This is a genomic window from Ensifer sp. VA4 (assembly GCF_055710065.1).
Window position 1 is genome coordinate 167,775 of sequence record NZ_JBVQPO010000008.1, and the last position, 56,029, is coordinate 223,803.

Sequence of the window (56,029 nt, forward strand, 5' to 3'; positions counted from 1 at the left end):
GATCAAGAAGCGCTTCGATACGATCGGTCTCGAATCCACCGAGACCTCCAGGCGGGACTATCGCGAGATGCTGCTGCGCGCCAGCGAGGCGATGCGCAAGTACATTTCCGGCGTCATCCTCTATGAGGAAACCCTGTTCCAGCATGCGGTCGACGGCACGCCGCTCGTCGACATCATCCGTGCCGCCGGCTCTATTCCCGGCATCAAGGTCGATGCCGGCGCCAAGCCGATGACCAACTTCCCGGCCGAGACGATCACCGAGGGTCTCGACGGCCTCGCCCAACGGCTGACGAGATATTACGAGGCGGGTGCGCGCTTCGCAAAGTGGCGCGGCGTGATCTCCATCTCCGATACGTTGCCGAGCGCAGGTGCCGTTCGCGCCAACGCCCATGCGCTCGCCCGCTATGCCGCCCTTTGCCAGGACGCCGGGATCGTGCCGATCGTCGAGCCCGAGGTGCTGATGGACGGTGCGCCGGGCGACCACTCGATCGATCGCGCGGAGCACGTGACGGAATGGACGCTGCGCACCACCTTCGAGGAACTGGCGGCGATGCGCGTCAAGCTCGAAGGCATGATCCTGAAGCCCAGCATGGTGATCGACGGCAAGAAGGCGCGCAAGGCTTCGGTCGCCGAAGTGGCCGAACGCACGATCAAGGTGCTGAAGCGCACCGTGCCTTCGGCCGTTCCTGGCATTGCCTTCCTCTCCGGCGGCCAATCGACGGAAGAGGCAACCGCCCATCTTTCGGCGATGAACGCCACCCGCGACCTGCCGTGGAAACTCACCTTCTCCTATGGCCGCGCGCTGCAGCAGGAGGCGCTCAACGCCTGGCACGGCAAGGCCGACAACATTGGTGCCGGCCAGCGCGCCTTCTCGCATCGCGCCGAGATGTGCAGCCTCGCAGCCAAGGGCGCGTGGAACAAGGGTCTCGAGAAGGCCGCATAAGGCTGAGGAACCGGGGGGCCGCGGGCCCGGCCCCCTCTTCGTCAAGTTCATCCGCGGCAAATTCTAGCCACGGATAACCCAAGCGCCCAGCACAAGCAGGAGAAGCGGCGGTCCCAGCAACATTCCGCCGAAGAGCAAAGCCGCTCTTTGCACCTCCCTGCCGGATCGAAGTCGCCGCTCAATCTCGTCGGGCACGACAACGCTCGGGGCCCCGGCTGCGGCCGCCCTTTCCCGCATGGCGGCTGCCTCTCGCTCGGCTTTCCAGCCGTCGGTGATCACGACCCAGCCTCTGATGAAGATGGAGCCACCATCTGCCACGTCTCTCCGCCGTCCTTCAAATTCCACATAGACGACCAGCGTCAGCACCCAAAGTGCAGACGCAATCAGCCACAATCGAAAGAGGCCGCGTCGGATATTCATCTGTGTAACCAGCCTATGCGCCAAGGATAACACAGCAATCGGCTGGTGCCGCTTGCGGCTTGGACGAAAATCGGCCGGTGCGCTTACCAGTTTGAATATAAACGGTTATTTCACTTTGTGAGCTCCGAAAATATTGTCACCGGAACAACTTGGCGCCTTTGACCGGCGCGAACGCTGGCTTAAGCCTTGGCTTCGCAGCCAACCCCAGAGAAAGCCGGTGCCATGACCTCCGCCGCTTCGCCGCAATCCATCGCTTACGTCACAGTCGACGTCTTTACCGCCGAGCGTTTCGCGGGCAACCAGCTCGCAGTCATCCCGGATGCCCGGGGGCTGAGCGACCGGCAAATGCAGGCGATCGCGACCGAGTTTGGCTATTCCGAAGTCACCTTCGTGTTGCCGCCGCGCAACCCTGCCAATACGGCCGAGGTCCGGATCTTCACGCCGACGGCGGAGATTCCCTTTGCCGGCCACCCGAATGTCGGCACCGCCTTCGTTCTCGGTCGACAGATGGAGATCTTCGGCCGTGCGCCCGGTGGCATGCTGCGCTTCGAGGAAAAGGCGGGGCTTGTCGAGGCAACGCTGTCGCGGGAGAAGGGTGAGGTCAACGGCGCCAGCATCGTCGTGCCGCGCAGCCTGACGGCCGGCCCGGAAATCGACGTCGGAACGATCGCTGCCTGCGCATCGCTCCCATCAGAAGCCATCGGCACTGGCACCCACACGCCGATCCGCCTTTCCGTCGGCCTCCCCTTCGCGGTCGCGGAAGTCACTGATACCGCAACACTTTCGACGGCGCGGCCGAACGTCACTGCGTTCCAGGCGGCCAATGCCCGCTACAAGCCGGAAGAAGACAGCTTCAGCCTGTTCCTTTACGTTCGCTCGGCAGAGGCGCCGTGGCAGATCCGGGCCCGCATGTTCGCACCACTCGACAACGTCAACGAAGATCCCGCAACCGGCAGCGCCTCCGCAGCGCTCTCTGCCCATCTTGTGTCACTGCTGCCGGATCAGGATATCGATGTCGAGATCACCATCGAGCAGGGCGTCGAGATGGGCCGGCGCAGCCTCATCGGCGCTTCGGTCCGTAAACAGGGCGGCGTCGTTCGTCAGGTCAGCCTTTCCGGCGCTTGCGTCAGCGCCATGCGCGGGCTGATCGACCTGTAACAGTTTTCCTGCCAGACCTTTAGGAGACGTCGCCGGGGTCGGGCAACAGCGTCAGGATATCGGCGAACATATCCCGCCACTCGGCGTCATCTATCTCGACGAAGCCGAAACCGCGCAGCAGGAAGACGCCTTCGGTGGCGAGGAAGACGAGCCGTGCCCGGCGCCCCTCCTCCGTCGTGAGGTCGATGCCATCGAGACGGGCGCGGTACCAGGCGCGGTTCTTTGCCATATGCTCTTCCCGCTGCAGCAGTGCCGCCATCATGCCCGACGTCCGGGCTCTGTCGGCCGTGTTCATCCGGGCAGTCACCAAGGCATGGGCGCGCATTGCCTTCACCGGGTCGGGGTCCTCGCCGCCCTCCGCCGCAACCGCGGTGTCGAACTCGTTGAACCAGCGCTCCATCATCGCGTCGATCAGACCGTCCTTGTTGCCGAAGCAATATTGCACGCCGCCCTTGGTGATACCGGCCGCCTTGGCGACCGCATCGATCGTCAGGCCGGCGGCGCCGACGGCGTTCACGATCGCCTCCGCTGCATCCAGAACCTTGTCACGATCGATTGTCCGACGTCGTCCCATCTTGACTTCCTATTTCAAATCCATACGTACGTATTTAAATAATGACCCTGACGTTAACAAGACTTGGCCCCCATTTCCCTGTGGGTGGCCACCCGAGGTGTACCATGCTTCCGCAAAATCGCTGGCTCGTTCTGGCCATCGTATCGAGCGCACTCCTTTTGATCGTCGTCGACATGACGGTGCTCTATACTGCCCTTCCCCGTCTGACCCATGACCTCGGCGCGAGCGCGTCCGAGAAACTCTGGATCGTCAACGCCTATGCCCTCGTCGTTGCCGGCCTCCTGCCCGGCCTCGGCACGCTCGGCGACCGGCTCGGCCACAAGAAGCCCTTCATCGTCGGCCTTGCCGTCTTCGGCGTCGCTTCGCTGGTCGCCGCCTATGCCCCCACCCCCGTGGTCCTGATCGGCGCCCGAGTTCTGCTTGCGGTCGGCGCCGCGCTGATGATGCCGGCAACACTTTCGATCATCCGCCTCACCTTCACCGATGAACGCGAACGGGCGCTGGCAATCGGCGTCTGGGCCGCGATCGCCTCCGGTGGCGCCGCGATCGGTCCGGTTCTCGGCGGTTTCCTGCTCGAGTATTTCTGGTGGGGCTCGGTCTTCCTGATCAACGTGCCGATCGTCGCAATTGCCCTCATGCTCGGCATCGTCGTGCTGCCGAACAGCCCCGGCAATCCCAGACATCCGTGGGATGCGCTCGGTTCGTTTCAGATCATGGTGGGGCTCGTTGGTCTTGCCTATGCCGTCAAGGAAACGAGCAAGCGCGAGCCGTCGCTGGAAGCCGGCTTCGCCGCGGCCGTGATCGGTGCGGTCGCACTCGTCGCCTTTGTCCGCCGCCAGCGCCGGAGCCCGCATCCGCTGATCGATTTCAGCCTCTTCCGCAACGAAGTGTTTTCTTCCGGCGTGGCGGCGGCACTGGTGGCGTCGGCGTCCATCGTTGGCATCGAACTCGTCCTGAGCCAGCAGTTGCAGCTCGTTGACGGCTTTTCGCCGCTCGAAGCCGGCTTCTTCATCCTGCCGATCCCGCTCGCCGCCTTCGTCGCCGGCCCCCTGACCGGCACGCTGCTTCCGCGTCTCGGAGCGGAAGTGGTGCTGCGCTCCGGCCTGCTCCTCGCGGCTGCCGGTCTCGCAGCTTACTTGCTGCTTCACGGCGTCGGCACGCCTGCCCAGATCGCCAGCCTCGTCGTTCTCGGCCTCGGGATCGGCGCCTCGATGACGGCCGCCTCCAGCGCCATCATGTTCAACGCCCCGCCGGAGCGGGCAGGCATGGCGGCATCGATCGAGGAGGTCTCGTTCGAACTCGGCGGCGCGATCGGCATTGCGGTGCTCGGCAGTGTGATGTCGATCGTCTACACGGCCTTTCTGGCCCTGCCGGAAGGTGCCGCAATCTCGCCGATGGCGCGCGACAGCCTCGACGAAGCCCTGATCCTCGCCGAAAAGCTGCCGCCGGAACTGGCGGGCGAACTGGTGATGCGCGCCCGACTCGCCTTCGAACAGGCCTTCACCGCGGTGGTGTTCGTTGCGACAGCCATGATGTTTGTCACCGGCTCGGCCATCTGGTGGCTGACGGGCGGCCGGAGCAGCACGCCGGCGGGATCCCGCCAGGCAAGCCATCATTGAACTGAAAGCGACCGCCGGCCTCCTTCGGCGGTCAGCGCAAGCCCGCCTCACATTTCGCGATCGCCGCGAGCATCGCCTGGAAGCGCACGTGGTGCCGCACCGCATCCAGATCGGAATCCTGCTTGAACCAAAGCAGCTGGTAGCACGAGCTTTGCGGCAGCAGGGTTTCGAGAAGATCGAGCGCCGCATCGATGTCGCCGAGAATGGAATAGACGCAGGCGGTATTGTACCGGGCGACCACGTCGTCGGGATCGATCGCCAGCGCGCGCGCCGCCCATTCCCGCGCCCGATCCGCCTCGCCCATATGGGCAAGTGCCAGTGCGCCGCGATGTGCGGGGCCGGAGTTTTCCGGGTTGAGTTCCAGCGCCCGCTCCGCGCGCGAAATGCCGATCTTCGCCCACTGCGTGCGTTCGGCCTCCCGGCCGAGCGAACGGTAGGCGCTCATCAGGTGGATCGGCGACAGATAGTCGTCAAGCCTGATGTCCGCTGCACGCTTGAAGAACTGGATCGCCGTTTCGAAGGCGCCCTGCATGAACAGGAAACGGGCATAGTGGAAGTTCGCCTCGTACAGGCTGGGGTCCAAGGTCAGCGCCCGCTCGAACTCGGCGACCGCCTCGTCGTCCTGGCCGTCCTGGTGGAGAACCAGACCGCGGGAGGCATGCGCCTCCGCCAGGTTCGGATCGAGCTCCAGGGCTCTCGCAGTGGTGGAAAGAATACCGTCCAGAGGGAACTCGTCCTCATGCCAGTCGCGCAGCGCCGACTCGCAATCGGCGATGCCGGCATAGGCGCGGGCAAAGTCGGGATCGAGTTCCACCGCCTTCAGGAACATGCGCCGAGCGAGCAGCAGATAGGACCGGGTCCAGGCATGCGAGAACTGCCGGCCGCGCAGATAGTAGGTATAGGCCTCCACGCTCGTGGTCGGGTCGCTTTCGATCGCACGCCGCTCCGCCGGCAGCAGCTTGATCCTGAGCTGATCGACGATGGAATGGGTGATCTCGTCCTGGATGGCGAAGATGTCGGTCAGGTCGCGGTCGTAGCGGTCGGCCCAGAGATGCGTGCCGGTCAAGGCGTCGATGAGCTGGCCGGTGATCCGGACCCGCGAGCCGGCCTTGCGCACGCTGCCTTCGAGGATGTAGCGGACGCCGAGCTCCTGAGCGACCTGCTTCACCTTCACCGACCGCCCCTTGTAGGTGAACACCGTGTTGCGGGCGACGACATGCAGCTTCGAAATCTTCGAGAGATCCGTGATGATGTCCTCGGTGATGCCGTCGGAGAAATATTCCTGCTCCGGGTCATGGCTCATGTTGGTGAAGGGAAGCACACCGACCGAGAGCCCGTAGCCGTCATCGAGCACGATGGGCCCGACCTCGCTTGGCGCCGCCGCAACCTTCGTCGGCGCACCGAGCGCCACCGAATAGACGTGAACGCCGGCGGCAATGTTCTTCAGCGCGTGTTCACCCTTGTCGATGAAGCCGACGTCCAGGCGTGCTCCGACATGGTCGCGCACGGATGCGGAGACAGCGATGCCGGATGGTTCCGCCAGGCCTTCGAGCCGGGCGGCGACATTGACGCCGTCGCCGAAAATATCGCCGTCCTCGACGATGATATCGCCGAGATGCACGCCGATACGCAGCTCGATGCGTTTCAGCGGCGGCACGCTTTCATTGCGGATGAGCATGCCGCGCTGAATGTCGACGGCACAGGCAACCGCATTCACGACGCTTGCGAACTCGACGAGAATGCCGTCGCCGGTCAATTTGACGATGCGGCCCTTGTGGCGGTTGATCTTGGGATCGACGAGCTCGTTCTTGTGCCGTTTCATCGCGGCCAGCGTGCCGGTCTCGTCAGCGCCGATCAGGCGGCTGTAGCCCACGACATCGGCAGCGAGAATGGCAGCGAGACGGCGTTCCAAGAAACCCTCGAATTCACTTCCCGAATGAAAGAGGTAATCTAGCGCGTTATTCCCCATCTGTCCTGCGCCCTTTTGTAGTTGTAACGAATATACGTACAACCCAATAGCATCGGACGATCGGCCCCGGAGTTTCCAAGGAAACGGGTTGGTCGCGAGCAGAGTGAGCCGGTTACGGCCGGATCAAGACTGTCACCATCATCATGACGATGGCGAAGACGGCGATCTTCCAGAAGTCGCGGCGGCGGCGCAGACCCGGGATGCCGAGCGGCCACAGAAGCTGGATGGCCATTGCCAGCAGCAGGATAAGGGCGAGCGCCTTCTGCATGTTGCCCTCGTGTTCCGGGAGGCCGCCTCAACCGGCGAAGCCATCGCAACGCCGGCACCATTCGTCGCACGGAGCAGCGCCTTCCCCCAGGACTAGCGATACGTCGTGCACGGCAAAAAGGGCTAGTGTTTCCGCGGATGATTTGCAATGACCGGTCTCCTTCAATCGTCACCGATTGATGGGAAAAAACCTGCGGCAACTCGAAGCGCTACAAAGAGAAACCGGCTGGCAATTCACCAGGCATCGCCCTAACTTGCCGACGGCAGAACGAATTTCGGATGGATGATGAGAAAGAACCTGCTCCCGGTCGCCGCCCTCCTGCTCGGTACGTTGTTTCTCTTTCTGGGCAATGGCCTCCAGGGCTTGCTTCTTCCCGTACGTGGTACCGCCGAAGGGTATCCAACCACCATCCTTGGCCTGATCGGCACGTCTTGGGCCGCCGGCTTCGTTCTCGGCTGCTTCTTCGCCCCGAATGTCGTCAAGCGCATTGGCCATGTGCGCGCCTTCAGCGTCTTTGCTTCGCTGATCGCCATCGTCGCGCTGCTGACGGGCATCATGATCGACCCGACTTGGTGGTTGGTCCTGCGCGCGCTTACCGGCTTCTCCACCGCCGGTACGTCGATGATCATCGAAAGCTGGCTGAACGAGCGCGCCACCAATGAGAGCCGCGGCGTGATCTTCTCGCTCTATATCGCCATCACACTCTTCGGCGTCGTCGGCGGCCAGATGATGATCCCCTTCGGCGACACCTTGACCAGCTTCTTCTTCATGATCTGCGGCATCCTCTATTGCCTCGCCATGCTGCCGACGCTTCTTTCCAAGGCCGCTTCGCCGCAACCGTTGAAGCAGGTTCGCCTCGACCTGCGCGCGCTTTATCGCAACTCGCCGGTGTCCTTCCTCGGCATCCTTCTCGTCGGCATCGCCAACGGTGCCTTCGGCACGCTCGGCGCCGTCTTCGGGCGACAGGCCGGCCTCTCCGACAGCACGGTTGCGGCCATGATGAGCGTGGCGATCTTCGCAGGCGCGGTGATGCAGCTCCCGGCCGGCCGCCTCTCGGACCGCATCGACCGCCGCTATGTTCTGGCAGCGCTTGCAGGCGTCGGCGCCTTCGCCGGACTGCTCATCTTCCTGATCGAGCCGAGCCAGGTCTGGATCGTGTTGACGCTGATCGCGATCTATGGTGCTGCCGCCAACGCGCTCTATCCGATCGCCGTGTCCCACGCCAACGACTTTGCGACCGCCGAAGACTTCGTGAAGGTCTCCGGTGGCCTGCTGCTGCTCTACGGCGTCGGCACCATCATCGGCCCGACGATCGGCGGTCCGGTCATGACGGCAGCCGGCCCCTACGGCCTGTTCATGATTACCGCCTGTGCCCACATTTTGATCACAGCCTATGCCATCATTCGCAGCCGGATGCGCGCGCCCGTGCCGGTTTCCGACCGCGATGCCTTCTCGCCGGTCAATGCCGGCGCGCCGACGACGCCGGAGAGCCTGCAGCTTTCACCGCGCGCTGCCCCGTTCGAGGAAGCGCGCAGCGAACCGGACAACAACCAGAGATGGGAGGATCAGACCGATGAGCCTGTTTGACGATGACCGACCACAGAAGAAGGTGGTGCACGAAATCGGCAGCGACCTTTCACTGCTTTCAGTCGATGAACTCACTCAGCGCATCACCCTGTTGACGGAGGAAATCGCCCGGCTCGAAGCCGAGCGGACGCGCAAATCCGCAAGCCGCTCCGCTGCCGAGAGCCTGTTCCGCTGAACCGTTACCGCAGCGGCCGCAGCGCAGCAAAACGAAGCGCCTTTAACGGCACATTAAGCATTATCTGCGATTGTCAGGGCATCCGGAGCTTTCCGGTTTCAGACAATTTCTCCGACTGGCGAATGGGTCTGATTTTTCTCCCTGTTTTACCTTGAGAGCCGCTTTCCGCGGCTCTTTTTTTATTTTGGCATAGCTTCCGCTAAAGAACTGTGGAGATTAACCCTTTCTTAAGAATACCCTTGCGCGAAATGCGCTATCGGATCATTCTTCGAGCATAGAGACGGGCAAGGATTTATTTCCTATAACCGTCCGCTACCTGACTGTCGTGATGCGTTTGAACCAGGGAAAACAGGTCATGTCCGAGAGAGGATTGAATACGGTCAGTTTCGCGGGACACGCGGCGTCCTCGGCACAATTCAAGACACTCTATTCGGAAGGCATGGGTCTGGTCGAGGAAACGGCCACCTATCTCGACGGCCCCGGCCGCGCCGCCTCGAAGGTTCTGCCACGCATGGCATCGGTTCTCTATGCGGCCGAGTCCATGCGGCTTACCACCCGCCTGATGCAGATGGCGTCGTGGCTGCTTTTGCAGCGCGCCGTCAACAACGGTGAGATGAGCCGCGACCAGGTGATGTCGGAAAAGAGCAAGGTGCGCCTCGACAGCTTCAACGTAGACCGCTCTGCTCCGGGCTGGGCCGAACTGCCGGAATCCTTCCGCGACCTGATCGAACGCTCGCTGCGCCTGCAAAACCGCGTCGCCCTGCTCGACCGCGAAATCTATCGCCCGCACGAAGCCGCCGCCATCGTTCCGGACAACCAGAACGGCGTCAAGGCGCAGATCAAGCTGCTGCAGACGGCCTTCGGCACCAACTGACAGCCCTTCTCCTCGGCATACAGAAGACGAACCCGGCCTGGCCGGGTTTTTGTTTGCGTCGCTGGCGTCACGATCGTGCGCGCCGTATCTTCGCCAGTATAAACATCACCAGCACGCAGCACAGGAAGCCAAGAGCCAACGGCAGTCCCCGATGCCCGAGCCACTGCATGGCCAGTCCCGTCGTAGGCGAACCCACGATGCCGCCGAAACCCCAAGCGACGGCGAAGGCCGCGTTGCCGGCGATCAGGGCCTGGCCGGTGAACCGCTCACCGAGCTCGATTAGCGACATCGTATAGATGCCGAATGAGACCCCGCCCCAGACGAAGACGAGCGGCCAGATGAGCCAGGAATTGAAAGCCCATGGCAGCAACAGGCATCCGGCCAGCGAGACCAGGACACAGAACAACACCGCCCACATCGAGCCGATCTGCTCGGCCATGCGCCCGAGAAGCACCTGCAGCAGCGCATTGCCGGCGATGAAACAGGTTATGAGGGAGGCGATCCGCTCCTCGGCGCTTCCGAACGCGGCACCATAGCTGGTGAACAGGGAAAGCAGGGTTTGCTCGAAAGCGGCAGCGGTGAAAACCGCAAACAGGAGGAGGGGCGCCAGCGCCACGAAGCCGCCGACGGAGGTTGCCTCGCCGTCATGGGGCATATCCGGCAGGCGCGGCACGACTGTCAGCAGGATCATGCCGCAGAGAAGGAAGGCCACGACGCCGATCAGGAACGGCGTCCAACCCTCCGTGCCGACGAGGCCGAGCGACAGCGGGCCGATGGCGAAACCACCGGAAACGACCGAAGAATAGAAGCCCATGATGCGGCCCCGGCGTGAGGGAGGCGTGATCGTGATCAGCCAGGTCTCGCTGATCACTGACAGCGGATTGGCAAAGAAGCCGAGCAGGAAGCGCAGGGGCATCCAGGCCCAGAGGTCCTGCGTCCAGGCGATTGCGATCAGGGTGAGCGCGGCGCACAGCGAGCATAGGATAGCAAGCCACGCCGCACCCAGGCGCCGAACCAGCGCCGGAATGAGGGGCGCGGAAACGATGAAACCCAGCGGCGTCATCGCCGCCGACAGGCCGATCAGCCCGGGCGTCGTTGCCTGCCGCTCCAGAATGAAGCTGAGCAAGGGATAGGTCAGCCCCTGGGCGACAGCGAACACCGTCACGGTCGCGATCGTGCCGGCTATCGCCGCCCAAGGGATTGATTGCTCTCGCGAAAACGCCGTGTCGCGCCGGCGCTCCACTGCGACACACGGAGGCTGCTGGTCCGATATCATTCCGGCACGCCTCAGGCTTGCCAGAAATGTTTGGCGATTTCGATCTCGACCTGCCGTCTTGTCAGGCCGATATCGTCGATCAGATGCGGGTCGTGCCTCGAAACCTGTTCGACGTCGCGGCGGAAGCGAGCCCGCTTCTCCCAGGTCGCGACAATGCGTCTGAGCGCTGCGAAGCTGGTATGCCAGCGCAACCGGTTTTCCTCCCGCGCGGGTACGGCCGGTCGCACCACCCGCTGCCGGGATACGGGAATGGGAACATGGTTCATGGCAGCCTCCATCGTCAGCCCGAAAGACGGAGGAATTCTGCAGGAGCCGAACCGGGGCGTAATTAAGCGCGTCCAAAAAGTTCTCAAAAACTTCCAAACGAATTATAGATGCGCTCCATGCAGGAAACGCGCTTTGCCTTTGGCCCCTTCGTGCTTGATCCGGGTGCGGGAACGCTCCTCCGGGACGATGATCCTGTTGCCATCGGCTATCGCGGACTAAAATTGCTTGCGGCGCTCGTCGGGCGCGCCGGCGAAGTCCTGGGGAAGGCCGAACTGATGGACGCGGCGTGGCCGGGAACGGCCGTCGAGGAAGGCAATCTCACCGTCCAGATCGCGCAGCTCAGGAAGTTGCTTGGCCCTGCCGCCGACGGCGGCGAATGGATCTCGACGGTCCCGCGCGTCGGCTATCGCTTCAGCGGGAGCGCGAGGAAACTCGGTGCGGCAAAGCGGCGCCCGCTGCCCCTGCCGGACAAACCATCGATCGCCGTTCTACCCTTCGTCAACGTCAGCAACGATCCGGAGCAGGAGCCCTTCACGGATGGGTTGACCGAGGACCTGATCACCGACCTGTCCAGAATTCCCGGCCTGTTCGTCATCGCCCGCAACTCGTCCTTTGTCTACAAGGGCAAGGCCGTGGACGTGCGCGCGATCGCGGATGACCTTGGCGTGCGTTACCTGCTGGAAGGCAGCGCCAGGCGCACGGCGGGACGCGTGCGCATCAATGCCCAACTGGTCGACACACTGAGCGGCGACCATCTCTGGGCGGAACGCTTCGATCGCGAACTGGAAGACATCTTCGCCGTTCAGGATGAGGTCACCGGCAAGATCGTGGAAGCCCTGCTCGGGCAATTGTGGCCACCGCCGCGGCCACGCAACATCGATGCCTACGATCTCTGTGTGCGAGCCCGCAGGCTGATGGATGATACGCCACAGGCGGCGCAGGAAGCGCACCTGATGCTGACGCGCGCGGTTTCGCTCGACCCCGATTACGCAGAGGCCTATCGCTGGCTGGCCATGAACCACTGGATGGGATGGGTGCACTCCGGCGGACCGACGGAGGCCGCCCGCGGCCTTGCCCTGGAGCTGGCGCGCAAAGCCGTTACGATCGATCCAGCCGATGCCGGCAGCCGCTGGATCCTGGCCTATCTGCTCGCCTATGAGCACAGCTTCACCGAGGCGGATGCGGAATTCGCCAAGGCGATCGAACTCGATCCGAACGAGGCGGACACCTGGGCGGCGTTGTCCGACATCGAGGTTCTCGCCGGGCGGGTCGAGGAAGGCCTCGAGCATATCCGCAAGGCGTTCCGACTGAACCCGTTTCCCGCAAGCTGGTACTATCTGGCGCTCGGCCAGGCGCAATATGCGGCCGGCGACTATGCAGCCGCCATCGATACGCTGCGGAGCGACGAGACCTATCGCACGAGTTCACGCCGGTTCCTGGCGGCAAGCCTCGCCCAGCTCGGCCGCCTCGAGGAGGCGCGCACGGAAGTGGAGCTGTTTCTCGTGGCCAACCCGGGTTTTACGATCCGCCACTGGGCCGCGACCGAGCCGTTCCGTGACGACGCGATGCTCGCGCATTTCGTCGATGGCTTTCGCAAGGCCGGGCTTCCCGAATGACACACAAGCCCGGCCGCCTCTCGATCGGCCAGCAAAAAGCCCGGCGCGATGGCCGGGCTTCGAGAATGCCGAAGAGGCGTTCGATTAGAGGCCGAGGCCTTCGAAGCGCTTCTTGAACTTGGAGACGCGGCCGCCGCGGTCCATGAGCTGCTGGTTGCCGCCCGTCCAAGCCGGGTGCGACTTCGGGTCGATTTCCAGGTTCATGGTGGCGCCTTCAGAACCCCAGGTCGAGCGGGTTTCGTATTCGGTGCCGTCAGTCATGACCACCTTGATCATGTGGTAGTCGGGATGGATGTCTGCCTTCATAACGATCTTCCTAGAGTTCCAGGGTCCAATTGTCGCAAGGCATTGCGACTTCGAGACCGAACACGTAAATGAAGCCGCGGACCGGCTGAAGGGCCACGGCTTCCCAATTCGATGCCGTGCCTATACATCAAGGTCTGCGGGATAACAAGTGCCGCGCGGAAGACTCATGGGCAAACCCTTTCCTCCGTGGTTGGCGAACGGGGGTCAAGTGTCCGAACGAGAAATCCAGGCGCCAGCGCGCAAATCCATCCGCCCTCTCGCCACGCTTCTACCTTACCTCGCCCGCTACCGCCATCTGGTCGTCGGCGCAGGCATCTCTCTGATCCTGGCCGCGGTCACGACGCTGGCGCTGCCTCTGGCCGTCCGGCGGATGGTCGACCACGGCTTTTCCAGTTCCGATTCCGGTTTCATCAATACCTACTTCTCGATGCTGATGATGCTCGCGGTCGTGCTCGCGCTGGCCAGCGCTGCGCGCTACTATTTCGTCATCACGCTGGGTGAGCGCATCGTTGCCGACCTCAGGCGCAATGTCTTCGATCGCGTCACCCGGCTTTCCGCTTCCTTCTTCGACGTCAACCAGTCCGGCGAGATCGTCTCGCGGCTGACGGCCGACACGACCCAGGTCAAGTCCGCCGTCGGCGCCACCGCTTCGGTCGCGCTGCGCAACCTGATCCTGTGTCTCGGTGCCATCGGCATGATGGTCTATACCAGCCCGAAGCTTTCGAGCCTGGTGCTGATCGCGATCCCGATCATCGTCTTCCCTCTCGTCGGCTTCGGCCGCTCCGTCCGCCGCCGCTCGCGTGAGGCGCAGGATACGCTTGCCACCGCGTCGGCCTATGCCGGCGAGGCGATTGCCGCATCACGCACGGTGCAGGCCTTCAATGGCGAGGCGCTCGCCAACAACCGCTTCGCCAGCGCTGTCGAGGATGCCTATGGCGCTGCGCGCGCCGCCATCAAGGCACGCTCGGTGCTCACCGCCTTCGCCATCACCATGGTCTTCGGCAGCGTCGTCGCGGTGCTCTGGTTCGGCGCGCATGACGTGCTTTCGGGCAACCTTTCCGCCGGCACGCTCAGCCAGTTCCTGCTCTACTCGGTCTTTGCCGCAGGCAGCCTCGGTTCGCTGTCGGAAGTCTGGGGCGAACTCTCGCAGGCCGCCGGGGCCGCCGAGCGGCTCAACGAACTGCTATCGGCGATCCCCGAGATCCAGGCACCGGCAAACCCCGTCGCCATGCCCGTGCCGGCCTCCGGCGCCATCGCCTTCGACGACGTCTATTTCGCCTATCCGGCACGTCCCGACTACAAGAGCCTGAACGGCCTCAGCTTCGCGATCAAGCCGGGCGAGACCGTTGCAATTGTCGGTCCTTCCGGTGCCGGCAAGAGCACGGTCTTCTCCATGATCCTGCGCTTCTACGATCCCGCCAACGGTGCGGTGATGGTCGACGGCCTCGACGTCCGTACTGTCGACCCGAAAGAACTGCGCGATCGGCTGGCGATCGTGCCGCAGGACGTCACGATCTTCGCCTCCTCGGTTCATGACAACATCGCCTTCGGTGTCCCCGGCGCGACCCGCGAGGCAGTACGCGCTGCGGCCGTCGCCGCGCAGGCGGACGAATTCATCGGCCGGCTCGACAACGGCTACGACACGCTCGTCGGAGAACGCGGCATCACGCTTTCCGGCGGCCAGCGCCAGCGTATCGCGATTGCCCGCGCCATCCTCAAGAACGCACCTATCCTGCTCCTCGACGAGGCCACCTCGGCTCTCGACGCCGAAAGCGAGACGCTGGTGCAGAAAGCCCTCGATGGCCTGCTGCGCGAGCGCACGACGATTATTATCGCCCACCGACTCGCGACCGTGCTGAAGGCAGACCGCATCCTGGTCATGGATCATGGCCGGATTGTCGAGGAAGGAACGCACGTTTCCCTCATCCGCCAGGGTGGCCTCTACGCCAAGCTCGCGCGGCTGCAGTTCGACCATGGCGCCGAGGCCCTGTTCGTCGCCACGAAAAACTGAGCTGCTGCGGCGGCTCGCTCCTCCTGATTTCACACCTGGCGGTTGCCGGCTGACAAGCAAGCCCTATTGTTATGGGGCCGGCCTGCCAGAGGCCGTTCTCTGCGGTTCGCAGACATGATCGGGAGGAAATTCGCATGGCATTTTCGCAACTGACCCGGCGCGCAACGCTGACGCTGGGCCTGATGGCGCTATCGGCGCTGCCCTTTGGCACTTCGGCCCTCGCCCAGGGCTTCCCTGACCGGCCGATAACCATGGTCGTTCCCTTCGCCGCCGGCGGCTCGACCGACGTGGTCGCCCGCATCGTCGCGCAGAAAATGTCAGAAGACCTCGGCGAACAGGTGATCGTCCAGAACGTCGCCGGCGCCGGCGGCAATCTCGGCGCCGCCAATGTCGCGCGCGCCGATCAGGACGGCTACACGATCCTGATGGGAACCGTCGCCACCCACGCGCTCAACCCGCTGATCCTGAAGACCAAGCCCTACGATCCGGAAAAGGACTTCGCGCCGATCTCGCTGCTGGTCATCGTGCCCAACGTGCTGGTCGTCAATCCCGAGCTTCCCGCCAAGAACGTCGAGGAACTGCTGGCGCTGCTTAAGGCCAAGCCCGACGAATACAGCTACGCCTCCTCCGGCAACGGCACGCCGCTGCATCTTTCCGGCGAACTCTTCAAGAAAATGGCCGGCGTCAGCATGCAACACATCCCCTACAAGGGCGCCGGCCCGGCGCTGAACGACGTCATCGGCAACCAGGTGCCGATCATGTTCGACAATCTCCCTTCCTCCTCCAGCCACATCAAGGCCGGAACGCTGCGGGCACTTGCCGTGACCACGGCGGAGCGCGCGCCCTCCTTCCCCGATGTCCCGACGGTCGCTGAATCCGGTATCCCGGGCTACGAGACCTATACCTGGAACGCGCTCTTCGCCCCGGCGAACACGCCGCAACCGGTGGTCGCTCGCCTCAACGAAGCAGCAAACAAGGCCATGAAGGATCCCGCCGTCATCGAGCGCATGAAGGAGTTCAGCGCCAAGATCGTCGGCTCGACCCCTGCGGAACTCGCCGCCCATGTGAGCGCTGAATTGGCAAAGTGGACGCCGGTCGTCCGCGACGCAAACGTGCAGATGGATTGACGCTCACCTGACCGGCTCGGTGAGGCCCGCCCCTCAACCGGCTGCCGCCACCTTCTCCCCGCCCGCGGGGAGAAGGACACCGGCGGCACGCCCTGTGCCCATATTCCATGCGCATACGGCCTCGCTCGATTTGCGTGAACCTGGTTACAACCCCGCCTCGGCGGCGATTGCGAGTGAGGATGTAGAAGGCTAGTCCTCGGGTTGAACCCGAGGAGAGGGCAGCTACGAGTACGCGGCAATCATACGCCCGCGGCCCCGCGCCCCGCCACTCGGCCGGAAAAGATGCAGCCGCCGAGGAAGGTGCCCTCGAGCGCGTTGTAGCCATGCATGCCGCCACCGCCGAAACCGGCGACCTCGCCGGCGGCGTAGAGACCTGGCACCGGCTCGCCCGATTGTTCCAGCACTCGACCCGAGAGGTCGGTCTGCAAACCGCCAAGCGTCTTGCGCGTCAGGATGTGCAGGCGGACGGCGATCAGCGGCCCTGCTTTCGGATCGAGCAGCCGGTGCGGCTTGGCGGTGCGCAGCAGCCGATCACCGCGATAGGCGCGGGCGCCGCGGATCGCGGTGACCTGGGCATCCTTGGAGAAGGGGTTGGTGATTTCGCGATCGCGCGCCTCGATCTGTTGGCGAAGGTGATCGGGCGACAGCCGGTTCTCGCCCGTCAGCGCGTTCATCGCCGGCACCAGGTCTTCGAGCCGGTCCCGGACGATGAAATCCTCGCCCCTGTCCATGAAAGCCTGGACCGGCCCGGGTGGGTTCTTGCCGAGCCGCTTCAGGAGCAGCGAGATATTCTTGCCGGTCAGGTCCGGGTTCTGCTCCGAACCGGAAAGCGCAAACTCCTTCTTGATGATCGCCCGCGTCAGGATGAACCAGCTATAGTCGTGGCCGCTGTCGCGGATCGCCTGCAGGGTCCCGAGCGTATCGAAACCCGGCATCGCCGGAGCGGAAAAGCGGTTGCCGTCTGCATCGCACCAGAAGGACGAGGGCCCAGGCAGGATGCGGATGCCATGATCCGGCCAGATCGGGTCGAAGTTCCTGAGCCCCTCGGTATAGTGCCACATGCGATCCGAGTTGATGACCGAGCCGCGCGCCCGGCCGGCAATCTCCAGCATGCGGCCGTCGACGTGGTGCGGCACGCCCGAAACCATCGTTGCCGGTGGCTGGCCAAGCCGCTTGCGCGGCCAGCTGCGCCGGACGAGATCGTGGTTGCCGCCAATGCCGCCCGAAGTGACGACGACCGCGCCCGCCGATATCTCGAAATCGCCGGCGACGTCGCGCGAGCTGCGCTCACCCCGTGCGACCGGATCCTCCTTCAGCAGTGCCCCGCGGGCACCCGTCACGCGGCCGTTCGAGGTCATGAGTTCGTCAACCCTATGGCGGAACCGGAAGCGCACGAGACCGCGGCTTTCCGCCTCCCGCGTCAGGCGGATGAAGGGTTCGAGCACCGCCGGTCCGGTGCCCCAGGTGACGTGGAAACGAGGCACCGAGTTGCCGTGGCCATGGGCAAGCCCACCACCGCGCTCGGCCCAGCCGACGACCGGAAACCAGCGCATGCCGAGGGAATGCAGCCAGCGGCGCTTTTCGCCAGCGGCAAAATCGAGATAGGCTTCCGCCCAACGCCGCGGCCAATGGTCCTCCGGACGGTCGAACTGCGAAGACCCCATCCAGTCCTGCCAGGCAAGCTCGCGCGAGTCGCGAATGCCCATGCGCCGCTGCTCGGGGCTATCGACGAAGAACAGGCCGCCGAGCGACCAGAAAGCCTGGCCGCCAAGGTTCTGTTCGCCTTCCTGATCGAGAACGATGACCTTGCGCCCGAGGGCGGCCGCCTCCGAAGCGGCGACCAAGCCGGCAAGCCCAGCGCCGATGACCAATACATCGCAATCCATGAAATGCCCTCCCCTGCATCCCATACGGCGACTTTCGCGTATCTTAAAAAACACGACGCTATGGAGTCGCCCTCGCCATATCCATGGCTGCAGCAACTGTTACGCGTACGTCAAGGTCAATTCAAGAGTCGGATGTCGCGCGCGGTACGTTCGGGACCGCGGCCTACTTTTCGGTCAGCTTGAGCTCGATGCGGCGGTTCTGGGCCCGGGCTTCCGGGGATTCGCCCGGCGCAATCGGCTGATACTCGCCGAAACCGGCGGCAACCAGGCGATCGGCAGGCACACCCTTCGAGATCAGGAACTTGACCACCGAGGTCGCGCGCGCCGAGGAAAGTTCCCAGTTGTCGGCATAGCGGCCGGCCCCGGAAAGCTGGACATTGTCGGTATGGCCGTCGACGCGCAGCACCCAGTTGATCTCCGCCGGAATCTCCTTGGCGAGATCGAGCAGTGCCGAGGCGAGTTTCGCCATCTCCGCCTGCCCCTCGGGATTGAGCTCACTGCCGCCGGATGGGAACAGTACCTCCGACTGGAACACGAAGCGGTCGCCGACGATGCGGATGTTTTCGCGATCGGAGAGGATCTCCCTCAAGCGTCCGAAGAAATCGGAGCGATAGCGGTTGAGCTCCTGCACCCGCTGGGCAAGCGCCACGTTCAGGCGGCGGCCAAGGTCAGCGATCTTCGTCTGCGACGCCTGGTCTTTCGCCTCCGATGCCTGGAGCGCATCCTCGATGGCGGCGATCTGGTTGCGCAGCGCCGCGATCTGCTGGTTCAGGAGTTCGATCTGGCTCATCGCCCGGGCGCTGATCTCGCGCTCGTTCTCGAGCTCCGAGCCGAGGCGCCCGATCTTCTGGTTGGCGGCTTCGCTGCTGCCGGCGCCCTGGTCGAGCAACGCCTGGAGCCGCGAACGCTCGCTTTCCGACTGGGACAGCGACGCCTGGAGGTTGGCGAGCGAATCCTCGAGATCCTGCTTGCCGCTCTTCTCGAGCGCCAGGAGCTGCGTGAGCTCGTTGATCTGGCTGTTCAGCCGCGTCAACACCTCGTCCTTGCCGCTGATTTCGCGGCTCAGCAGAAACTGCCCAAGAACGAAGACGGTGAGCAGGAACATGATCGAAAGCAGGAGCGTCGACAGCGCATCGACGAAACCCGGCCAATAGTCGATCGTGCGCTGCGAGCGGCCTTTGCGGGCGAGCGCCATGGATTATTCTCCTCCGGTCTCGTCCAGCTGCCCGAGCTTGGCCGACAACGACGACCTTTCGCCGGCGACGGTGATCCGCTCGCCGCCACCGATGCGCGACGACAATTTGTCGAGTGTCCTGCGCATCGCCTTGGCCTCTTCCTGCTGTGCTTCGATCCAGTCGCGCAGCATCTGCTGCTCGCCGCGCATGTTCTTCACCAGGCCCTGGATACCCTCGGCAAGGCTTGCCATGGCGGCGGTCGTGCGCTGGCTCGAACCGCCCTCCTGATTGAGGCGGAGCAGCTGATCCGTGAGCTTTTTCAACTCCTCGACCGGCGCACCCGAACGCACATCGAGCGACGGCGTCAGCTCGGAGCCGACGTCGGTGACGGAAGAAAGCCAGTTTTCAAGCTCGGTATAGAAACGGTTCTGGGCGCGGCCGGCCTGCAGGTCGAGGAAGCCGAGGATCAGCGAACCGGAAAGACCAAAGAGCGATGTCGAGAATGCCGTGCCCATGCCGGTCAACGGCGCCGAGAGGCCGCTCTTCAAGGCCGCCAGAATGTCTTCGGTCGTGCCCGAACCGGCATCCAGCGATTGGATGACCGTGTTGATCGAACCGATGGTGCCCAAAAGACCCCAGAAGGTGCCGAGCAGACCGAGAAACACGAGAAGACCGGTCAGGTAGCGTGAAATATCGCGCGATTCATCGAGGCGGGTCGCGATCGAATCCAGAATCGAACGCAGCGCCGTCGTCGAGATCGCCGTCTGGCGGGCACCGATCAGCGCCCGCATCGGCGCCAGCAGTACCGGGTCGCGGCCCACCTTGTCGGCACTGCCGGCGGCGCGGAAGGAATTGAACCAGCGCACCTCGGGCCGCAGGCCGAGCACATGGTTGAAGACGAGCAGGATGCCGATCAGCAGCACTCCGAGGATCAAGCCGTTGAGCCCGGGATTGGCGAGAAAGGCGTTGTGTGCCTGCCGAAAGAGGATTGCGCCCACGAAACCGACGATGATCAGGAAGACCACCATGATCCAGAAATAGTGCATGGGACTCGAAAGCTTGTGCGGATTGTAGCCTTCTTCCATGCCTTCCCGACCGCTCCACCCGGACAGATGCAATTGCGTCATGGGTATAAGTATCTCCCGGTTTTTACTTGTCGGACCGGCGCCGCGCCGGCGCGGAGCCTACTGCATAATTCCCGAAACCGAAATCGATTCAAGGATGAAATTCAGCCGTTCCCAAAGTGAGGCCACGGCCGCAACGGCCTTAGATAGGCACAGCCATGTGGCACTGTCGTGTTGCCTCATTCCCGATCAGCCAGAAAAACAAAGCCTCCGACGCGGGCGAGCGCCGGAGGCCGAGCATCCGAATGGGGGCGCTGCTTATTTCGTCGGCACCGGGCGGTGCACGACATCCTTGAGCGCCTTGGTGATGTATTCGTTGCCGCAGACGATCGAGCCGTCGTCGATCGGCTTGGCACCTCCGTTGATATCGTGCGCCCAGCCACCAGCCTCACGGATCAGCAGCACGCCGGCGGCAATGTCCCAGGCGGCGAGATCGCGCTCCCAATAACCGTCGTAGCGGCCGGCTGCCACATAGGCGAGATCAAGCGAGGCGGCGCCCATGCGGCGGATACCGGCCACTTCGCCCATCACGTGACGCAGTTCGATCAGGTACTTGCCGTGGTTGCCGCGTCCGAGATGCGGGGTACCGGTCGCGATGACCGCGTCGGACAAATGCTTGCGCGCGGCAACGCGCAGGCGGCGATCGTTGAGAAAGGCGCCGCCGCCGCGCTCGGCGGTGTAGAGTTCGTCAGTCGCCGGGTTGAAGATGACGGCGCCGACGATTTCGCCCTGACGCTCCAAGGCGATCGAAACGGCGAAATGCGGAATGCCGTGCAGGAAGTTGGTGGTGCCGTCGAGCGGGTCGACGATCCAGCGATGCGCGCCGTCCGTGCCGACGATCTCTTCGCCTTCCTCGCCGAGGAAGCCATAGGTCGGACGGGCCTTCAGGAGTTCCTCGCGGATGAGTTTCTCGGCCTTGCGGTCGGCCTGCGAAACATAGTCGCCGGGTCCCTTGAGCGAGACCTGCAGGTTCTGGACTTCGCCGAAATCGCGGGCCAACGACTTGCCGGCCTTGAAGGCGGCCTGAACCATGACATTGAGAAGAGCTGAACGGGCCATCTGGCGATCCCTTGAAAAACGAAGGCCGATCGAACGCTTCGATCGGACGTTGAACCTGCTTTGACGGAACATAGGCCGCATTGCCGGCCCTTCCGCATTCCCTCGATCGGAAACGATCCAAGGACCGAGGGCAAGCCGCAGATTGAGCTCCGTCGTCAAAAAACCGAGTGATTGCTCACTCCGCACGTGAACCGCAACGATTATCGGGCCGCCACGTGCAAAACCGCGGCCTCAGAACCACAAATGGCCCGCAAGTTCAAGCGAAATAGCATTTCCGCCGAACGGCCGTCAAAGATTCGACCGCGACCGGAGCCGTTCAGCTCCGGCGATACTTGTTGGCGGCACTGAGCGCCTGCTTCTGCTGTTCTTCGTTGAGACCGAGATAGAAGTCTTCGAGCGCGTCATCCTTGAGGCCGGCGCGACGCGAAAGCACATACCATTTCGCCGCCTCGACCGGATTGGGTCTGGTGCCGATGGCGTTGACGTAGAGGTGCGAAAGCCGGTTCTGCGCAACCACGTTGCCGCCCTCGGCCGCCCGCCGCATCCAGCCGAAACCCTCTTCGAGATTACGGTCGCCGGCAATGCCCTCGATCATCCAGATCGCGATGTCGAGCTGGGCCGTATCGTAACCCGCCCGCGCCGCGCGGATCAGCCATTCGCGCGCCCGGGCCCGCTTGCTTTCTTCGATGCCGTCGACATTGACCAGGATCTGCGACAGCGCATATTGCGCATCCGCGATGCCCTGCTCGGCCGACTTCTCATAATAGGGCATCGCCAGCTTCAGTCCCTTGGGTCCGGGATTGTCGGCGACGAGCGTCTGGCCGTAGTTGAACTGGGCCGAGCCGTTGCCGAGATCGGCGGCCTTCTTCATCAGCTCTTCGGACTTCTTCCGGTCGCGCTTGACGTAACGGCCCTCCATCAGGATCAGCGCGTATTTGAACATCGCGGCCGGATCGCCTTTTTCGGCCGCCTGGCCATACCAGAAGGCAGCCTGCTTGGGGTCGCGCACGACGCCCAGCCCCTGCTGCAGGATTTCGGCGATCAGCGTCTGCGCCGCCGGATCGCCAAGCTGCGCCCGCGGCAGCGCCAGATCCATCGCGGTCAGATAGTAGCCCCGTTGGAATGCGCCATAGGCATCGTCGACCTTGCCGGTAAAGGGTTTTTCCGCCGGCAATGCCGGCAATTCGGCGCCCATGCGATCGAAAACGTTGACGCCGGAAGATGGCACGGTGCCATCGGCCGGTTTCTTGTTGCCGCCAGCCGACTTGTCGTCGCCTTTGTCGGTCGCGGCCGCGCCCTCCGGCATCGCCGCCCCGTTGAAGGGCGTGATGCGGCCGCGCTTCTCGACGCCCGCGTCCCCTGTCCCGGCGTTCTGCTGCTGCGCATGCGCCGGCAGTGCCACGGCGGCGGCCATGGCAACAAGGAAAAGACCTCGACTCAATCTGGAAGGTAGTCGGCTCAACATCGACACGTCTTAATCTTCAAACCGTGGCGCTTTTTCGTCAAGAAGTGCGTTGACCGCAGCCACGACGGAAGGCGCCTGCCCGGGCTCGCCGAAGACGGCAAGGCGAAGCGCCACGAACTCTGCACCGGTCTCCGCCACCGCGAGCGCCGATTGCGGGTCAGTGCCGCCCATGACGATGCAGGGGATCTCGATCATCGACGCCCACCATTCGGCGAGCGCCAGGTTCTTCGGATGCGCTTCCGGCTTGATGTCGCCATCGGTCTTGCCGAAGAACACGTAGTCCGGGCGCACCTCGCCGATCTCGAGCGCGTGGTGGCGGTCTGCCGCATTGCCCCCGCCGACGATCAGTTTCGGCGTGTGTTTCTCGACCGCCTCGCCAAGCACTTCCGCATTGCCGGCAATGTGCAGGCCGTCGGCCTTGGCGCGGCCGGCCACGCGGGAGTCGCCCTCGATGAGTGCCGCGGCACCCGCCTCCTGGATGACTGGCACCAGACGCTCGGCGTGTTTCTGGAACTCGGAGTCGTCCAGCCCGTATTGCGGCACGATCACGGAAGCGACGTCGCCGCCCTTCAGGGCATCGGCGAGCACTTTCACGCGTTCCGCCGCATCGGGCATGTCGGGCGCAATCAGCACCAGGCGGCAACGTTCTGTTGTCATGTTCGGACATCCATTTCCGGCTGCATCCGCCAGGGTGGCGAAACCAGCGCTCGATTTCATTTGGGAAAACCGATAGACGGAGACTGCAAAAGGATCAACCGCCACCCATGCTTCCCGATCTAGACTTCTACCTTATCGCCATCCCGGCAGTTCTGCTCGTTGGGCTCAGCAAGGGCGGCATGGGGGAAGCGCTCTCGCTGATGGGCGTACCGATCCTGTCGATGGCAGTATCACCCGTCCAGGCGGCTGCCCTCCTTCTCCCGATCCTGATCGCGATGGATATCGTCTCCTTGTGGATGTGGCGCAAGCACGGCGATCGCACCACGCTCTTCATGCTGTTGCCGGGTGCCATTGCCGGCATCCTCATCGGCTGGGCGACCTCAGCCTACGTTTCGCGTGATCTCCTTCGCCTGATCATCGGCCTGCTCACCGTGCTCTTCGTGCTCCGATACGTCTACAATGTCTGGCGCATGCGCCTCGGCATCACCATCGCGCCGAAGAAGCAGCGGATCGGGCCGGCGGCGCTCTGGGGTTCCTTTGCCGGTTACGGCAGCTTCGTGGCGCACGCCGGCGGCCCACCCTTCCAGATCTACGCGCTGCCGCTGCAGCTCGCCCCCCGCGATTACACCGGCACCATCGTGCGCTTCTTCGCGATCCTGAATGCAGTGAAGCTCATCCCCTATTTCGCCTTGGGGCAACTGGACCTGAGCAACCTGAAAATCTCGGCGACGCTCTTTCCGCTCGCCATCGTCGCGACCGTGTGCGGGGCCTGGATCGTTCGCCGCATGAAGCCGCAGATCTTCTATCCCTTCATGTATACCATGGCCTTCGTCGCGGGCTCGAAGCTGCTCTGGGACGGTATCGGCAGCTTGGCAGCGGGCGGCTGAGCCGCGACCCAAGTATTACGGAAATATTGCAAAGCAAAATTAGCATATCGCATCGCACAAATTTCTTGCTGCTTCGCAAGATTTCGCCTAACGTCCGCCCATGACGATCGCGGACCCTTTCGATGCCATTGCGGACCCGAACCGGCGCCACCTGCTGGAGGAACTGCGACGCGCACCGAAAACCGTAAACGAACTGGCGCAGGGCCTGCCGATCAGCCGCCCGGCCGTATCGCAGCACCTGAAGGCCTTGCTGGATTGCAATCTGGTCTCGGTTTCGGCGAGCGGCACCCGGCGGATCTATGCGATCAACCGGCCGGGTTTCGACCGTCTCAATCTATGGCTCGACCAGTTCTGGTCCTGAGCCCGGCAGCCCGCCTACAGCGCCGCGCGTCTCATCAGACGCGCAAAGGTCGCTGTAGCTCCTTGAATTGCTGCATGTTTCCTTTAATCGGTTACGATTGAAGGAAACATGCAGCAGGCGACGCCCGAAAGAAACAGACCGGGCGTCGAGCCCGGTCCAGCATTCCGTATCTTCCGTCGTGGGGGATGGTTCTAAACCTTGTTGCGCCTACTCAGAGGGGAGATGGCGCCTCCCGATAGTCCTGGGAAATACCGTTGATAATCAGTGAGTCGAGGAACGAAGCCTTTCGATTTCGTCCTTGATGCGCAGCTTCCTCCGCTTGATGTCATTGATCAGCTCGTCTTCCACCGACGGCTGATTCAATGCTGCATGAAGCTCCTGTTCCAGGGCGCCATGTTTTTTCTCAAGCGTTGCAAGATGAGCCTCAACAGTCATTTGGCAGTCCCTTCCTTTTGCTTGCATCCGGCATGCAAATGCCGGATGTTCCATGGTTGTAACCTTACTACTGTGCCACGCCATTTTTCATTTGTCGAAGGCGAAATGATGACGACGGATAACTTCCCGTTACCGCCCAAGATGTGATAGAGCGGCGCATGAAATTCCGGTTCGAGGAGGACTTCGCAACCGGGCTGATGGGGATCGCTTTGCATGCCGGACCAGGACCAGGCCGAACTCAGACTGACCGCCGCGCGGCTGAGGCAGGAACATGAAGATTACGACGCTGCCATCAATGCCATGATCGAAACCGGCTGCGATGCGCTGCGGATCCAGCGCATGAAGAAGAAGAAGCTGGCGATCAAGGACAAGATCAGCAAGATCGAAGACCAGATCATCCCCGATATCATCGCCTGAACGCGGAACAGGATAGACGTGATCGACACCACGACCCCACCCGTCGCCATCATCATGGGAAGCCAGTCGGACTGGGAGACGATGAAGAACGCCGCCGACACGCTCGACGCGCTCGACATTGCCTATGAGGCGCGCATCGTCTCCGCCCATCGCACGCCCGATCGGCTCGTCAACTTCGCCAAGGGCGCCCGCGACGAGGGCTTCAAGGTGATCATCGCCGGCGCCGGCGGTGCGGCGCATCTGCCGGGCATGTGCGCCTCGATGACGCCGCTGCCGGTCTTCGGCGTACCGGTGCAGTCGAAGGCGCTTTCCGGCCAGGACAGCCTGCTCTCGATCGTCCAGATGCCCGCCGGCATCCCCGTCGGGACGCTGGCGATCGGCCGGGCCGGTGCCGTCAATGCCGCGCTGCTTGCCGCAGCGGTGCTTGCACTCAGCGACGACGATCTCGCCGACAGGCTCGACGACTGGCGCGAACAGCAGACGATTTCGGTCGCCGAATACCCGGTGGACGAGGCATGACCACCATCGGCATTATTGGCGGCGGCCAGCTCGGCCGCATGCTGGCGATGGCAGCAGCCCGACTGAACTTCCGCACCGTCATCCTCGAGCCGCAGGTCGACTGTCCGGCCGCACAGGTCGCCAACGAGCAGATCGTTGGCGCCTATGACGACGAGACGGCGCTCAGCCAGCTCGCTGCCGTCAGCGACATCATCACCTACGAATTCGAGAATGTGCCGGTCGCTTCCGCCGAACGGCTCGCCGCGAAACGTCCTATCTTCCCGCCGCCGAAAGCGCTGGAAGTCGCGCAGGACCGCCTCGTCGAAAAGCGCTTCATCAATGACTGCGGCATTGCAACGGCGCGCTTTCACGCCGTCGACAGCCAGGCCGACCTCGAAGCGGCCCTTGCCGATTTCGGCGGGACTGGCGTGCTCAAGACCCGCCGCCTTGGTTACGATGGCAAGGGACAGCGCGTCTTCCGCTCCGCCGAGGACAGCCCGGCCGGCGCTTTCGCGGCACTCGGCGGCGTGCCGCTGATCCTTGAAAGCTTCGTGCCTTTCGAGCGCGAGATCTCGATCATCGCCGCCCGCTCGACCGACGGTACGGTCGCCTGCTTCGATCCGGCCGAAAACGTGCATCGCAACGGCATCCTCCACACCTCGACGGTGCCGGCGGCCGTTGGCGCGGAGACGGCGGATGCGGCCCGCAAGGCCGCCAAGGCGATCCTCGATGCACTCGGCTATGTCGGCGTCATCGGCGTCGAATTCTTCGTCCTGGCCGACGGTAGTCTAATCGCCAACGAGATGGCGCCGCGCGTGCACAATTCCGGCCATTGGACGGAGGCGGCTTGCGTCGTCTCGCAATTCGAGCAGCATATCCGCGCCGTCGCGGGATTGCCGCTCGGCAATCCGCGCCGGCATTCCGACTGCGTCATGCAGAATCTGATCGGCGACGACCTCAACGATGTCCCGACATGGCTTGCCGAAGACGATGTGCTGGTGCACCTCTACGGCAAGACCGAGGCGCGCGCCGGCCGCAAAATGGGCCATGTCACACGGCTCGTTCGCGGCTGAAAGCCACAGAAATGCGGAGCAAGACGCCAAAATGGGGCGTCTTGTAGTTGACACGTCAGGGGTGACACGGTATTTGCCATCCCACCTTAAAGGAGCGCGCTGAACGGCGCGCTTTTGATTGTTAGAGATACCGGGCGAATTTTCGTTCCCCGAAACCTGCGGATCAGGAAAATGAAGATCAAGAATTCGCTCAAGTCGCTGAAGACCCGTCACCGCGAAAACCGTCTGGTTCGTCGCAAGGGCCGCATCTACATCATCAACAAGTCGAACCCGCGCTTCAAGGCTCGTCAGGGCTGATCCCAGCAGGGTGGTGGGCATCGCGTCGCCGATGTCCCAAAATTGATTATGAAGTTGTTCCATGGCGAGCTAACATGCTCGCCATGCGAGTTTTTGTACCCCTGATTCTGGCTTTCTCCGCCCTGCTCGCCACCTCTACAGGAGCTGGCAGTTTGTCCTTCGCGGCGGAAGCGGCGGCCCAGACGGAATCCGCCAGCCTCACCACACCCAAGCAACGACTGGATGCCCTGTTCGTGGACCTCAAGAAGGAACGCGACGCCGACAAGGCGCGTGAGCTCGCCAACCAGATCCGCTTGGAATGGCAGGATTCCGGCAGCGCCACCGTCAATCTCCTGATGCAGTGGGCCGACAAGGCTATCACCGACAACAAGCAGGCGGCCGCGCTCGACATCCTCGACCAGGTCATCACGCTTGCGCCCAACTATGTCGAAGGCTGGAACCGCCGCGCGACCTTGCATTACGCGATGGGCAATTACCGAAAATCCATGTCGGACATCAACCGCGTGCTGGCAATCGAACCTCGCCATTTCGGCGCGCTTGCCGGCATGGCGGCGATTCTCGGCGCCTCCGGCAAGGACGAGCTCGCCATGCGAGCCTGGGAGCAGTTCCTGGACATCTATCCCGCCGATCGCAAGGCGCAGGAGCAACTGGGCGAACTCGCCGAGAAGCTCGCCGGCAGCAAGACCTGAGCGGCCGCGTTACAGCCGATTGCAGCGCCGGCAAATATCCCTCCCCGCCGATGAAAGCGCTCTCCTCGAGTGGCGGCGGCCGCTCGACGTTTCCTTGAGCCGATCGGGCTGGAGGGCATCAGGCCCCCGGGCGGCGATCTCCCTGCTGTCGCCGCGCAATGGACCTGCGACCACCCGAACCTGTTCCTGACCCGCACCTTGAATGCCCAAGGCGTCGACGCCGGCCGGTCTCATATCCGCCGCGGAACGCGCCTTCCAAGCCTGACAGCGGCCTTTCGGTTTCTTCCAGGGAAGGCTGGCAAAGCCACGCCCGGATCGAGCGCGGTTGATTTCATCGTTGACATCACCGCCGATCAGTTCGGCGCTGCTCCGCTCCTCGTTGTCCCCCGCACGGACACCCGTTACAAGAAGGCGATCGCAATGCCCCGTACTTGCCTGTCAACGCGAATCGCTGACGCAGGTGCGGTGAATGACAATCGACGCCGGAAGACAGATAGAGACAATGTTTCCAGCCACTCTCCTGCTCATAGGACTAACGCTCGTCGGCATCGCCTATAGCCGCTGGCACGCACGCGCCTTCGCACGGCGGTTTCCCAACGTCGGCGAGCTGATCGACATCGGCGGCTATCGCATGAATAGTGTGCACCTGCCGGCCGCAGGGAAAGCCGATCTCTTGCCTGTCGTCTTCATCCATGGCGCCAGCGGCAATCTGCTCGATCAGCTGCACGCCTTCGCCCCGGCCCTTGATGGCCGCGCCGAGATGCTGTTCGTCGATCGTCCGGGCCACGGCTATTCCGAGCGGGGCGGAGCGGAAAACGACCGTCCGGACGGCCAGGCGGCGGCAATCGCCAAGCTGATGGACAAGCGCGGCATCCGTCGCGCCGTCATCGTCGGCCATTCCTTCGGCGGCGCCATCGCCGCGAGCTTCGCCCTGCATCATCCGGAACGGACTGCCGGTCTCGTCCTGCTGGCGCCAGCGACGCATCCCTGGCCTGGCGGCATCGACTGGTACTACCGCCTCACCGCACTGCCCTTCATCGGCTGGCTGTTCGCCCATACGCTGGTGACGCCGCTGGGGCAGCGGCGCATCGAAGGCGGCACGCGGTCGATCTTTTCACCCAATCCGCGGCCCGATGATTACGTCGACAAGACCGGCCCGCATCTGGTGCTGCGTCCCGCGACCTTCCGCAACAATGCGCGCGACGTGGCCAATCTGCATGCCTATCTGACCGCGACCGTTCCCCGCTACCGTGAAATCGACGCACCGACCGTCATCATCACCGGCGACAGCGACGGCGTCGTGCTGGCGGACATTCACTCTCGTGGACTGGCGCGCGATATCCCCGGCGCGGAGCTGCTGTGGATCGGCAATCTCGGTCACAAGCCCGACTACGTGGTCACCGACGTCGTCGTCGCCGCGCTCGAAAAGATGGCGGGCAAGCCGACCGACCTCGAGGAAATAAAAAGGCGGGCCGAAGCCCGCCTGACCAGGTCGTCGGAAGCCGTCAGCCAAAGCTGACCGCTTCGCAAAGCGGCGTCAGACGCCGCTCAAACCGTCCGAGCCGATATAGGCGATGCGCAGCATGTTGGTGGCGCCAGGGGTGCCCAAGGGCACGCCGGCAGAGATGATAATGCGCTCGCCGGGCTTGCCGAAGCCTTCGGTCGCAACGATGCGGCAGGCGCGGTTGACCATATCGTCGAGGTCGATCGCATCCTCGGTCACGACGCAGTGCAGCCCCCAGACGACCGAGAGGCGGCGTGCGGTCTGGACGATCGGAGAGAGGGCAATGATCGGAACCTGCGGCCGTTCGCGGGCGGCGCGAAGGCCGGTGGTGCCGGACGAGGTGTAGCAGACGATCGCGGAGAGACGGAGCGTCTCGGCGATCTGGTGGGCGGCGAGCGAAATCGCGTCGGCACCGGTTGCCTCCGGCGGCGTGCGCTGCGCGTAGATGATGCTGGAATAATGCGGGTCGCGCTCGACGTTGCTGGCGATCGACGCCATGGTCGAAACGGCTTCCACCGGATACTCGCCCGAGGCCGATTCGGCCGACAGCATGACGGCATCCGCACCTTCGAAGACGGCAGTCGCGACGTCGGAGACTTCCGCGCGCGTCGGAACCGGTGCGGAGATCATCGATTCCAGCATCTGCGTGGCAACGACCACCGGCTTGCCGGCACGGCGACAGGCGCGCGTCAGCTGCTTCTGCAGGCCCGGCACCGATTCCAGCGGCATTTCGACGCCGAGGTCGCCGCGCGCCACCATCAGCGCGTCCGAAAGCTCGATGATCTCATCGATCCGGTCGAGCGCCTGCGGCTTCTCGATCTTCGACATCAGGCCGACGCGGCCGCGGGCGATCTTGCGGACCTCGGCCAGGTCTTCCGGCCGCTGCACGAAGGAGAGCGCTACCCAGTCGATCTCGCCGGTTGCGAGAACCGCGTCGAGGTCGGCGCGGTCCTTGTCGGTCAGGACGCCGACGGCGAGCAGCGTATCCGGCAGGCTGACGCCCTTGCGATCGGAGATCTTCGTACCGGCGACGACGGTCGCAACGATGCTCTTGCCGTCGGTCTTCTCGGCCCTGAGATGCAGCTTGCCGTCATCGATCAGCAGGCGATGGCCGGGCTTGACCGCCTCGAGGATTTCCGGGTGCGGCAGGAAGACACGGGTGTTGTCGCCGGGCACATCCTTGTCGTCGAGCGTGAAGGTCTGGCCGACCTTCAGGTCCACCTTGCCTTCCGCGAACTTGCCGACACGCAGCTTCGGGCCCTGAAGGTCGGCAAGGATGCCGATCGGCCGGCCGCAGCGGCTTTCCACCGTGCGGATGCGCTGCACCAGCGTGCGCATCACGTCATGGCTCGCATGGCTCATGTTGATACGGAACAGATCAGCCCCGGCCTCGTGCAGCTTCTGGATCATCTGCTCGTCGGAAGACGCCGGTCCGAGCGTGGCGAGGATTTTGACTTTTCTGTTCCGCTTCATCAATTCTGGCTTTCCTGCGTGCCGGGCGTTTCGGAGAGCTGAACCATCCAGCTCCCTTGCCGCCCCGTGTCGTATTCCTTGAACCCCATGCGCTGGAAGCCGCGGGCAAAGCAGTCCTGGACGCCCGTGATCTTGAACTCGTTCTCGGCGACGCACATGTTGACGTCACCGGTCCAGCGGCCGCCGCGGGCCGCATCTTCCGCGTAGAGATAATAGTATCGTGACTGAAGCTCGCCCTCGATCAGGGTCGCACAGGTGGTGGCCGGAACCTGCCACCAGCCCTCCGTTACCCAGCCTTCCTTGGCCCGGTAACCGATCGCCACGCCGACGAGGTTTTGCGTGCCGTTGCAGACGCGAAAATCGGCGCGTGCTTCGTCGGCAAAGAGAAATGAGCTTGAGGTTGCCAGGAAAAACAGGAGGATGCCTCCCAGTGTCGTCAGCCCCGGCTTCGCTTTGGAAAAAGGATATCTGGACACGGCTTCCGATGGAACTCCGTTTTGATTTGCGTGGCACTTTCTTGCGACGGCCAGCCCCGAAAGTCAACGTAACTCTAATCGATTACAATCGGCAAATTGCTTTCAAATTACGCTAAACAGTTGCGGGTTTCTTGCGATTGACGCGCGCGCGTGCAATCAGCGAGGACGAGGCGAGACAAACAGACTGGACGGGCATGCAACACTATTCTCCCTATGAGATTATCGAAGCCGAGCCCAAAACCGGGCTCATTCTGCTGGCCGATCACGCGATGAACCGGCTGCCGGCGGAGTACGGCAGCCTCGGCCTGCCGGCCTCGGCATTCGAGCGGCATATCGCCTATGACATCGGCGTCGAAGCGCTGGTGCGGCAGCTCTCGCGAATGCTCGATGCGCCGGCAGTGCTCGGCTGCTTCTCCCGCCTGCTGATCGATCCCAACCGCGGCGAGGACGACCCGACGCTGGTCATGAAGATCTCCGACGGCGCGATCGTCCCCGGTAACCACCCGATCAGCGAAGAGGAATGGGAAAACCGGCTGAACCGGTTCCACCGCCCCTACCACCGCGCCGTTTCCGAGACGATCGGCCGAAGCGCCGAGGCGCATGGCGCGGCACCGCTCGTCATTTCCATCCATTCCTTCACACCGGCCTGGAAGGGCGTGGCCCGTCCCTGGCACGCTGCCGTCCTATGGGATAACGATCCGCGCGCCGTTCTGCCGCTCATCGAGAAACTCGAGGCATCCGGCGATATCGTCGTCGGCAACAACGAGCCCTATGACGGCGCGCTGCGCGGCGATACCATGTATCGCCATTGCATGACGCCCGGCATTCCCCACGCCCTGATCGAGGTGCGCCAGGACCTGATCGCCGACGAAGCGGGCGTTGCTGCCTGGGCCGAGCGGCTGGCACCGATCCTTGCGGGTCTCAACGCCATGCCCGAGTTGCATCGCTACGAGCGCCACGCCTCGCGCACCGGCGACTACGGCATGGTTGCTTGAATCGAGATCGATCTGAGGACAAATCATGCAGCGCTTCAAAGTGCTGCCGCAACCAAAGCGCGCTTTAAAAGATGCGCGGCGCTGTAGTAGAGCATTTCCGCTAAAGGTGCGTCGCGGTGTTGCGTCCGGAGATGCGTGGTAACTGAAGAGGATCGACGTCCATGACCGAACTGACCCCGGATCAGCAGATCGCCTTCGAGGCCGCCGCCTTTCGCCGCCTCGTCGCCCATCTGCGCGAGCGCTCCGATGTCCAGAACATCGATCTGATGAACCTCGCCGGCTTCTGCCGCAATTGTCTTTCCAACTGGTACCGCGAAGCCGCCGAGCAGGCGGGCGTTCCTCTCGCCAAGGAGGAGTCGCGCGAGATCATTTACGGCATGCCCTATGAGGAATGGCGCGAGCGCCACCAAAGGGAAGCAACCGCCGAGCAGAAGGCAGCCTTCGAGATCAACCGCCCGAAGGAATAAAGGCGTTTCGCCGGCGCCTGCCGCGGAAATGACCGCGTTGTTGCGCATTGACCCTTGACCTTGGCGGCTGTTCGCGGCACGTCACGGCACCCAAGAAATTCAATTCCCCGTATCAAGGAGAAGACCATGTCGGATGCTCACGGCGTCGCACGCGATCAGCTTCGTGCTTTCATCGAGCGGATCGAACGCCTGGAAGAAGAAAAGAAGACCATCGCCGACGACATTAAGGACGTCTACGGCGAAGCCAAGTCCATGGGCTTCGACACCAAGATCCTGCGCAAGGTCATCTCGATCCGCAAGCAGGATCACGACGAGCGCATGGAACAGGAAGCGATCCTTGACACCTACCTCCAGGCGCTCGGCATGGTGCCGGCAGCCGACGAAGAATAAGCACGCCTAAAAGGCCGCCGACCGGCGGCCTTCGCCTGGGACGCGAACTCCGGAACAAACTGCACTTCGACTACGTCCGAAAGCGGCAGTATCGAAAGCACGGTACAGAATCAAGAAGCCCGCCGGACTGACCAGACCGGCGGGCTTTTCGTGTCTGCTGTTTGGCTCGAAGCTCAGTTGGTGCTGAACTTCTTCACTTCCATGAAGTTGACGGCAGTGCCGCTGAAGCGGGCCGTATCGACCGTCGTGCCGGCGCTGCTCGAGAAGCCGGCGGCATAGACCGTGGTCGGCGCGGTGCGAAGCGACTTGCTGACGAAGCGCGGTGCCTTGACCGGCTTGGAAAGCGTCGCCACACGGCCGGTCGTCAGTGCCCATTCGGAGATGATCTTCTGGGTCAGCTTCGGCTCGGTGCGGACCGACGAGCGGGTCGCGGCATCGGCGTCGTTCTTCTTCGGTCGACCACCCTTTGCCGGCGCTTCCGCCTGGGTGTCGAAGGCATTGTCGAAGACGGCCGCGCGGGCATTCGTGGTCGGCGGCGGCGCATAGGCCGCCATTTCGATCGGCTGTTGCGATACAGGTTCGCGCTGGGCCGGCGTCGGAGCGGCAAGCGCCACGCGGGTCGCAACTTCGGCGGCAACCTCACGCGGGGGCTCTGCCGACGCAACGACCGGCCGCTCCGCGAAGGAAGGCACCACGACCTGGGCATCGGCAACGGCGGCAAGGGCTACGTCACCCGCGGGCCGCATCGCCGGAACCGGCACGAAGCCAAGCGCCTGCACGTCCGCGGAAGGGTCGGCAGAGGCGACGAGCGTGTTCATGTCGCGACGGTCGAGCATCTGCGGTACCGGCACCTTCATCGAGCCGAGATCGGCAAATTCGCTTGGCATTTCCGAAGTCTGCGGCAGGGCAGCCGCAAGTGCGTCCTGGGCTGCGTTCTTCTGCGGCGCCACGAGCGCAACGGCTACGCCGCCATCGGCAGGTGCATCCTTGAAGGCAGGACGGACAGCCGGGACCGGGGCATTGATGTTCTGTTCAGCGGCAACCGTCGGTTCGGCAGCGACCGTCGGCTCGGCGGCAACGGAGCCCGCGACACCCGGCAGGGCTTCCTGGGCAGCAGGAGCGGAAGCCGTCTGGATCTTGGCAGGCGCAGCGCCGCCTTCGTCGTCGGCACCCGGACCAGCCGCGATCGCCGCGGGTTCTTCATCCTCGTCACCACCGCCGCCGAAGAGCATGGCGAACAGGTTGCCGCGACGCTTGCCGCTTGCGCTGTCGCCAGGGCCTGTCGCGCCGCCGCCGGCGACCTCGATCGCCGAAGCACCAACGCGGCGCTTGTAGTCGGCAACCGCCTGCTCATAGCCGGGCAAGGGCTTGCCGTCGGAAGGCAGATGCATCGTCTTGCCGTCGGGGAAGAGACGCGCCAGTTCGGCGCGCGACATGCGCGGCCAGGCGCGGACGCCGCCGACGTCCATGTGAACGAAAGGCGAGCCGGACGTCGGATAATAGCCGACGCCGCCCACCTGGAATTTCATGCCGATTTCACGAAGGGTCTTCAGCTTCACGTCGGGAAGATAGAAGTCCATCGCCTTGCCGAGCATGTGCTGGCTCTTCTTGGCGACGCCCTTCGAGCGCGAACGCAGCATGCCGTTGGTTGCCGGCGAACGATAGGCCGAGACGACATGGATATAATCGCGCGAACCGCTCTTCTGGTAGACTTCCCAGACGAGGTCGAGCAGGCGCGGATCCATCTTGGTCGGTTCGTTGCGACGCCAGTCGCGGAGGAATCGGTTGATCTCCTGCAGGCCCTTGGAGTCGTAGCGGCCATTGCGCTTGAAGGTGATCTGCGCCTTTTCCTGGGTATGAATGAAATAGAGTTTCAGTGTCCGGGTCTGGCCCGCGGCCTCCACTGGAGGCGCGAAGCCTGGCGTCACGAGGGAAGCCGCGATAGCAACGGATGTAAGAACCTGCGGCACCTTACGGGTAAAGGCCGCGCAGACTCTCGCTAAGGAGCCGAGCGGCTTCTTAAAACCGAACAAATTTGGCATTCAATCCCCGTCCGACGGACAACCGTGCTTCGCTGTCTCAGATGACTGTCAAATAAGGTGACAGCATGGCAAATATGCCACAGTCGTCACCGCCCCTTATAATATAGTGAACAGTTCACTAACAAGGTCTAAACGGCGGTGACTGAATAACACGGCTAATGAATCGTGAATGCGCCGGTTTTAAGCCGCCTCCCTCAATGGATTCTCGGGATCGATGCCATAATCCTTCAGCTTGCGGTAGAGCGTCGACCGGCCGATGCCGAGCTTGCGAGCCACCTGGCTCATCTGTCCGCGGTAGAATTTCAGCGCAAAACGAATCAGTTCCTCTTCCACCTCGGCAAGCTTGCGGACGTCCCCGCCCTCGTCGACGCTGGCGATCGCGTTCTCCATGCGCGGGTCGTGCCCGGCATCGCCCTCCATCGATTTCGCCGCACTCGCGAAATCGGGATAGACGTTCGGCACCTGCTCCGACGGCGCGGCTGTCCGTTCCGGACCGGCTTCGCCCCAGGAAAAACCAGAGCGGTCGGAGACGACGTAACCCGGGATCTGGGTGGCGATCTGCGGGAAGTCCTTCACCGTCAGCTCATTGCCTTCGGCAAGCACCACGGCCCGGAAGATCGCGTTCTCGAGCTGTCGGATGTTGCCCGGCCAATCATAGGCGGTCAGCAGCGCCAGGGCGCCGCTCGATATGGTGAGCGGTGCGTGCAGCCGCTGCTCCGCCGCGAAACGCTCGACGAAGGAGCGCACCAGGACCGGAATGTCTTCCTTGCGTCGGCGAAGCGCCGGAATGGTGATCGGGAAGACGTTGAGGCGATAATAGAGATCCTCGCGGAACCGCCCCTCGCGCACTTCGTTGATCAGGTCCTTGTTGGTGGCGGAGATCAGCCGGACATTGACCTTCTGCGGATGGCGTGCGCCGATCGTCTCGATCTCGCCCTGTTGCACGGCACGCAGGAGCTTGACCTGGACTTCGAGCGGCAGGTCGCCGATCTCGTCGAGGAACAGCGTGCCGCCGTCGGCATCGACGAACTTGCCGCTGTGTTTTTCCGTCGCGCCGGTAAAGGCGCCCTTCTCATGGCCGAAGAGAATGCTCTCGACCAGATTGTGCGGGATCGCGCCGCAGTTGACGGTGACGAAGGGCTTGCCGACCCGGTCGCTCGCAGACTGGATCGCACGGGCCACCATTTCCTTGCCGACGCCGGACTCGCCTTCGAGCACGATCGGTATGTTGGACTGGGCGGCGCGGCGCGCGAGGTCGATCACCCGGATCATTGCCGGGCTCGCCGAAACGATGTCCTCGAAGCCGACGGCACCGCCGCGCGGGCGGCGCGAGGTTTTGACCTTGCCGTCGCGGCTTGCCATCTTCAGTGCGTTGCCGATCGCAACCGACAGCCGCTCCGGGGAGACGGGCTTCACGAGGAAGTCGAAGGCACCCGCCTGCATCGCATGAACGACCGTTTCGATGCCGCCCTGGCCGGTCTGCACGATGACGGGCGTATCGACGCCGCGCTCGGCGAGCGCTTCGAGGAAGCCGTGCCCGTTCATTTCCGGCATCAGCAGATCGAGCAGGATGACATTGATCATGCCGCCCTTGCGCTCCAGGAGTTCCAGGCCGCTGCGGCCGTTGTCGGCGAGATGCGCCACATGGCCGAGACGCTCGATCATGTTCGTCAGCAACCGGCGCTGCACCGGATCGTCATCAATGACCAGAATATGTGATGTCACGGAAGCCTCCTGCTCTGGACACGCGGTACTTTTGGCCAACCTCATGTGCCAAATCACGTCAGGCATCTGTGCCATAAAGGGCTGAACATCATGTTTTGAGAAATGCTTGCATTTTATCCATTGCCGGCGATAGCAATGGGGCCCATATCGCTTGCCTTCTTCCTGTCACGAACGAGAGAAATCCGACGATGACCTTCCGCCTCCTCGCCCCCGAGCAATCCGTTGTCCGTGCCGCCGCCGGCCAGTCCCATGGCGCTGCCGCGGATCTCGGCGACCTGCCCTCCTGGCGGCTCGAAGATCTCTATCCGTCCGCCGCATCGGATGCCTTTCGCAACGACCTGAAGAAGGCAGAGGCCGACGCGATCGCTTTCGAGACCAAGTGGAAGGGCAAGCTGGCCGAAGCCGCGACGAGGAACGGTGACGAGGGCGTCGGCACCGCCGTCCGGGAGTTCGAAGCGCTTGAAGACGTCATGGGCCGCATCGCCTCCTTTGCCGGCCTCACCTATTTCTCGGACACGTCCAAGCCTGAGAACGGCAAGCTTTACGGCGACGTGCAGTCGAAGCTTACCGACATGTCGGCGCATCTGCTGTTCTTCTCGCTGGAACTCAATCGCATTGATGACGCGATCCTGGATAAGGCGCTCGAGAACGATGCGCTGGCCGCGCACTACAAGCCGTGGCTGACCGACCTGCGCAAGGACAAGCCCTACCAGCTCGACGACAAGCTGGAGCAGCTCTTCCTCGAAAAATCGATGACGGGCGCTGCCGCCTTCAACCGTCTGTTCGACGAGACGATGGCAAGCCTCACCTTCAACGTCGATGGCGAGGCACTGCCGCTCGAAGTCGCGCTAAACCTGTTGCAGGATCCGGCGACCGAGGTCCGCAAGAAGGCGGCGATGGCGCTTGCCGAAACCTTCAAGAGCAATATCCGCACCTTCACACTGATCACCAACACACTCGCCAAGGACAAGGAAATCTCCGACCGCTGGCGTGGCTTTCAGGACATCGCCGACAGCCGCCATCTCGCCAACCGCGTCGAGCGCGAGGTTGTCGATGCGCTGGCCGAAGCCGTCAAATCCGCCTATCCGCGCCTGTCGCATCGCTACTACGCCATGAAGGCAAAGTGGCTCGGCATGCAGGAGATGGATTTCTGGGATCGCAATGCGCCGTTGCCGGAAACGCCGAACGCGTTGATTTCCTGGAACGAGGCCAAAGACACGGTGCTTTCGGCATACAATGCCTTCGCTCCGGAAATGGCCGCGATCGCCCGACGCTTCTTCGACGAGAGCTGGATCGACGCGCCGGTGCGCCCGGGCAAGGCACCAGGCGCCTTCGCCCATCCGACGGTACCGTCTGCGCACCCCTACGTGCTCGTCAATTACATGGGCAAGCCGCGCGACGTGATGACGCTTGCGCACGAACTCGGCCACGGCGTGCACCAGGTGCTGGCGGGCGGACAGGGCGCGCTGATGGCCTCGACGCCGCTGACCCTTGCCGAAACCGCTTCCGTCTTCGGCGAGATGCTGACCTTCCGCGCCCTCCTCGACCGGACGAAGGACAAGCGCGAGCGCAAGGCCATGCTGTCGCAGAAGGTCGAGGACATGATCAACACGGTCGTGCGCCAGATCGCCTTCTACGAGTTCGAGCGCAAGGTCCACACCGCCCGCAAGGAAGGCGAACTGACGGCCGATGATATCGGCAAGCTGTGGCTGTCGGTGCAGAGCGAGAGCCTTGGCCCGGCAATCCGGATTTCCGAGGGCTACGAGACCTATTGGGCCTATATCCCGCACTTCATCCACTCGCCTTTCTACGTCTACGCCTATGCCTTCGGCGACTGCCTGGTGAACTCGCTCTACGCCGTCTACCAGAGCGCCGAAAAAGGCTTCCAGGAGAAGTATTTCGAACTGTTGAAGGCCGGCGGCACCAAGCACCATTCCGAGTTGCTCGCACCCTTCGGCCTCGATGCCACCGATCCGTCGTTCTGGGCACAGGGACTGTCGATGATCGAAGGGCTCATCGACGAACTCGAGGCGCTTGATAAGGCCTGATCCCGGGCAGAGGTCCGGATCACGGCGCGATCGACACGACGACTTATGAACGATACCGCACCCTATGTGCTGTTCCGGGACGACAGCGAAAACCGCACGACGGTTTTCGCTGAGCCCCTGCGCGTCGTCACGGCGCACACGAAAACCGAATTCGCCCGTGGCCTTGCCGAGCTCGAACGCGCCCACAAGGCGGGCAAGTGGATCGCCGGCTTCATGTCCTATGAGGCCGGTCACCTCTTCGAGGAGAAGCTCGCGGGTTTCGCCGAGGAGGGCCGCGAAACGCCGCTGATGTCCTTCGGCATCTTCGATGCGCCCGCCGAAGACCACCCGCTCGCCGAGCCTCAGAGGCGGACCGAGAACGAACCCTTCGTCACCGAGCCGCGCGCCGGCTGGAACTTCGACACCTACCGCGATCGCTTCGATCGCCTGCACCAGCACTTGCGGCAGGGTGATTGCTATCAGGCCAATCTGACGATGCCGATCCGCGCCCGCTGGTCCGGCGATCCGCGTGCCGCCTTCTGGTCGCTGATCGATCGCCAGCCGGTGAAATACGGGGCGCTCGTCGCGCTTGACGGGCCGATCCTGCTGTCGCGATCGCCGGAGCTCTTCTTCCGCGTCGATGCGGACGGCTGGATCGAGACACATCCGATGAAGGGTACGGCCAGGCGCGGCGCATCGGCGGCCGAAGACGCCGAGATCATCGCGGCCATGCGCGCCGACGAGAAGACCCAGGCCGAAAACCGGATGATCGTCGATCTTCTGCGCAACGACATCTCGCGGATCACCGAAGTCGGCACACTCAGCGTCCCCAAGCTGTTCGAGATCGAGACCTACCCGACGGTGCACCAGATGGTGAGCCATGTCCGGGCGAAGCTCTTGCCCGAAATCGGCCTCGAGGACATCTTCGCCGCCCTTTTCCCCTGCGGTTCCATCACCGGCGCGCCGAAGATGCGGGCCATGGAGATCCTGCACGATCTGGAAGACGGACCGCGCGACGCCTATTGCGGCGCCATCGGCTTCATCGCCCCAAATGGGGTCATGCGCTTCAGCGTCGCAATCCGCACCATTTCGCTTTTCCCCAATGGCGAGGCCGTCTTCAATGTCGGCGGCGGCATCGTCTTCGACAGTAACGCACAATCCGAATATGACGAATGCCTGCTGAAGGCCCGCTTCGCCATCGGCGACGATAATATCGCGCTCGGCGACGACAAGATCGCGCTTGGCGACGATGAAATCGCGCTTGGCGATGACGGGATCGCGCGATGACGGACTTTTCGCTGATCGAAACGCTGCGCCACGAGCCCGAAAACGGCTTCGTCCGCTTGCGCCTGCATCTGGCGCGGCTGAAACGATCGGCGCGGCGTCTCGGTATTCCTGGCGCGGAAGGCGCAGAAGCGGCCTTGCTGGCGGCGGTGGAGAGCGGCGACGACAGGGCCGCACGCCGCGTACGGCTCGAACTTTTCCCGGACGGACGTATCGAGGTGAAGACCGCGCCGTTCGTGCCGCTATCGGAAGACACGATCTGGCAGGTGCGGATTGCCGCCACGCAGCTCAATTCCCGCGATCCGCTGCTGCGCTACAAGACCAGCCGCCGGGCGGTTTACGACGCTGCCCGCGGCGAGTTTGCTGTGAGTGAGGCGGATGAGGTTCTTCTTCTCAACGAGAAAGGCGAGGTTTGCGAGGGCACGATCACCTCGGTCTTCCTCGACGACGGCAGCGGCATCCTGAAGACGCCGCCGATCGCCTGTGGCCTGCTCGCAGGCGTCCTGCGCACCGAGCTGATCTGCGGGCGCCGGGCGCGAGCCGCACGGCTTTCGCCCACCGATCTCATCGGTGGGACGCTCTATGTCGGCAATTCTCTACGCGGTCTGATCCGGGTGCGACTCCTGGTCTGAACCGGGAAGCGTGTAGCGTCTGACGCGGTCGCGGCCGTCGCGCTTGGCGAGGTAAAGCGCCTGGTCGGCGCGCGCATAGAGGTCGCTCACCGAATCGCCATCGCGATACTCCGCCAGCCCGACAGAACAGGTGTAGAAGAACTCCGGAATGTTCTCGAGCGGCCGCGAGCTCCTGACCTTTTCGAGCAGGCGGTCGAGAATGCGATTGCCTTCGCTGATGGTGGTATCGGGCAGGATGAGCATGAATTCCTCACCTCCGATGCGACCGAAGCAATCCGAGCGGCGCACGAATTCCTGCATCTGGCGCGCGAAGTCGAGCAGCACCTCGTCGCCGCGCTGGTGCCCGTGACGGTCGTTGATCGCCTTGAAATAATCGATGTCGATGATCGCGACGCAACCCCACATATGCGGGTTTTCGGCGCAGTTGGCGATGAACTCGGTCAGCCGCCCCATCGTGTAACGACGGTTGGGCACGCTGGTCAGCTCGTCGACCTGAGCCGCCCGAAGCGCAAAGTCGCGGTCCTGCCGCAGTTCGCGCTCCTCGGCGTGGATGGTGGTGACATCGACGGCGATGCAAAGCATCCAGCCGTCGGAATCCACCGTCTCCGTCATCCACAGCCAGCGGCCGTCATGCAAGTCGGTTTCCATCGCACGAAAAGGTACCTTGCCGCGCCGGTGAGCCGTCGAGGCGATCCAGGCGTTGACATCGTCGGTCTTCAGGACGGTCCCCCGACCGGCGGCGTAGTTGCGGCGCATGATCTCCGCCCAGGTCGGGCTCTCGTCCGGACCGACGTGGTAGGCCGCGCGAAATGCCGGATTGGCAAACCGCAATCGATCATGCTGATCGTAGAGCGCGATCAGTACGGGTGTTTTGCTCTGTAAGGCCGCAAGAGCCTTGAGATGACTACCGGTCACGGTCTGTCACGCCTCCGGGTCGGACAATATCAATCATGGCGCGAAGCGGATGCTTCGGACGAAGCTATAGCACGAAGTGCCTGTGACAAGCGTTTACGCGTGCGAAACGATGGGGATATGGTTAAATACCGCCTTGGTCCGGCCGAACGGCACGCAGCATAGGCCCTATGACGGTTCCTTCAAGCCCTTTACCGTCGGTCTTGCGCAGTTTGACCTCGGTCGCCGGATCGAGCGGCGCAGCCTGACCTTGCCGCCGGCCGCCTGCAAGAGGTTCTTCAGCAAGCGGGACGGGTCCATCGCAGCCCTGCTTTCGATCACCGGTTAAGCACCATCTCAAATAGCGGTTGACCCGCCAGCCCTTTATTGTGACAGCAATCTATGCTCTACAGCGCCGCGTGCCCAGCCGGGCACCAACGGCCGCTTCGGCACATCCATCGAGCCAGAACAGCGGCGCCAGCCGCTCCTCATGCTTAGTCACCCACCGTCACAGGGAAAGTTTTCTCAGGAGAAAGACAAAAATGGCAGATACCACCTATCCGGTTTACGGCGAGATCACCGGTCCGGTCGTCATGATCGGCTTCGGTTCGATCGGTCGCGGCACCCTGCCGCTGATCGAGCGCCACTTCAAATACGACAAGAACCGGTTGATCGTGGTCGAGCCCCGTGAGGATGCCGCCGACAACGAGATTTTCGAACGGCATGGCGTACGTCACGTTCGCGCTCATGTGACGAAGGACAACTACAAGGAACTGTTGAAGCCGCTGCTGACCGAAGGCGAAGGCCAGGGCTTCTGCGTCAACCTGTCGGTCGACACCGGCTCGCTCGACCTGATCAAGCTGTGCCGCAAGCTCGACGTTCTCTACATCGACACGGTCGTTGAGCCTTGGCTCGGCTTCTATTTCGACGCCGAAATGGACAATGCCGACCGCACCAACTATGCGCTGCGCGAAACCGTCCGCAAGGAAAAGGAAAAGAACCCGGGCGGCACCACGGCCGTTTCGACCTGCGGCGCCAATCCGGGCATGGTCTCCTGGTTCGTCAAGCAGGGCCTGCTGAACCTGGCCAACGACCTCGGCGTGAAGTACGAAGAGCCGCATCAGGACGACCGCGAAGGCTGGGCGAAGCTGATGAAGAAGGTCGGCGTCAAGGGCGTGCACATTGCCGAACGCGACACGCAGCTCACCAAGAAGCCGAAGCCGCTCGACGTGTTCTGGAACACCTGGTCGGTCGAAGGCTTCATCTCCGAAGGCCTGCAGCCGGCCGAACTCGGCTGGGGCACCCATGAAAACTGGATGCCGAAGAACGCCAAGAAGCACAAGAAGGGCTGCAAGGCGGCGATCTACCTGGAGCAGCCGGGCGCCAACACCCGCGTGCGCACCTGGTGCCCGACGCCTGGTCCGCAATACGGCTTCCTGGTCACCCACAACGAGGCGATCTCGATCTCGGACTTCTTCACCGTCCGCGACAAGGACGGCGAAGTCACCTATCGCCCAACCTGCCACTACGCCTATCATCCGGCCAACGACGCCGTCCTGTCGCTGCACGAAATGTTCGGCAACGGCGGCAATTCGCAGCCGGTCCATCACGTTCTCGACGAGAAGGAACTCGTTGAAGGACTCGACGAACTGGGCGTCCTGCTCTACGGCCACGACAAGAATGCCTATTGGTACGGTTCGCGCCTGTCTCTGGAAGAGACCCGCCGCATCGCTCCCTACCAGAACGCCACCGGCCTGCAGGTAACCTCTGCAGTTCTGGCCGGCATGGTCTGGGCGCTCGAAAACCCGAAGGCCGGCATCGTCGAAGCCGACGAGATGGACTACAAGCGCTGCTTGGAAGTCCAGCTCCCCTATCTCGGTCCGGTTGAAGGCCACTACACCGACTGGACCCCGCTCGACGGCCGTCCGGGCCTGTTCCCGGAAGACATCGACACGAAGGATCCCTGGCAGTTCAAGAACATCCTCGTTCGCTAAGCTTTTGACGGAAAACGTCATCCGGCCCGGGGCACGGCCGTGCCCCGGGCCTTTTCGTCTGTGCGGGAAAAGGCACCTGCAGCCCTTGGCCGCTCTTGCTTTCAACTCATGATCGCGGCATGGTCATGCCGGAATGAAACAGTCCGCTCGGCCCAATGCGGGGGAAATCGCCTATGAAGCCATTCGCAGTTCTGACCCTGATCGCAACCGCCGCGGCCTTGGCGTCCTGCCAGTCGTCACCCCGGTTCATCGATGAGGGTGGTCAGCCGGCGCGCCAGGCGGCCGGCGTCGAAGGCTCCTGGGTAGATCCGAACGGCATCGTCTCGACCTTCGCGGGCGGCACCTTTTCGACCCGCACGACCGACACCAACCAGCTGCTCGCTTCGGGCAACTACGTGAACGTGAGCCCGACGCTCGTCGAGATCAACATGACCTCGCTGGTGCGCAACACCCAGTCGAAGGTCAATTGCGCCCTGGTCACCCAGAACCAGCTCAACTGCACCACCGATGCCGGCGCGCAGTTCTCGCTGGCGAGACGCGGCTAAACCGGCGCGCATGCAAGTATCTGAGCCCCCGATCGGGGGCTTTTTTCGTTGCAGGGCCGCAGCTTAACCTAGTTGCAAATTGACGAAGCGAGCTTGGTTTTAGCGCTTGAAGTAACCTTCAAGTGATGAAAACATCCGGCCCGGCAAAGCCACTCCGACCGTGGGGAACGGTTCCGTCTCGACGGCTCCGGAAACGGTCGGCTGACAACCGGCAAAACAGGAGAACATCATGATCAGACACATGCGGACCGGCCTGATGACCGCGTCCATTCTTGCCCTCTCCTCGGGCGCTGCCTTCGCCGATTATGAGCTGAACATCCTGCATATCAACGACCTCCATTCCCGCATCGAGTCGATCAACAAGTTCGATTCGACCTGCTCGGCGGAAGAGGAAGGCAAGAACGAGTGCTTCGGCGGCGTCGCCCGCCTGAAGTCCCTGATCGAGCAGAAACGCCAGGAACTCTCCGGCAAGAACGTGCTGCTGCTCAACGCCGGCGACAACTTCCAGGGCTCGCTGTTCTTCACCACCTATAAGGGTTTGGCCGAAGCCGAGTTCCTGAACCTGATGAAGTTCGACGCGATGACCGTCGGCAACCATGAATTCGACGAGAGCGAGGATGGCCTTGCCGGCTTCCTCGACAAGATCACCTTCCCGGTCGTCACCGCCAACGTGCTGCCGAGCCACAAGTCGAAGATCGGCGACCGCATCAAGCCGTCGATCGTGCTCGAGGTCGGCGGCCAGAAGGTCGGCATCGTCGGCGCCGTCGCCAACGACACGCCGGAACTCTCGTCCCCCGGTCCGGACATCCTGATCGGCGACGACGTGGCGACCACCACCGCCGCCGTCGAGGAGTTGAAGAAGCAGGGCGTCGACAAGATCATTGCGCTGACCCATGTCGGCTATCCGCGCGATCTCGCGGCGATCGCCAAGATCCCTGATGTCGACGTCGTCGTCGGCGGTCACTCGCACAGCCTGCTTTCCAACACCGATGCGAAGGCGGAAGGCCCCTATCCGACGATGGTCGACAATCCCGGTGGCTACAAGGTTCCGGTGGTCCAGGCCGCTTCCTACACTAAGTATCTCGGCGATCTCCTCGTCACCTTCGACGATAAGGGCGTCGTCAAGGCCGCCAAGGGCGATCCGATCCTGGTCGACTCCTCGGTCAAACCGGATGAGGCCGTGCTGACGCGGATCGCCGAACTCGCCAAGCCGATCGAGGAACTGCGTTCAAAGATCATCGCCAAGACGGAGGAGCCGATCGACGGATCGCGCGAGAATTGCCGCGCGCGTGAATGCCAGATGGGCAGCCTCGTCGCCGATGCCATGCTTGACCGCGTCAAGGGCCAGGGCGTGACCATCGCCATCACCAATGGCGGGGGCCTGCGTGCCTCCATCGATGCCGGCGACGTTTCTATGGGCGAAGCCATCACGGTGCTGCCGTTCCAGAACACCGTCGCGACCTTCCAGCTCAAGGGCGACAGCATCCGCGCCGCACTTGAAAACGGCCTCAGCAAGCTCGAGGAAGGCGGCGGTCGCTTCCCGCAGGTCGCGGGTCTCAAATACTCCTTCGACCGCTCGAAGCCGGTCGGCAGCCGCGTCGTCTCGGTCGAGGTCAAGGAAGGCGAGACCTACGTGCCGCTGGATCCGGCGAAGACCTATTCGCTGGTTTCCAACAACTACATGCGCAATGGCGGCGACGGCTACGACGTTTTCAAGGAGAAGGGTGAGAACGCCTACGACTACGGTCCGGGCCTCGAAACCGTGCTCGCCGACTATCTCGCGGCCCACCAGCCGTTCAAGCCCTATACCGATGGCCGCATCACCGAGGTCGCTTCGGCCGCGGGTGCCGCAGCAACGGAAGCAAAGCCCGCGGCCGGCACCGACACCACGGCAACCCAGCCGGCTGCGACCTCCGGCGCCGCCACAGCGTCCGCGGCGAGCGGCCCGCAGAAGCACGTGATCGCCAAGGGCGACACGCTCTGGGATCTCGCCAAGTCGTTCTATGGCGAAGGCGCACTGTGGAAGAAGATCTCCGAGGCCAACGGCAAGCCGGCGCCGCGCGCGCTGCATGTTGGCACGGAACTGGAGATCCCGGCAAAATAAGACAATTTGCCTCTGTCTTCAGAGCCGGCGCGGGCTTCCCCGCGCCGGCTTTTCTACTTAGAAGGACTTGAAACTGAAGGCTCCAAACGGAAGCGGTGTCCCGATTTCGGGGCCCGACGAGGATCAAGATGACCGAACAGCTTGCCATGACCGCCCCTGCCAACCACCCTTCCGTGAAATCCGGAAAGATTGGCGTTCTGCTGGTCAATCTCGGCACGCCCGACGGCACCGACTATGCCTCGATGCGCCGCTACCTGAAGGAGTTCCTGACGGACCGGCGGGTGATCGAATGGTCGCGGCTGTTCTGGTATCCGATCCTGTTCGGCATCGTGCTCAACACCCGCCCCGGCAAGGTCGGCAAGGCCTATGAGACGATCTGGAACAAGGAACGGAACGAAAGCTATCTCCGGACCTACACCCGCAACCAAGCGGACCTGATGGCCAAGACCTTCGCCGATCGTCCCGATGTAATCGTCGACTGGGGCATGCGCTACGGTCAACCCTCGATCGCCTCGCGCATGGAGGCACTGCAAAAGGCTGGTTGCGAACGCATCCTCGTCTTCCCGCTTTATCCGCAATATGCCGCCGCCACCACCGCAACGGTCAACGACAAGGCCTTCGAGGCGCTGTTGAAAATGCGCTGGCAGCCGGCGCTGCGCACCGTTCCGCCCTATCACGACGACCCTGTCTACATCGACGCGCTGGCGACCTCGATCGAGCGTCACCTGGCGACACTCGACTGGGAGCCGGAAGTGGTTCTGACCTCCTTCCACGGGATCCCGAAGAGCTACTTCGACAAGGGCGACCCCTACTACTGCCAGTGCCAGAAGACCGCGCGGCTGCTGCGCGAAAAGCTCGGCTGGTCCAAGGAGAAGCTCCAGGTCACCTTCCAGTCGCGTTTCGGCCCCGAGGAATGGCTGCAGCCCTACACCGACAAGACGGTCGAGAAGCTCGCGCAGGAAGGGGTCAAGCGCATTGCCGTCCTCAATCCCGGCTTCGTCTCCGACTGCCTGGAAACCCTCGAGGAGATCGCCGAGCAGGCGGCCGAGAGCTTCCATCACAATGGCGGTGACAAGTTCACACACATTCCCTGTCTCAACGACAGCGCGGAAGGCATGGCGGTTCTCGAACACGTCGTGCGCCGCGAACTCGCCGGCTGGCTCTAACCCATTCCTTGCCGCGCCGCTTGAAAGCGGCGCCCCGACCACCACTTCCGGATGAACGGACCGCGCATGCGTTCACCGGCGAGTGCGCGTGTCTAACGTTTTGAATCCATGCGCCACCCACGGAAACCGATTCCGGTCCGACAACTATTGCGCTAAGGTGCTGTCTCGGGTCGGGACAACAAATTGGGGGGCGTCTCTTGGGCGGACTGGATATCGTCGTCGTCGCATTCGTGGTTCTTATCGTGTTTGTCCTCTTCATGGGGATCAAGACGGTGCCACAGGGGTACCGCTACACGGTCGAACGCTTCGGCCGTTACACCAAGACGCTGGAGCCGGGTCTGAACCTGATCGTGCCCTTCATCGATCGGATCGGCGCGAAGATGAACGTGATGGAGCAGGTGCTCGACGTTCCGACGCAGGAAGTCATCACCAAGGACAATGCCAGCGTCTCGGCCGATGCCGTCGCCTTCTACCAGGTCTTGAACGCGGCGCAGGCGGCCTACCAGGTCGCCCATCTCGAAATTGCCATTCTGAACCTGACGATGACCAACATCCGCTCGGTCATGGGGTCGATGGATCTCGACGAGCTGCTCTCCAACCGCGACACGATCAACGAGAGACTGCTGCGCGTCGTCGACGATGCCGCCAACCCCTGGGGCATCAAGATCACCCGCGTCGAGATCAAGGACATCGCGCCGCCGAAGGATCTGGTCGACGCCATGGCACGGCAGATGAAGGCCGAGCGCGAGAAGCGCGCCCAGGTGCTGGAAGCCGAAGGCGCCAGAAACGCACAGATCCTGCGCGCCGAAGGCGCAAAGCAGTCGGCGATCCTGGAGGCGGAAGGCCAGCGCGAAGCGGCGTTCCGCGACGCCGAAGCCCGCGAACGCCTGGCAGAGGCCGAAGCCAAGGCAACGAAGATGGTCTCCGACGCCATCGCATCCGGCGACGTCCAGGCGATCAACTACTTCGTTGCGCAGAAATACACCGAGGCGCTCGCCTCGATCGGCACCGCCAACAACCAGAAGATCGTTCTGATGCCGATGGAAGCCACGTCGCTGATCGGCTCGCTCGGCGGGATCGGCGCCATTGCCAAGGAAGTCTTCGGTGATGGCCCGTCGGGGCAGACTGCGCGTCCGCGCCAATCGGCGCCGCGCACCACGCCCGCCTTCCCGGCCGATCCTTCGCAAGGAAAGTAGCCGATGCTCGAACGCGCCATTCAAGAACTCGGGCCTTGGAACTGGTGGGTCCTCGGCTTCGTGCTGCTCGCCGCCGAACTCGTTGCCCCCGGCGTGTTCCTGATCTGGATCGGGATCGCCGCGCTCATAGTCGGAATTCTTTCTCTCATGCTTTGGGAGATCGGCTTCTGGACCTGGCAGGTTCAGTTCGTCCTCTTCGCGCTGCTTTCGGTGGTCGCGGTCCTGCTCGGCCGCCGCTTTGTTCTCTCCTCGTCCGAAGCCACCGATGAACCCTTGCTGAACCGGAGGGCGGAAAGCCTCGTCGGCCGCACCGCCGTGCTGGAGAAGCCGATCGCCGAGGGGCGCGGTCGTATCCGGCTCGACGATACGATCTGGATCATCGAAGGGCCCGACCTGCCGGCCGGCACCCGCGTCCGTGTCGTTGCCACCCATGGGCGAAACCTGACCGTGGAAAGCGCCTGATCGGCAAGCGACTGAAGCCACGACGTTTTTCGCGGCTGGAAACGATTGCTTAACCACGTCGCTTTACGATTGCGAAAGGATTGCAATCAGGCTCGTGGACAATCGGCATATGGTGCCAGGCTCATCTCGCTCGACCAAAGGAGACGCGCGGCGTTCGACCTCGCTGGCGTTGCTATTGGCCGGCACGGCACTGTTTGCGCCATCGCCCTTGCATGCGCAAACGGCCGCCGCCCCGACGACGTCCTATGGCGTCAGCACCCCCTCGGCAGCCGTCCCGGCTACAACGCCCGCTATCGCCGATCCGCAGACCACCGGCGCCGTCAGCGGCGACGACCTGCCGCCGGCGCAGAACGAGGATTACCTCCGCCTCAACCAGCGCGAGCCGACGATCGACGGCCTGCGGTTGCGGACCTATGACCCCGAATACTATCGCGCGCCGGGTGTTCGCATCGGCACCTTCACGCTGCGCTCCAGCGTCAGCGAGAGCATCAACCATGAATGGCGCAAGGACGGTGACACCAAGACGAACCGCGGCTATCTCGAAACCGGGATCCGCGGCACCCTGACCTCGGACTGGTCGCGACATCAGTTGACCGTCACCGGCGAAGGCGTCCTGCAAAACAACATCTCCGGCGAGGGCGAGGAAGAGCCGCGCGCCAATGTCGACGCGGAACTCCGGCTCGATCTCTGGGACGAAACGATCGCGCGGCTGCGCGCCGGCTATAGCTTCGAGCGTGAAGATGCCGACGATCCGAACGCGATCTCGAACGCCAAGACCCAGTCCGCGGTCAACACCTACCGCCTTGGTGCCGCCATCGAGCGCGACTTCGGCCTGATCCGCGGTTCGGTCGGTATCGACTTCGACCGGCAAACCTACGGCGATGTCGAACTGGAGAACGGCACGAACCTCTCCGTCAAGTACCGCAATCGCAATACGGGCATCCTCACGGCCCGGGTCGGCTACGAGCTGTCGCCGGCGCTGATCCCGTTCATCGAAGCCTCTGTCGGTAAATCGCTTTACGACCTGCGCGAGGATCCGCTCGGCTTTGAACGTTCCTACCAGACCTATGCCGGACGCGGCGGCATCGAGCTCGACCTCGGCGAGAAACTCTATGGCGAGCTGGGTCTCGGCTACGAGACCTACAACTTCGAGGACGACCGGCTCGGCGAGCTCAGCGGCCTTTCGGTCGACGGCCGCCTCAACTGGTCGCCGCAGCGTGGCACCGATGTGCTCTTCGCCGTTTCGACCGATCTCAACCCGTCGACGACGCCGGGCGATGCGGGGTCGATCGACTACAACCTCACCAACATCATCACCCACCAGATGCGCTCGGATCTGGTCGCGCGGCTGTCGAACAGCCTGACGCTGCGCAACTACCCCTCCGACGCTCGCTCGTCCGACGAAACCACCTGGCGCACCGGCGCCGGCCTGACCTACGACATCAACCGCTACCTGGCACTGACGGGCGACGTCAGCTACGAGCGCACCACCCGCGATCAGGGCGATACGACGGACATCACCCGCGTCGGCGTCGGCCTGACGCTGCGGCGCTAGAGCATGTCGCGCAAAAGTGCGGAGCGATTTTGCGATAACGACATGCAAAATATCAACGGCTTAAAGCGCAAGGAGCGAATCTGAAAGATCGCGATGCGCTTTAGAGCAATTCCAGGAAAACTGTGAAACGGCTTTCCGTGCGGGATTGCGTCGATTCAAAGAAGCCCGCCTTCAACGGAGAAGGCCGCGCCTAGCGGACGCGGCCTTCTCGAGTTCATGACGAAGGCAAATTACTTCAGCGCGCCAAGCAGGCTCTTCAGCGGGCCCTCGACGCTCGGGCGGATGTCTCCGCGTTCCAGCGCAAAGGCGACGTTTGCCAGGATGAAGCCATCCTTGGCGCCGCAGTCATAGGTGTCGCCACGGAAGTGATAGGCGGCGAACTGCTGGCTGTCGGAGAGCTTGAGCATGCCGTCGGTCAACTGGATTTCGTTGCCTGCGCCGCGCTCCTGCCTTTCGAGGATCGGGAAAATCTCCGGCTGCAAGATGTAGCGGCCGTTGATGAAGAAGTTGGACGGGGCCGTGCCCGGTGCCGGCTTCTCGACCATCCTGGTGATCTTGAAGCCATCGCCCACCTTGTCGCCGACGCCGACGATACCGTATTTGTGCGCCTGTTCCGGCGCGCATTCCTCGACGGCAATGACATTGCCGCCGCTCTGCTCATAGAGCTCGACCATGCCCTTGAGGCAGCCCTTTTCGCCCTTCATGATCATGTCCGGCAGCAGCAGCGCAAAGGGCTCGTCGCCGACGAGGTCACGGGCGCACCAGACCGCATGGCCGAGGCCGAGCGGCGCCTGCTGGCGGGTGAAGCTGGTGGTGCCGGCCTTCGGCAGAATGCTGTCGAGCAGCGCGATTTCGGCCTTCTTGTTACGCTCGCGCAGCGTCTGGTCAAGCTCGACCTGAATGTCGAAATAATCCTCGATGACCGCCTTGCTGCGGCCGGTGACGAAGATCAGATGTTCGATGCCGGCTTCCAGCGCCTCATCGACCACATATTGAATGACCGGCTTGTCCACCACCGTCAGCATTTCCTTCGGCACGGCCTTGGTGGCCGGCAGGAAACGTGTGCCCAGCCCTGCGACCGGGAACACGGCTTTGCGGACTTTACGCTTGTCGGTCATCGATACCTCCTTGATAGGACTTCACTCATAAGTCTTGCCGGATGGTCCCGAACGGCAATCCGTCAGAACCATACAGCGCTCCGTAATGGAGCCGCAATCTCTATGCCGTCAGCTGAACACAGCATGAACCGACGGGACACATGCATATGCGAACTCCACGACCATGGCTTGACATTTTCTGCAGCGGAAGACGCCACCACAATTTCATGGTAAAGGGTTTGTTGACCACGTTTCTGTAGATTCGTTGCAATCCGGCAATGCAACAATCGCGGCCGGATCCGAACCAGGAGCCGCCGACGACTGCCCCCACCGTCCAGGCTGGCCCCAGACTGCCACCTTGCGGAGCGATTCGGGCCATGACGGCCGAAGCTCCGCAGAGAAACGGAACCGACAGCTGATGATCAGAAACCGCAGAACGTTTTTCCGTCATATCGCAGCCGCCCTCGTCCTCTCCGCCGCCGCGCTCGGTACCTCGCCCGCACGCGCCGATGCCGGATTCCAGAACTGGATCAACGAATTCTACGCCACGGCTGCCAAGGCAGGCATCACAAAGGCGACCTATCGGCAAGCCTTCTCCGGCGTGAAGACGCCCGACCAGACAGTAATCGAGAAGGCGAACTATCAGCCGGAGTTCAAGCACAAGATCTGGGAATACATCGATTCCCGGGTGAACCCCTACACCAAGCGCATCGGCCAGGAGATGGCGGCCAAGCACGCCCGCACGCTGAACGCGCTGGAAAAGCGCTTCGGCGTCGACAAGACCATCCTTTTGGCGATCTGGTCGATGGAATCCAACTATGGCGCCGTGCTCGAGAAGGATGATCGCCTGCATTACGTGCCGCGCGCACTGGCAACGCTTGCCTATGTCGATCCGAAGCGCTCGAACTACGCCAAGAAGCAGCTGATTGCCGCGCTGAAGATCCTTCAGAGCGGCGACATCACGCCGCGCGAGCTGACCGGTTCCTGGGCGGGCGCCATGGGTCACACCCAGTTCATCCCGACGAGCTACCTGCTCTATGCGGTTGACGCCGACGGCAATGGCCATCGCGACATCTGGAACTCGGTGCCCGACGCGTTGGCGACGGCCGCCAACCTCTTGAAGAAGAACGGCTGGCAGCCGGGCGAAACCTGGGGCTACGAAGTCGCGCCGCCGGCAAATGCCGCGAAATACTCCGGCCAGACGAAGACGCTCGCCGAATGGGCGTCGCTCGGTTTCGTCAGGCCGAACGGCAAGGCCTTCCGCAACGGCAGCATGCGCGCCGAGCTCAAGCTGCCGAGTGGCGGCGAGGGCCCCGGCTTCCTGATGACCAGGAACTTCTTCGTCATCAAGCGCTACAACGCCTCCGACAGCTACGCCCTTGGCGTCGGCCTTCTTGCCGATCAGATCGCCGGCTATCAGGGCATGCAGCAGCGCTGGCCGCGTCCGGACGGCTCGCTCGACATCAGCGAGAAGTTCGAGCTGCAGAACCGCCTGAAGGAGCTCGGCTACTACAGCGGCGAGGTCGACGGCAATTTTGGTTCCGGTTCCAAGGCCGCGATCCAGGCGTTCCAGTCGAAGAACGGCCTGCCGCCCGATGGAGAGCCGACCCAGATGCTGCTGCGGGCGCTGCGCAACTAGCGCACACTCGAAACGGTTTCGCGATCGCCGTATCCATGAGATAAAGTCGGAAGAGCGCGCTGCACCCGTGCGGCGCGCTTGAACGTGACAGCGGCTCATCCCCGCCGGAACACGCTATGAACGGGTAAAGAACCAGATGATGAGCAAGCGCCGCGGGCATCAGAGCCGAACGCCGTTCGGGATCGCGACCATCTGCATCGCCGCGATGGCGATGGTTGTCGCCAGCCTTTTCGCGAGCTTTGCCGAAGCACAGGAACGGGTCCAGCGGCGCACCCTGTTCCAGATGCTCTTTGGCGGGCTGGCCCGCGAACGGCCGATCTATGAGGATCGTGACTATTTTCCTGAGCAGCCGCGCCCCAAACGGCAGCGGCAGCAACAGCAGCAGCGCCAGAAGGGCCAGGGACAGCAGAAGCAGAAGCCGAAGATTGCCGATACGCCTGCCCCCGCGCCGGTGGTGGTGGAGAAGGCGCCCGACGCCAAAAAGGTTCTGGTCGTCGGCGACTTCATGGCCGGCAGCCTCGGCGACGGCCTGAAGACCGCCTTCGAAATGACGCCCGGCATCGCCATCGAGACGCGGGCGAACGGCTCGTCCGGCCTCGTGCGCGAGGACTATTTCAACTGGCCAGGCACCCTCCCCGGCTATGTCTCTGAAGTAAAACCTTCCGTCATTATCGTCAGCCTCGGCGCCAACGACCGACAGCAGATGCAGATGGGAGACATCAAGGAAAGGTTCCGCAGCGATCTCTGGACGGAAGAGTATCGCAAGCGTGTCAACGCGCTGGCCGCCCTTGCCCGCAAGGAGAAGCTGCCGGTTCTCTGGGTCGGCATGCCGCCCTTCCAGTCCGCCGCAATGACCGCAGACATGGTCACCTTCAACGGCATCTATCGCGAGGAGATCGAGAAGGTCGGCGGCCAGTTCGTCGACATCTGGGATGGCTTCGTCGACGAGGGCGGCAAGTTCGTTCTGACCGGTTCCGACATCAACGGCCAGCAGGTTCGTCTGCGCGGCGCCGATGGCGTCAACCTCACCAAGGCCGGCAAACGGAAGCTCGCCTTCTACGTCGAGAAGGATATTCGCCGGCTACTCGGAGATGCCGCCGCGACGGACAAGAACGTGCCGGGAGCCAACGAACTCAAGGACCTGGTCGTGACAGCGCCGCTTGGCAACGAAGATATCGTCAAGACCCAGCCGATTGGCGTGACCGATCCGGCGCTGGACGGCGCCGCGTCCCTGCTCGGCAACGCCGCCCCGGACAAGGGCAATGGCAAGAGCCCCCGCGACCTGCTGGTCGACAAGGGCGATGTCGCCGCCGCACCGGCGGGCCGCGTCGACGACTTCCGTCTGTCGAAGCCAAGCACGGTGATCAGCAATCCGGTGATCCGCAACTAAACATGTCGCGCAAAAGTGCGCGGCAGTTTTGCGATAACTACATGCGAATAATCAGAGACTTAAAGCGCAAGCAGCGAATTTGAAAGATCGCGGCGTGCTCCGGAAACGGTGCTGTTCAATCGCCAACAAAAAGCCCTGTCGCGCGGACAGGGCTTTTCATGCTTGGGAGTAAAGAGCGTCAGCGCGGCAGGGTCGTGGACCCCATCAGCGCCTCGTCGATCGCGCGTGCCGCCTGGCGGCCTTCGCGAATCGCCCAGACGACGAGCGACTGGCCACGACGCACGTCGCCGGCGGTCCAGAGGTTCTCGACCGAGGTCTTGTAGTCGCGCTCGTTGGCGACGACATTGGTCGAGCCGCGGCGGTCGGTGTTGAGCGTCAGCTTGTCGCCGAGATCCTTCAGCACGCTGTTGGCGAAGGGACCGCGGAAGCCGATGGCGATGAAGGCGAGATCGGCCTTGATGATGAACTCCGTGCCGGCGATCGGCTTGCGGCGATCATCCACCTGGCAGCACTTCACGCCGGTGAGATTGCCGTCCTCGTCGCCGATGAATTCGAGCGTCGCCACCTGGAACTCGCGGATGGCGCCTTCGGCCTGGCTGGAGGAGGTGCGCATCTTCGTCGCCCAGAACGGCCATACGGCGAGCTTGTCTTCCTTTTCCGGCGGCTGCGGACGGATGTCGAGTTGGGTCACCTTGACCGCGCCCTGACGGAAGGCCGTGCCGACGCAGTCCGATGCCGTATCGCCGCCGCCGACGACGACGA

General features: G+C 63.2%; 53 protein-coding genes and 1 pseudogene (2 of these 54 only partly in view). 33 read left to right on the forward strand and 21 right to left on the reverse strand.

Annotation, left to right across the window (positions count from 1 at the left end):
- Positions 1–943, forward strand: the 3' portion of a protein-coding gene (locus tag AC0C6X_RS15855) for a class I fructose-bisphosphate aldolase (RefSeq protein WP_173520425.1). The gene continues 83 nt to the left of window position 1, outside the view; 943 of the gene's 1,026 nt are visible here — the last part of the coding sequence; its start codon lies off the left edge, out of view; it ends in the stop codon at positions 941–943.
- A 63-nt stretch (positions 944–1,006) separates the two neighbouring features.
- On the opposite strand, the gene AC0C6X_RS15860 is transcribed toward AC0C6X_RS15855, so the two are convergent.
- On the reverse strand, positions 1,007–1,363 hold the full coding sequence (locus AC0C6X_RS15860) for a hypothetical protein (protein ID WP_210266732.1): 357 nt from the start codon (positions 1,361–1,363) through the stop codon (positions 1,007–1,009).
- Positions 1,364–1,585: 222 nt separating this feature from the next.
- On the opposite strand from AC0C6X_RS15860, the gene AC0C6X_RS15865 reads away from it, so the two are divergent.
- Positions 1,586–2,521 carry a PhzF family phenazine biosynthesis protein gene (locus tag AC0C6X_RS15865; protein WP_247959771.1) on the forward strand — a complete coding sequence of 312 codons (936 nt, stop codon included), beginning with the start codon at positions 1,586–1,588 and terminating at the stop codon, positions 2,519–2,521.
- Positions 2,522–2,540: 19 nt separating this feature from the next.
- Here the strand turns inward: AC0C6X_RS15865 and AC0C6X_RS15870 are convergent, their stop codons facing one another.
- Positions 2,541–3,095 (reverse strand): TetR/AcrR family transcriptional regulator, encoded by a 555-nt coding sequence (locus tag AC0C6X_RS15870; RefSeq protein WP_173520423.1) that lies wholly within the window; start codon positions 3,093–3,095, stop codon positions 2,541–2,543.
- 104 nt (positions 3,096–3,199) lie between these two features.
- On the opposite strand from AC0C6X_RS15870, the gene AC0C6X_RS15875 reads away from it, so the two are divergent.
- Positions 3,200–4,714 carry an MFS transporter gene (locus AC0C6X_RS15875; RefSeq protein WP_472953957.1) on the forward strand — a complete coding sequence of 505 codons (1,515 nt, stop codon included), beginning with the start codon at positions 3,200–3,202 and terminating at the stop codon, positions 4,712–4,714.
- 31 nt (positions 4,715–4,745) lie between these two features.
- Here the strand turns inward: AC0C6X_RS15875 and AC0C6X_RS15880 are convergent, their stop codons facing one another.
- Together AC0C6X_RS15880 and AC0C6X_RS15885 are read right to left on the reverse strand one after the other, a co-directional pair.
- The gene (locus tag AC0C6X_RS15880; protein WP_173520421.1) at positions 4,746–6,683 is read right to left on the reverse strand and encodes a tetratricopeptide repeat protein; all 1,938 of its coding nucleotides are present in this window, start codon (positions 6,681–6,683) and stop codon (positions 4,746–4,748) included.
- Positions 6,684–6,795: 112 nt separating this feature from the next.
- Positions 6,796–6,951: a hypothetical protein gene (locus tag AC0C6X_RS15885; protein ID WP_173520420.1), complete on the reverse strand. Its 156-nt coding sequence runs from the start codon at positions 6,949–6,951 to the stop codon at positions 6,796–6,798.
- Positions 6,952–7,236: 285 nt separating this feature from the next.
- On the opposite strand from AC0C6X_RS15885, the gene AC0C6X_RS15890 reads away from it, so the two are divergent.
- The 3 genes from AC0C6X_RS15890 to rcdA all read left to right on the forward strand — a co-directional run bounded on the left by AC0C6X_RS15890 (position 7,237) and on the right by rcdA (position 9,587).
- Positions 7,237–8,538 (forward strand): MFS transporter, encoded by a 1,302-nt coding sequence (locus AC0C6X_RS15890; protein ID WP_173520419.1) that lies wholly within the window; start codon positions 7,237–7,239, stop codon positions 8,536–8,538.
- Positions 8,525–8,713 carry a DUF1192 domain-containing protein gene (locus AC0C6X_RS15895; RefSeq protein ID WP_173520418.1) on the forward strand — a complete coding sequence of 63 codons (189 nt, stop codon included), beginning with the start codon at positions 8,525–8,527 and terminating at the stop codon, positions 8,711–8,713. Before AC0C6X_RS15890 ends, AC0C6X_RS15895 begins: the two co-directional genes overlap by 14 nt.
- Positions 8,714–9,068: 355 nt before the next feature.
- Entirely contained in the window at positions 9,069–9,587 is a 519-nt protein-coding gene (rcdA, locus tag AC0C6X_RS15900) for a protease adaptor protein RcdA (protein ID WP_173520417.1), read from the forward strand.
- Positions 9,588–9,654: 67 nt separating this feature from the next.
- On the opposite strand, the gene AC0C6X_RS15905 is transcribed toward rcdA, so the two are convergent.
- The gene (locus AC0C6X_RS15905) at positions 9,655–10,863 is read right to left on the reverse strand and encodes an MFS transporter (RefSeq protein ID WP_247959774.1); all 1,209 of its coding nucleotides are present in this window, start codon (positions 10,861–10,863) and stop codon (positions 9,655–9,657) included.
- Between the two features lie 11 nt (positions 10,864–10,874).
- A complete protein-coding gene (locus tag AC0C6X_RS15910; protein WP_247959775.1) occupies positions 10,875–11,129 on the reverse strand; it encodes a DUF1127 domain-containing protein in 255 nt (84 codons plus the stop codon).
- 117 nt (positions 11,130–11,246) lie between these two features.
- Between AC0C6X_RS15910 and AC0C6X_RS15915 the strand changes: the two genes are divergently transcribed.
- Positions 11,247–12,746 (forward strand): winged helix-turn-helix domain-containing tetratricopeptide repeat protein, encoded by a 1,500-nt coding sequence (locus tag AC0C6X_RS15915; RefSeq protein WP_472954111.1) that lies wholly within the window; start codon positions 11,247–11,249, stop codon positions 12,744–12,746.
- An 84-nt stretch (positions 12,747–12,830) separates the two neighbouring features.
- Here AC0C6X_RS15915 and rpmE read toward each other — a convergent pair whose 3' ends face one another.
- Entirely contained in the window at positions 12,831–13,052 is a 222-nt protein-coding gene (gene rpmE / locus AC0C6X_RS15920; RefSeq protein WP_173520415.1) for a 50S ribosomal protein L31, read from the reverse strand.
- A gap of 166 nt (positions 13,053–13,218) precedes the next feature.
- Here rpmE and AC0C6X_RS15925 point away from each other — a divergent pair, with 166 nt between their 5' ends.
- Both AC0C6X_RS15925 and AC0C6X_RS15930 read left to right on the forward strand, forming a co-directional pair.
- Positions 13,219–15,063 carry an ABC transporter transmembrane domain-containing protein gene (locus tag AC0C6X_RS15925; protein WP_432704711.1) on the forward strand — a complete coding sequence of 615 codons (1,845 nt, stop codon included), beginning with the start codon at positions 13,219–13,221 and terminating at the stop codon, positions 15,061–15,063.
- A 134-nt stretch (positions 15,064–15,197) separates the two neighbouring features.
- Entirely contained in the window at positions 15,198–16,190 is a 993-nt protein-coding gene (locus tag AC0C6X_RS15930) for a Bug family tripartite tricarboxylate transporter substrate binding protein (RefSeq protein WP_472953963.1), read from the forward strand.
- A gap of 239 nt (positions 16,191–16,429) precedes the next feature.
- On the opposite strand, the gene AC0C6X_RS15935 is transcribed toward AC0C6X_RS15930, so the two are convergent.
- The 6 genes from AC0C6X_RS15935 to AC0C6X_RS15960 form a co-directional block, all read right to left on the reverse strand.
- Positions 16,430–18,076 carry an FAD-binding dehydrogenase gene (locus AC0C6X_RS15935; RefSeq protein ID WP_472953966.1) on the reverse strand — a complete coding sequence of 549 codons (1,647 nt, stop codon included), beginning with the start codon at positions 18,074–18,076 and terminating at the stop codon, positions 16,430–16,432.
- A 163-nt stretch (positions 18,077–18,239) separates the two neighbouring features.
- On the reverse strand, positions 18,240–19,271 hold the full coding sequence (locus AC0C6X_RS15940; RefSeq protein WP_173520411.1) for a peptidoglycan -binding protein: 1,032 nt from the start codon (positions 19,269–19,271) through the stop codon (positions 18,240–18,242).
- A 3-nt stretch (positions 19,272–19,274) separates the two neighbouring features.
- Entirely contained in the window at positions 19,275–20,378 is a 1,104-nt protein-coding gene (locus AC0C6X_RS15945) for a flagellar motor protein MotA (RefSeq protein ID WP_173520410.1), read from the reverse strand.
- Positions 20,379–20,633: 255 nt separating this feature from the next.
- Positions 20,634–21,434, reverse strand: a complete 801-nt coding sequence (locus AC0C6X_RS15950) for an inositol monophosphatase family protein (protein ID WP_173520409.1) — start codon at positions 21,432–21,434, stop codon at positions 20,634–20,636.
- A gap of 316 nt (positions 21,435–21,750) precedes the next feature.
- Positions 21,751–22,848: a tetratricopeptide repeat protein gene (locus tag AC0C6X_RS15955; RefSeq protein WP_247959778.1), complete on the reverse strand. Its 1,098-nt coding sequence runs from the start codon at positions 22,846–22,848 to the stop codon at positions 21,751–21,753.
- Positions 22,849–22,908: 60 nt separating this feature from the next.
- The gene (locus AC0C6X_RS15960; RefSeq protein WP_173520407.1) at positions 22,909–23,556 is read right to left on the reverse strand and encodes a thiamine phosphate synthase; all 648 of its coding nucleotides are present in this window, start codon (positions 23,554–23,556) and stop codon (positions 22,909–22,911) included.
- A gap of 107 nt (positions 23,557–23,663) precedes the next feature.
- Here AC0C6X_RS15960 and AC0C6X_RS15965 point away from each other — a divergent pair, with 107 nt between their 5' ends.
- A complete protein-coding gene (locus tag AC0C6X_RS15965; protein ID WP_173520406.1) occupies positions 23,664–24,443 on the forward strand; it encodes a sulfite exporter TauE/SafE family protein in 780 nt (259 codons plus the stop codon).
- 100 nt (positions 24,444–24,543) lie between these two features.
- Positions 24,544–24,804 (forward strand): ArsR/SmtB family transcription factor, encoded by a 261-nt coding sequence (locus tag AC0C6X_RS15970; RefSeq protein ID WP_173520405.1) that lies wholly within the window; start codon positions 24,544–24,546, stop codon positions 24,802–24,804.
- Positions 24,805–25,065: 261 nt separating this feature from the next.
- Here the strand turns inward: AC0C6X_RS15970 and AC0C6X_RS15975 are convergent, their stop codons facing one another.
- Complete coding sequence (locus AC0C6X_RS15975; RefSeq protein ID WP_173520662.1) at positions 25,066–25,239, reverse strand: YdcH family protein; 174 nt, start codon at positions 25,237–25,239, stop codon at positions 25,066–25,068.
- Positions 25,240–25,452: 213 nt separating this feature from the next.
- Between AC0C6X_RS15975 and AC0C6X_RS15980 the strand changes: the two genes are divergently transcribed.
- The 6 genes from AC0C6X_RS15980 (at position 25,453) to AC0C6X_RS16005 (ending at position 29,732) form a co-directional block, all read left to right on the forward strand.
- Complete coding sequence (locus AC0C6X_RS15980; protein WP_057254651.1) at positions 25,453–25,656, forward strand: YdcH family protein; 204 nt, start codon at positions 25,453–25,455, stop codon at positions 25,654–25,656.
- 54 nt (positions 25,657–25,710) lie between these two features.
- A complete protein-coding gene (gene purE / locus AC0C6X_RS15985) occupies positions 25,711–26,175 on the forward strand; it encodes a 5-(carboxyamino)imidazole ribonucleotide mutase (protein WP_065375341.1) in 465 nt (154 codons plus the stop codon).
- Entirely contained in the window at positions 26,172–27,227 is a 1,056-nt protein-coding gene (locus AC0C6X_RS15990) for a 5-(carboxyamino)imidazole ribonucleotide synthase (RefSeq protein ID WP_247959780.1), read from the forward strand. Before purE ends, AC0C6X_RS15990 begins: the two co-directional genes overlap by 4 nt.
- A gap of 171 nt (positions 27,228–27,398) precedes the next feature.
- Positions 27,399–27,524: a type B 50S ribosomal protein L36 gene (gene ykgO, locus AC0C6X_RS15995; RefSeq protein ID WP_034806120.1), complete on the forward strand. Its 126-nt coding sequence runs from the start codon at positions 27,399–27,401 to the stop codon at positions 27,522–27,524.
- 74 nt (positions 27,525–27,598) lie between these two features.
- Entirely contained in the window at positions 27,599–28,213 is a 615-nt protein-coding gene (locus AC0C6X_RS16000) for a tetratricopeptide repeat protein (RefSeq protein ID WP_247959781.1), read from the forward strand.
- A 502-nt stretch (positions 28,214–28,715) separates the two neighbouring features.
- The gene (locus tag AC0C6X_RS16005; protein WP_472953972.1) at positions 28,716–29,732 is read left to right on the forward strand and encodes an alpha/beta fold hydrolase; all 1,017 of its coding nucleotides are present in this window, start codon (positions 28,716–28,718) and stop codon (positions 29,730–29,732) included.
- 18 nt (positions 29,733–29,750) lie between these two features.
- On the opposite strand, the gene pyk is transcribed toward AC0C6X_RS16005, so the two are convergent.
- Together pyk and AC0C6X_RS16015 are read right to left on the reverse strand one after the other, a co-directional pair.
- Positions 29,751–31,190 carry a pyruvate kinase gene (pyk, locus tag AC0C6X_RS16010; protein ID WP_472953974.1) on the reverse strand — a complete coding sequence of 480 codons (1,440 nt, stop codon included), beginning with the start codon at positions 31,188–31,190 and terminating at the stop codon, positions 29,751–29,753.
- Positions 31,190–31,666: a DUF1036 domain-containing protein gene (locus AC0C6X_RS16015; RefSeq protein WP_173520400.1), complete on the reverse strand. Its 477-nt coding sequence runs from the start codon at positions 31,664–31,666 to the stop codon at positions 31,190–31,192. Before AC0C6X_RS16015 ends, pyk begins: the two co-directional genes overlap by 1 nt.
- Positions 31,667–31,860: 194 nt before the next feature.
- Between AC0C6X_RS16015 and AC0C6X_RS16020 the strand changes: the two genes are divergently transcribed.
- The 3 genes from AC0C6X_RS16020 (at position 31,861) to AC0C6X_RS16030 (ending at position 33,518) form a co-directional block, all read left to right on the forward strand.
- A complete protein-coding gene (locus AC0C6X_RS16020) occupies positions 31,861–32,661 on the forward strand; it encodes an N-formylglutamate amidohydrolase (protein WP_472953976.1) in 801 nt (266 codons plus the stop codon).
- 161 nt (positions 32,662–32,822) lie between these two features.
- Positions 32,823–33,128, forward strand: coding sequence for a DUF1244 domain-containing protein (locus AC0C6X_RS16025; RefSeq protein WP_247959784.1), 306 nt, complete (start codon positions 32,823–32,825; stop codon positions 33,126–33,128).
- Between the two features lie 126 nt (positions 33,129–33,254).
- Positions 33,255–33,518 (forward strand): DUF2312 domain-containing protein, encoded by a 264-nt coding sequence (locus AC0C6X_RS16030; protein ID WP_065778663.1) that lies wholly within the window; start codon positions 33,255–33,257, stop codon positions 33,516–33,518.
- 173 nt (positions 33,519–33,691) lie between these two features.
- Here the strand turns inward: AC0C6X_RS16030 and AC0C6X_RS16035 are convergent, their stop codons facing one another.
- On the reverse strand, positions 33,692–35,560 hold the full coding sequence (locus AC0C6X_RS16035) for a peptidoglycan L,D-endopeptidase MepK (protein WP_472953979.1): 1,869 nt from the start codon (positions 35,558–35,560) through the stop codon (positions 33,692–33,694).
- 180 nt (positions 35,561–35,740) lie between these two features.
- Positions 35,741–37,285, reverse strand: coding sequence for a sigma-54-dependent transcriptional regulator (locus AC0C6X_RS16040; RefSeq protein ID WP_173520396.1), 1,545 nt, complete (start codon positions 37,283–37,285; stop codon positions 35,741–35,743).
- 188 nt (positions 37,286–37,473) lie between these two features.
- Between AC0C6X_RS16040 and AC0C6X_RS16045 the strand changes: the two genes are divergently transcribed.
- The 3 genes and pseudogenes from AC0C6X_RS16045 to AC0C6X_RS16055 all read left to right on the forward strand — a co-directional run bounded on the left by AC0C6X_RS16045 (position 37,474) and on the right by AC0C6X_RS16055 (position 41,228).
- Positions 37,474–39,333 (forward strand): M3 family oligoendopeptidase, encoded by a 1,860-nt coding sequence (locus AC0C6X_RS16045; protein ID WP_472953981.1) that lies wholly within the window; start codon positions 37,474–37,476, stop codon positions 39,331–39,333.
- A gap of 45 nt (positions 39,334–39,378) precedes the next feature.
- Positions 39,379–40,530: pseudogene (locus AC0C6X_RS16050) on the forward strand (aminodeoxychorismate synthase component I); the annotation flags it as partial.
- 65 nt (positions 40,531–40,595) lie between these two features.
- Complete coding sequence (locus AC0C6X_RS16055; RefSeq protein WP_173520393.1) at positions 40,596–41,228, forward strand: aminotransferase class IV family protein; 633 nt, start codon at positions 40,596–40,598, stop codon at positions 41,226–41,228.
- On the opposite strand, the gene AC0C6X_RS16060 is transcribed toward AC0C6X_RS16055, so the two are convergent.
- Entirely contained in the window at positions 41,193–42,143 is a 951-nt protein-coding gene (locus AC0C6X_RS16060; protein ID WP_173520392.1) for a GGDEF domain-containing protein, read from the reverse strand. The two genes, AC0C6X_RS16055 and AC0C6X_RS16060, sit on opposite strands and share 36 nt — an antisense overlap.
- Positions 42,144–42,276: 133 nt before the next feature.
- Here AC0C6X_RS16060 and AC0C6X_RS16065 point away from each other — a divergent pair, with 133 nt between their 5' ends.
- The 8 genes from AC0C6X_RS16065 (at position 42,277) to AC0C6X_RS16100 (ending at position 51,141) form a co-directional block, all read left to right on the forward strand.
- Positions 42,277–42,468, forward strand: a complete 192-nt coding sequence (locus tag AC0C6X_RS16065) for a hypothetical protein (protein ID WP_472953983.1) — start codon at positions 42,277–42,279, stop codon at positions 42,466–42,468.
- Between the two features lie 193 nt (positions 42,469–42,661).
- Positions 42,662–44,113 carry a homospermidine synthase gene (locus tag AC0C6X_RS16070; RefSeq protein WP_173520390.1) on the forward strand — a complete coding sequence of 484 codons (1,452 nt, stop codon included), beginning with the start codon at positions 42,662–42,664 and terminating at the stop codon, positions 44,111–44,113.
- A gap of 173 nt (positions 44,114–44,286) precedes the next feature.
- Positions 44,287–44,658, forward strand: coding sequence for an outer membrane lipoprotein Omp10 (omp10, locus tag AC0C6X_RS16075; protein ID WP_173520389.1), 372 nt, complete (start codon positions 44,287–44,289; stop codon positions 44,656–44,658).
- 229 nt (positions 44,659–44,887) lie between these two features.
- Positions 44,888–46,762, forward strand: coding sequence for a 5'-nucleotidase C-terminal domain-containing protein (locus AC0C6X_RS16080; protein WP_472953986.1), 1,875 nt, complete (start codon positions 44,888–44,890; stop codon positions 46,760–46,762).
- 146 nt (positions 46,763–46,908) lie between these two features.
- Positions 46,909–47,928: a ferrochelatase gene (gene hemH, locus AC0C6X_RS16085; protein WP_173520661.1), complete on the forward strand. Its 1,020-nt coding sequence runs from the start codon at positions 46,909–46,911 to the stop codon at positions 47,926–47,928.
- Positions 47,929–48,125: 197 nt separating this feature from the next.
- Positions 48,126–49,124, forward strand: coding sequence for an SPFH domain-containing protein (locus AC0C6X_RS16090; RefSeq protein WP_247959789.1), 999 nt, complete (start codon positions 48,126–48,128; stop codon positions 49,122–49,124).
- A gap of 3 nt (positions 49,125–49,127) precedes the next feature.
- Positions 49,128–49,586 carry an NfeD family protein gene (locus tag AC0C6X_RS16095; protein WP_173520386.1) on the forward strand — a complete coding sequence of 153 codons (459 nt, stop codon included), beginning with the start codon at positions 49,128–49,130 and terminating at the stop codon, positions 49,584–49,586.
- Positions 49,587–49,695: 109 nt separating this feature from the next.
- Complete coding sequence (locus AC0C6X_RS16100; protein ID WP_472953990.1) at positions 49,696–51,141, forward strand: outer membrane beta-barrel protein; 1,446 nt, start codon at positions 49,696–49,698, stop codon at positions 51,139–51,141.
- A 230-nt stretch (positions 51,142–51,371) separates the two neighbouring features.
- Here AC0C6X_RS16100 and galU read toward each other — a convergent pair whose 3' ends face one another.
- Entirely contained in the window at positions 51,372–52,259 is an 888-nt protein-coding gene (gene galU, locus AC0C6X_RS16105) for a UTP--glucose-1-phosphate uridylyltransferase GalU (RefSeq protein WP_472953992.1), read from the reverse strand.
- Positions 52,260–52,656: 397 nt separating this feature from the next.
- Here galU and AC0C6X_RS16110 point away from each other — a divergent pair, with 397 nt between their 5' ends.
- Both AC0C6X_RS16110 and AC0C6X_RS16115 read left to right on the forward strand, forming a co-directional pair.
- A complete protein-coding gene (locus tag AC0C6X_RS16110; protein ID WP_173520383.1) occupies positions 52,657–53,877 on the forward strand; it encodes a lytic murein transglycosylase in 1,221 nt (406 codons plus the stop codon).
- Between the two features lie 139 nt (positions 53,878–54,016).
- Positions 54,017–55,267, forward strand: a complete 1,251-nt coding sequence (locus AC0C6X_RS16115) for an SGNH/GDSL hydrolase family protein (protein WP_472953995.1) — start codon at positions 54,017–54,019, stop codon at positions 55,265–55,267.
- Positions 55,268–55,445: 178 nt separating this feature from the next.
- On the opposite strand, the gene AC0C6X_RS16120 is transcribed toward AC0C6X_RS16115, so the two are convergent.
- A protein-coding gene (locus AC0C6X_RS16120; RefSeq protein WP_247959793.1) for a glutamate synthase subunit beta crosses the window boundary here: on the reverse strand, positions 55,446–56,029 show its 3' end. Its footprint extends 874 nt past the window's final position; 584 of the gene's 1,458 nt are visible here — the last part of the coding sequence; its start codon lies beyond the right edge, outside the window; it ends in the stop codon at positions 55,446–55,448.

Excerpts from the sequence above, each read along its gene's own strand:
- AC0C6X_RS15860 (WP_210266732.1), bottom strand. The coding sequence starts at position 1,363 with ATGAATATCCGACGCGGCCTCTTTCGATTGTGGCTGATTGCGTCTGCA.
- AC0C6X_RS15865 (WP_247959771.1), top strand. The coding sequence starts at position 1,586 with ATGACCTCCGCCGCTTCGCCGCAATCCATCGCTTACGTCACAGTCGAC.
- AC0C6X_RS15870 (WP_173520423.1), bottom strand. The coding sequence starts at position 3,095 with ATGGGACGACGTCGGACAATCGATCGTGACAAGGTTCTGGATGCAGCG.
- AC0C6X_RS15875 (WP_472953957.1), top strand. The coding sequence starts at position 3,200 with ATGCTTCCGCAAAATCGCTGGCTCGTTCTGGCCATCGTATCGAGCGCA.
- AC0C6X_RS15880 (WP_173520421.1), bottom strand. The coding sequence starts at position 6,683 with ATGGGGAATAACGCGCTAGATTACCTCTTTCATTCGGGAAGTGAATTC.
- AC0C6X_RS15885 (WP_173520420.1), bottom strand. The coding sequence starts at position 6,951 with ATGCAGAAGGCGCTCGCCCTTATCCTGCTGCTGGCAATGGCCATCCAG.
- AC0C6X_RS15890 (WP_173520419.1), top strand. The coding sequence starts at position 7,237 with ATGAGAAAGAACCTGCTCCCGGTCGCCGCCCTCCTGCTCGGTACGTTG.
- AC0C6X_RS15895 (WP_173520418.1), top strand. The coding sequence starts at position 8,525 with ATGAGCCTGTTTGACGATGACCGACCACAGAAGAAGGTGGTGCACGAA.
- rcdA (WP_173520417.1), top strand. The coding sequence starts at position 9,069 with ATGTCCGAGAGAGGATTGAATACGGTCAGTTTCGCGGGACACGCGGCG.
- AC0C6X_RS15905 (WP_247959774.1), bottom strand. The coding sequence starts at position 10,863 with ATGATATCGGACCAGCAGCCTCCGTGTGTCGCAGTGGAGCGCCGGCGC.
- AC0C6X_RS15910 (WP_247959775.1), bottom strand. The coding sequence starts at position 11,129 with ATGAACCATGTTCCCATTCCCGTATCCCGGCAGCGGGTGGTGCGACCG.
- AC0C6X_RS15915 (WP_472954111.1), top strand. The coding sequence starts at position 11,247 with ATGCAGGAAACGCGCTTTGCCTTTGGCCCCTTCGTGCTTGATCCGGGT.
- rpmE (WP_173520415.1), bottom strand. The coding sequence starts at position 13,052 with ATGAAGGCAGACATCCATCCCGACTACCACATGATCAAGGTGGTCATG.
- AC0C6X_RS15925 (WP_432704711.1), top strand. The coding sequence starts at position 13,219 with ATGGGCAAACCCTTTCCTCCGTGGTTGGCGAACGGGGGTCAAGTGTCC.
- AC0C6X_RS15930 (WP_472953963.1), top strand. The coding sequence starts at position 15,198 with ATGGCATTTTCGCAACTGACCCGGCGCGCAACGCTGACGCTGGGCCTG.
- AC0C6X_RS15935 (WP_472953966.1), bottom strand. The coding sequence starts at position 18,076 with ATGGATTGCGATGTATTGGTCATCGGCGCTGGGCTTGCCGGCTTGGTC.
- AC0C6X_RS15940 (WP_173520411.1), bottom strand. The coding sequence starts at position 19,271 with ATGGCGCTCGCCCGCAAAGGCCGCTCGCAGCGCACGATCGACTATTGG.
- AC0C6X_RS15945 (WP_173520410.1), bottom strand. The coding sequence starts at position 20,378 with ATGACGCAATTGCATCTGTCCGGGTGGAGCGGTCGGGAAGGCATGGAA.
- AC0C6X_RS15950 (WP_173520409.1), bottom strand. The coding sequence starts at position 21,434 with ATGGCCCGTTCAGCTCTTCTCAATGTCATGGTTCAGGCCGCCTTCAAG.
- AC0C6X_RS15955 (WP_247959778.1), bottom strand. The coding sequence starts at position 22,848 with ATGGCCGCCGCCGTGGCACTGCCGGCGCATGCGCAGCAGCAGAACGCC.
- AC0C6X_RS15960 (WP_173520407.1), bottom strand. The coding sequence starts at position 23,556 with ATGACAACAGAACGTTGCCGCCTGGTGCTGATTGCGCCCGACATGCCC.
- AC0C6X_RS15965 (WP_173520406.1), top strand. The coding sequence starts at position 23,664 with ATGCTTCCCGATCTAGACTTCTACCTTATCGCCATCCCGGCAGTTCTG.
- AC0C6X_RS15970 (WP_173520405.1), top strand. The coding sequence starts at position 24,544 with ATGACGATCGCGGACCCTTTCGATGCCATTGCGGACCCGAACCGGCGC.
- AC0C6X_RS15975 (WP_173520662.1), bottom strand. The coding sequence starts at position 25,239 with ATGACTGTTGAGGCTCATCTTGCAACGCTTGAGAAAAAACATGGCGCC.
- AC0C6X_RS15980 (WP_057254651.1), top strand. The coding sequence starts at position 25,453 with ATGCCGGACCAGGACCAGGCCGAACTCAGACTGACCGCCGCGCGGCTG.
- purE (WP_065375341.1), top strand. The coding sequence starts at position 25,711 with ATGGGAAGCCAGTCGGACTGGGAGACGATGAAGAACGCCGCCGACACG.
- AC0C6X_RS15990 (WP_247959780.1), top strand. The coding sequence starts at position 26,172 with ATGACCACCATCGGCATTATTGGCGGCGGCCAGCTCGGCCGCATGCTG.
- ykgO (WP_034806120.1), top strand. The coding sequence starts at position 27,399 with ATGAAGATCAAGAATTCGCTCAAGTCGCTGAAGACCCGTCACCGCGAA.
- AC0C6X_RS16000 (WP_247959781.1), top strand. The coding sequence starts at position 27,599 with ATGCTCGCCATGCGAGTTTTTGTACCCCTGATTCTGGCTTTCTCCGCC.
- AC0C6X_RS16005 (WP_472953972.1), top strand. The coding sequence starts at position 28,716 with ATGTTTCCAGCCACTCTCCTGCTCATAGGACTAACGCTCGTCGGCATC.
- pyk (WP_472953974.1), bottom strand. The coding sequence starts at position 31,190 with ATGAAGCGGAACAGAAAAGTCAAAATCCTCGCCACGCTCGGACCGGCG.
- AC0C6X_RS16020 (WP_472953976.1), top strand. The coding sequence starts at position 31,861 with ATGCAACACTATTCTCCCTATGAGATTATCGAAGCCGAGCCCAAAACC.
- AC0C6X_RS16025 (WP_247959784.1), top strand. The coding sequence starts at position 32,823 with ATGACCGAACTGACCCCGGATCAGCAGATCGCCTTCGAGGCCGCCGCC.
- AC0C6X_RS16030 (WP_065778663.1), top strand. The coding sequence starts at position 33,255 with ATGTCGGATGCTCACGGCGTCGCACGCGATCAGCTTCGTGCTTTCATC.
- AC0C6X_RS16035 (WP_472953979.1), bottom strand. The coding sequence starts at position 35,560 with ATGCCAAATTTGTTCGGTTTTAAGAAGCCGCTCGGCTCCTTAGCGAGA.
- AC0C6X_RS16045 (WP_472953981.1), top strand. The coding sequence starts at position 37,474 with ATGACCTTCCGCCTCCTCGCCCCCGAGCAATCCGTTGTCCGTGCCGCC.
- AC0C6X_RS16055 (WP_173520393.1), top strand. The coding sequence starts at position 40,596 with ATGACGGACTTTTCGCTGATCGAAACGCTGCGCCACGAGCCCGAAAAC.
- AC0C6X_RS16070 (WP_173520390.1), top strand. The coding sequence starts at position 42,662 with ATGGCAGATACCACCTATCCGGTTTACGGCGAGATCACCGGTCCGGTC.
- omp10 (WP_173520389.1), top strand. The coding sequence starts at position 44,287 with ATGAAGCCATTCGCAGTTCTGACCCTGATCGCAACCGCCGCGGCCTTG.
- AC0C6X_RS16080 (WP_472953986.1), top strand. The coding sequence starts at position 44,888 with ATGATCAGACACATGCGGACCGGCCTGATGACCGCGTCCATTCTTGCC.
- hemH (WP_173520661.1), top strand. The coding sequence starts at position 46,909 with ATGACCGCCCCTGCCAACCACCCTTCCGTGAAATCCGGAAAGATTGGC.
- AC0C6X_RS16095 (WP_173520386.1), top strand. The coding sequence starts at position 49,128 with ATGCTCGAACGCGCCATTCAAGAACTCGGGCCTTGGAACTGGTGGGTC.
- AC0C6X_RS16100 (WP_472953990.1), top strand. The coding sequence starts at position 49,696 with ATGGTGCCAGGCTCATCTCGCTCGACCAAAGGAGACGCGCGGCGTTCG.
- galU (WP_472953992.1), bottom strand. The coding sequence starts at position 52,259 with ATGACCGACAAGCGTAAAGTCCGCAAAGCCGTGTTCCCGGTCGCAGGG.
- AC0C6X_RS16110 (WP_173520383.1), top strand. The coding sequence starts at position 52,657 with ATGATCAGAAACCGCAGAACGTTTTTCCGTCATATCGCAGCCGCCCTC.
- AC0C6X_RS16115 (WP_472953995.1), top strand. The coding sequence starts at position 54,017 with ATGAGCAAGCGCCGCGGGCATCAGAGCCGAACGCCGTTCGGGATCGCG.